This is a genomic window from Enterobacter cloacae (genome assembly GCF_011078175.1).
Classification (GTDB): Bacteria; Pseudomonadota; Gammaproteobacteria; order Enterobacterales; family Enterobacteriaceae; genus Enterobacter; species Enterobacter cloacae_Q.
This window is the reverse complement of the sequence record NZ_JAALCJ010000014.1, coordinates 1-52436: the sequence shown is the minus strand read 5'-3', so window position 1 is coordinate 52436 and position 52436 is coordinate 1. Positions and strand designations below refer to the sequence as shown.

The window sequence follows — 52436 nt, the reverse complement described above, 5'->3', positions numbered from 1 at the left end:
TGCCGTGACCTGACCGCCCTGGCTGGTATTGCCGGACGGATCGGTGGCGGTGGCGGTGATCTGTTCCCCGTTGGTGAGTGGCGTACCGAGATCGATCGTAAATTTCCCGTCACTGCCCGCCTTGCCCGTTCCGATAGTGTTGCCGTCGGCATCCTTCAGGGTAATCGTGCTGCCCGGCTCAGCCGTCCCGGTCACGGTTTTGCCGTCAGGCGAGACCGCCAGATTGGCGGGGGCATTCGGAGGCGTGGTATCAGGTTCGGAAGGATTTCCCGGGTTGCCGGGATTCGGGCTGTTGTTGTCGTCATCTCCGCCGCCTCCCCCCCCGGTTCCCGCCGCAATAGCAATCCCACCAGCGACGGCCAGGCCACCCAGCACCCAGGGCCACGCTGCGGCGCCGCCGGTATCGCTTCCTGAAGCCGCCAGTAACGCGTCCGTGGAGGCGATGGATTCATAGGTGGCGGCACCGGTGGGATCTTCAATCCACCACAGCGCACCATTGCTCTCTTCAAGCACCAGCTGGCTTACGCCCTGCGCATCAGTGACGTAGAAATTCTTGAGGGTAATCACTTCGCCCGAGTGGAGGGTAATTACCAGATCGTTTCCGCTGCGGGAGTAATCTGAGATGTCGGCGCGATCCACGTTAAGCTTAACAATAGACGAATGGCCGAGTGTTACCTGTGTGCCTTCCGTGGTCGTTTCCACGCCAGTTAGTTTCGATATGACAGATATTTGGCTCATACAGTTATTACTCCAGCAGAGTTATTGTTTACGGCGTGTCAGACGTGGCCATTTTTTCTGAAGGGATGAGGGCGCTCCCAGCGAAAATACTGTGAATAAAGCAGTATTTACCGTTGCTTTCTTTAGAGCGACCGAGACCCACCAGCTATCAACGTGGCAACATCAGGGCGAAGCTAATTATTTACATGAGTAACTGTTATTTATTTATATTTTCGTAATTTATAAACCTTGTTATTAATGCAGGTATTAATTTATTTTGCTCTAAAAATGATATAGCTATAAATATCTGAATGTGCAAATTAAGTGTTTGTAAACCCTGCGCTGTGATTGCAGAGGAAATTAATTGATAGCGTGAATATATTTCCTCGGTTATGAGGGGGGCGCCCCAGAAGCGTTGGCGTACAGGCGGTAGAGCCATGACAGCGATGGAGACGTGAGAGAAATAATATTGAAAAAAAAGGTTTTATTAATGGTTTTAGAAAAGCATTAATGGTTGCTTAATTATGATTTAAGTTAGGGTTAAGTATCTGCTGTATAATATATTCAATGGGATCGCATAAATAAAATATATTTTCATGTCGGGTTTGCATTCTGCTACTCATAAAAATTAACTGTCCGCTTCACACATTTAAAAAATTAAAAAGGCCGCAAATGTGGCCTTTTTTAGGGAAAGTTAGCCGAAGGTGATTATGCCCGTTTCAAGAAGTGCGGCGAGCGTCAGAAGAATAAAGACGATAACGACTATGGGTCTGTACATTTTAAGCGCCTGTCCTCGCATGAAATGTTGTCTGTTTGAAATTTTCCATGGAGCAAGACGCTTGTCGTTGATGCTTATCAAAGGGCTGAAGAAGATAAGGAAAATCTGCATGAAAGCCCTGCCGCTGCCTGTCGTTGAGGAAGGTCTCGCGACGGGAAAACGGATCGCGCTGAACAGGCAGGCTGATGCAGAGCATGGTTGAATTATTGCGCAGGAGCGCTTTCTACAATCTCCTGGCGCCGGTTGCTCCCCACGGTTTTACCCGTGCGATCCTCGATGCGATACTCAATGATAACCTTATGCCTGCTGGTCGGTGTGACGGTAAGGTCCTTTATCCTGCTGCCCGAATCGGGGGGAAGCGTAAGCGTTGTATCGCCTTTAGCCAACATCCGCCCATTTTGCTTCACCTGCCACTTCAGGCGACACGCCTCACAGGCGGACCAGGTGTCATTGATTGCCCAAAGGCGCACCATTGCTTCGCTTCCCTGACGCCATACCGCCGTCACGGGTTCAATCGACGGCAGAATGGGCTGATAGGCTTTTTGCAGCGCGTAGTAACCCGGTTTGGGCTTACGCAGATAGTCCACGACGCCCCAGTTGATGGAGGGCCAGGTTTCAACAAACATAAAGTGGAAGAGGGCGGTTACCGGCTGGTAGCGCTGCCGACGATAGCTCTCTGCCGCCATTGCCACTAGCTCCGCCTGGTAACGCTGGGTGTTGGCAATCGTCTCCTGAATGGTGTTGCCCCGCGGAATATTAGCAAATTTAAAGGTCTGGAAGGGCTGGAAATTATGGTATTTCCAGTGCGTCCAGCCGGGATCGTCGGCGGCGGTGCTTTTTGGCCACATCAGGTGCGCGGGAATGATGGTTTTCAGCGTTGAGAGTCGCGGTAGAGCCTGAGCGCCAAATTCCGTGACGATCGGGGTTTTGGCGGGGCCAAGGAGATCGCGCATGGTGCCAAAGTACCATCCGGCCCAGTAGTGTTCTTCTACCGCAGAAAAACGATGCACTATGCGCGAGGTATCTTGCGAAAGCGCGTCTCCCACGCGTTTCGTCAGCGTCTGGTTCAGGTTTTTATTCCAGTCGGGAAAGCGTTTTTCCATCCACGGTGAATTCCACGGCGGCTCGTTATGACCGCCCCAGACGATAATCGCGGGGGAATTACCAAACTGTTCGACCATCTCGCGGGTCTGTCGCGCGGCATTGTCTGCAAAGGTATCGCTGTTATTGTAACCCCATTGCAGGGGGACATCCTGCCAGATCATTAGCCCCATCTCATCAGCCACATCGTAAAGTGCCCGGCCTGCAACATGCGAGTGAACACGTATCGCGTTGGCGTTCATCGCCTGCACCAGCCTAAAATCGCGACGATATTTCTTGCGCGTCATGGTGCTAAGCCACGGGGAGCCGATGTAATTACTCCCTTTGATAAACAGGCGTCGGTCATTAAAGAGCCAGCCCTTGTTGTCAGGCTGCTTCTCGATCTTGCGTAACCCGGTACGGGTCACTGCGGTATCCATCACCCCTTGCTCATCCGCCAGGGTTGCGCGCACCCGGTACAGGTTTGGACTGCCATAGCCCACTGGCCACCAGAGCCTTGCGCCTTGCATTGGCAGCGTGACGCGAAGCGATTGCGGTTTCCCGTCCGTCCTCGCAAGGTTTACAGGGAATTCCTGCTGTATACGCGGGCCCGTAAAATTGTCCGGTGTGGCCGTCAGGCGCAGAGTTACGTCACCGGCAGACAGCGCCCGGTAGCGGATCTCGGCGTGCAGCGCGGGTTTGCTCAGCCCTTCGCGCCAGTTCGGACGCAGTATCACCTCGTCGATAGTCACTCCGCGGCTTAAGTGTAGCTTCACCGGCGACCAGATCCCCCCCGAGTTAGCATCCTGGCCGTCCTCTGACCAGGCTCCGCCAGGGCGAGTATCGTGCTGGTTAAGTACGCCTTTCACCATCGTTTTATGCAGCGGCCAGATTGTCTTCGGATCTTCCCAGGGGCTGTCCACCCGAACGGCAAGCTTATTATGTCGGGAAAGGGCATCGCTCACGTCTACGGAAAAGCGCTGGAAATACCCTTCGTGGCGAGCAAGGTGTTTGCCATTGAGTATGACGTCAGCGAAATAATCTACCCCCTCAAACACCAGTGTGGCCATGCTATCTGGAGCGGGCCTGGGCAGGGTAAATTCATGACGATACCAAAGGGCTCCCTGATGATCGTATCCGGCGCTGTACCAGTTGGCCGGAACCCGAATCGTTCGCCAGTCTCGGTCAGGCGCATTGACGCCGTCGAAGGTGGAGATATTTGCGTCATGTACGCGCCACATTCCAGCTAATGACCAGGTGTACGGCTGGCTTGCCTGTGCAAGCAGAGGGGTAAATGCCAGCAGCATAATATGCTTAGCGATCATCTTTAACCTCCTGCCCTCGGCGGTGCAGCCATGTCATACTGCGCCTGGCCTGCTCGACGAGCTCGCCTCGCCTAACATTCAGCTCGCTCTGATTCAACGATCCCGCCTGGCTCTCGACGTGCTGGAGAATTTTTGCAAAGCGTGTGAAACCAAGAGTGACAGCTTCACCGCGAAGCTTATGTGCCGCCCGACGCAGGGCCTCCCGGTCATCGTTTTCAATACTCCTTGCTATGGCTTCCATTGCCTCGTCAAGCCCGTTGCCGAACAGCGTCAGCAGCTCATTAACCAGTTCAGGATCGTCCGCGCACTGTTTTAGCAGGTGAGCCTCATCAGGCAGCCCCGCGTCTTCTCCGGCGACAACACGGTCTATCTCCCCCCTGAGTGCCTCCTGACTCACCGGCTTGGCAATATAGCCGTCGAAGCCCATTGCCAGACAGCGCGCCTGGTCGCCCTGCATGGCGTGGGCAGTCATCGCTATGGCGGGTTGGTGGCTACGCCCCCTGGCCCGTGTCTCTTCACGAAGCTGGCGAATGGCCGTTTCACCGTCCATTTCCGGCATTTGCAAGTCAACCAGCATCAAATCCCAGGGCTGTTCACGCCAGCGCTCGAGGGCCTCCCGGCCATTGGATACCACTTCGCAACGGTGGCCGAGCTGCTCCAGCAGGCGTCTGGCGACTTTCTGATTCACCAGGTTGTCCTCGGCCAGCAAAATGTGCAGCCCGGCCTGAACCTGTACCGGCGAGGTGACGGGAGCGGGGGAAGGTGAAGAGGACGATGCCAGATGTGGCGCGGGTGCCAGGACGCTGGCTATGGTTTGATAGAGTTCACGTTGGGCAACCGGCTTATGTAAATAGTGGGCAATCCCGATGCGCTTGAGCATTTTGGCGTCGAACTGGCGGTTCATGGAACTGAGCATAATAATGTGGCTTTTCTCGGCCTGTGGCATAACAGAGAGTTCAATGGCCAGTGATACCCCGTCCATATCCGGCATTTGTGCATCCAGCAGGATCAGCGGCCAGCATCCCCCTTTTGCTGTCAGGCTTAACGCTTCCCCGGCGTTGTTTACACAGGTCGGTGTCAGACCCATCTGGCGAAGCATGGTGTCCAGTAGCCGCAGGTTGGTACTGTTGTCGTCTACCACCAGTACCGGCTCACCGTTGAAACCGGCTACAGGCGTGACGGTCGATGAGGCAGCCGGCTGGCTCTCCAGCGGCAGCGTAAACGCAAATTCGCTGCCTGTACCCGGCTCGCTCTGAACCGTTAGCTCTCCGCCCATCAGGCTTACCAGGCGGGCAGAAATGGTCAGTCCGAGGCCAGTGCCGCCGTAGCGGCGAGTGGTAGAGCTATCGGCCTGGCTGAACGCTTCAAAAATGGCTTTTTGTTTTTCCCGCGGGATGCCAATGCCGCTGTCGCGAATGCGAAAACGCCACTGCCCTTTACTTTGCGCAGGCTCTATTGCCAGCATAACCTCACCGTGATGGGTGAACTTCAGCGCGTTGCCCAGGAGATTCGTCAGAATTTGACGCAGCCGGGGACCATCAGCAATGAGCACTTCCGGTACTCCCGGAGCAATATCCACCAGCAGCTCAATGCCTTTTTCGCTGGCGGCGGGCATATGTGGGCGGATCAGCGACTGCACAAAGGGTCGGATCTCCAGAGGCTCGGTATCGACAGTCATCTTTCCTGACTCAATGCGGGAGAAATCGAGGATGTCATTGATGATATGCAGCAGTGACTGCGCTGAACTCATCACCAGGGAAAGATAGTCCCGCTGTTCGGGGTTGAGCTGCGTATCGAGACAGAGCTGAGTCATGCCCAGAATGCCATTCATCGGGGTGCGAATTTCGTGGCTCATGTTGGCCAGAAAAGCACTCTTCGCCTCGTTGGCCTCCCGGGCCACTTTCGCCGCTTCAATGGCCAACAGCTCGGCCTCTTTACGACGGGTGATGTCCTGTAGGGTGCCTATGACTCGTTCGGCCTGCTGCTGCATACTGAGGGTGACCACCTGTCCCGAGATCAGCATCCAGCGCCAGCCCTGCGTCGCGTGCTGTACGCGAATTTCACATTCAAACACGGGCATGTGCTCCTGCTTGGAGGCGATCATCGCCTTGCGCAGGACTGCGCGATCCTCTTCATGGACCAGATTAAGTAAAAAGCGCAGCGGGTAGTGCTGTTGCGTACGCGACTGCCCCACCATCGCCAGCAGCGTATCGTTCACCTCCAGACTGTCGTGAGAGACCTGCCAGTTCCAGATGCCAATCTGAATGGACTCTGCGGTCAGTAAAAAATCATCGTGCAGTTGCTGGCGCGAGCGCTGGGCGTCGTCAAGCTCGGTAATATCGGTATGCAGGCTGAGGATGCCGCCATCGGCAAGACGCTGATGCTGTACGTAGATCCGCCGTTTTCCCGACTGCCTTACCTCTCTGTGGCTTGACTGACGGCAGTTGCGTACGATCGCTTCACGCAGTGTCCGGCGGCGGGTGGAGTCGATGTTATAACCCGCATCAATAAATTTCTCCGCCAGGCTCTCAAGGGTGGCGCCGGCGCTTAGCCAGGGGGCAATGACCGGGTAAAAGCGCGTTATCTGATCATTCCAGGCCGTCAGATGCTCGGCGGGATCGTAAATCATCACCCCCACAGGCAGCGCGTTAAGATCGAAACGGGATGTGGTTCGCATGGTTACTCACCTCTGGCCTTATAGTGCAGCTCCGCCTGGCGGCGCAGATACTCCAGTCCTGGCGCAATCGCCATCGCCCAGGCCGTGAGGATCTCTTCATCGCAAAGGGGATCGCAGGCGCGCACGGTTCTGAGCATCGCCTCCCGCCAGAGGCCGAAAAATCGCGGTGGCAGGCCTAGTCCTTCATCACTCTGCTCACGTGCCAGGCGTTCCAGAAAATCAGGTACAAAGAGCGCACCGTCAACGGCAAGCATGGCGAAAAAGCTCTTGAAGATCGTCTGCTGACCATCCCCGCCCTGGTCCCGGGTAAAGTGCTGTTCCGTCTCGGGTGACATATGGATAAACGTTTCCCAGAACGTCTCAAAAAAGTGCCGTTTATCATTCTCTGGCAGTACGCGGTTCAGGCTGGCATCAAAGAGATCGCGATAAAATTTCATGGTGCATCCTTCGCGGCACGTTCGCCGGGCAGGCAGAGGCCGGGCGGGTTGAAGGGATCTGACGCGCGGCGGACAAAATAGCTATCGTTCTTAACAAGGCCGTTTTCAAACAGCGGCCCGGCGTTGTGTTTGTACAGCAGCGCTTCCAGCACCATAGCGTTGGTCGAGAGTGTTAGCGTCGGGTTGATGTCGCCGGTGCCCTCAACGCGGCCCTCGAACCAGCCCTGTTGCGGATTATTCAGGTGTCGGGTTATAGCCATCAGGGCATCGGTGTAGTCGGTTTCCCACAGCGCCCAGAGCATAAAGACCGCTTTGGTGGTCACCTGTGCCAGCCGGGGATAGTTTTTCCCGTCATCGCCCAACGTATTCCATGCGTAGCCATTCCCCCAGACGGTGTCCTCAACGTGCCAGGGGGCCTGAGACAGGTAAAAATCGGCGCGTGCGGTGAATATGCCGTCGCGCTCCCAGCGTGTTTTCTGGCTGAGCCATACCCCTTCGGCCCGGGCACGCAGCCTTTTTTGAATATCGGCGGCCACTCCGGGGGCCTGCCAGCCAAACTCCAGACCCGGGAGCATGGCGGGGAGGGTGGAGAGCAGCGACGGCTGCCAGGTTGTTCTTGGATCGCGCGCGTCAACGGCGAGGCTACGCTGGTACATGATGACGTTCCGGGAAGGTGGGGAAAATGCCTTACCCGCCGGGAATCCCCACAGCCGAAACGCGCTGGCAGCATATTCGCTTTCACCCAGCCGCAGTTCGTCGCGTATCACCGGCTGTCCATTCTGCACGGAGGCAGACCACAGCTCCCCGTCCTGATCCATCACCGGACAAAAATTCCAGCGCAGGATGATTTTATCCAGATATTCGCGGTACTCAGGCGCTCGCTCGGCAGTGAGACGCAGGGCCAGCATCAGCCGCGCCATATCTTTCGCCGACCATCCGCGCTGCGCCGGTTTTCCCGTGAAGTCGATGGGCGTGGCCGTACGGCTGGAATAGAGCCTGCCAGGCGTGCGGGTTTCGGTCAGCGTAAGGCGATTGAGTGTTCCGAGCAGGCGCGTCAGACGGCCATCAAACTCGTCCGCCTGGATCAGACCCAGCTCGCGGGCAGCCAGCAGGGCGATAAGCGTATCGCCCATTTGCCACAGCGTAACGCGCGGCTGTTTATCGCTACCGTTGACCAGCCCTGTCTGAGGCTGGGTGTTATTCTCAAAATAGCGCCAGGCGATACTCGCCCACTCCCGCTCTTGTGGGGTCAGGCTACTGATGCGCGCGCTGGTGTGCCAGCCACCTTTAATCAGCCAGCGCCACCCTGCGCCTTCCCGGCTGAACAGGGCGAAGGCGATAATAAGCATGAGGACGGCGGCAGCCAGCCAGCGGGCTAAGGTCTTAAGCATTGCGCGGTCACCGGCGGCAGTTTCACAGGCTCGTCCGTATTGCAGGTCGCACATTGACAGGCCTGGCAAGCGGGTTTGGTGCGCAGGGTGATCCCGGTCTGTTCACACCATGTTTTCACTGCGGGCGTACCGTTCAGGAATGGACGGTTGCGCGGGGCATTATTGGGTTCAAAAAGATCCGCCAGCTTTTTCTCCCACAAGGAAGGGGCAAAGTGGCGATCTTTGGGATTATCGCTGTTGAACTGCAACAGCTTGCCCTCTTTTTTGAACAGCAATGCTTCAAGCATGATGCCGTTGTTATTGGCGGTGAACTCTTTGATGGGGCCGTCGCCGTTTTCGTACAGCCCTTCATAGTATCCTTTGTCCGCCTCGTTGGCGTTTTCAATAGCGTCCAGCAGGCGGTCGGTATAAGGCGAATTCCAGAGAACCCACATCCCGAGCGCCGCTTTCAGAGAGACGGCGGCCGTTGTGGGAACATACACGCCTTTATCGGTGATGGTGTTCCAGTTGAAGCCGTCGCTAAAGACGGTGTCGTAGACGAAGTAAGGGGACTTATCGAGCTGATGTTCAGAGCGAGCGGATAAAATACCGGTGATGGCGTAGCGGTTCTCCTGAGCCTGGTAAACCCTGTCGGCGAAGTTTTTCATCCACGGATGTGAGTAGTCACGCGGGCTGTTTTCCCTGTCCGCCGGCTTGTCGAAACCAAATTCCAGGCCGTAAAGCACATAGGATTCGGTAACGACGTAATTATGCTGGCTGGTAAGGCGCGGATCGCGCGAGTCATAGGGCACCATTACGCAGTAGATCTCAGCCAGCTCGTAGGGCTGAGGCTGACTGGACTGACAGGTGCCAAAGCCCCACAGCGCAAAGCCCGCTGCACCATACTCTTCGTAGCCCAGCCGCCCCTCCTGCACGTATTTTGGCTGGCCATTTTCCAGGTAGGCACCGTACAGCATGCCGCAGGGATTGATGACGTTGGTGAAATTCCATCCCAGCAGCACGTTATCAATGCTGTTGCTGTATTCCGGGTAACGCTCCTTAATGACCTTCAGCCAGATCAACATCCTGCCGATGTCCAGCGCCGAGAAGCCAATTTCGCCAGGTTTGTTCTGGTAGTTAACCTTCTGACCGGTAATGGTGTTATAGGCTTTATTGGGCAGTTCGTTGCGGAACAAATCCAGCTTGTTCAGAGTGGCGAGTAATTTCAGCATTCTGCGATCGAATTCAGCTTTATCAATAATCCCCAGCTCCCTTGCGGCCGTCATCGCAGCCATATAGGAGGCGCTGTCCCACATGGTAGTTGAGGGATATTTATTGACGGCATTTACCAGGCCGGTTGTGGGCTGATAGTTAGCAACGAAATATTGCCAGGCATTTTTAGCAATGGTCATCTCGCGAGGCGTGAGTTCGCCGTTACGCGGCGGGTAATCAGAGGCGGGAAGTCCAGTCGCTGCCATTGCCGCAGTGAGCGAGAGCCAGCCCGCCATAAGCCCGGCCAGAAGAGGAAAAGAGAGTAGTGATTTCAGCTTCATGGCTTCGCTCCTGCTGAAGAGGTGGGAGGCGTGGCGGGGCCAGGGCAGGCCAGACAAAGCATCTGACCGTGGGCAATGTACGCCAGGCTTTCGAGGATGACCGCATTGGTATCGGCGTCTACGATATCGTTCACGCTGCTGTTGAGGTTAAGCCCTCGCTGCCAGCCCTTGCCCGGCACCTGTAGCGTCTGCACCTGCTGGCGCAGCGCTTCGCTCCAGCTATTGCGGAACAGGGCATACCAGGCAAAGGCGGTGCGGGTTGAGGTTATCGCCGTTTGCTCCGGGGTTGTGTCAAGCAGAGCGCTGTGTTGCAGCGGCTGGCGATTGGGCAGATCGTTGACGTAATCTGGCGCGGGCTCGGCATAATCGGTGCTGATCGGAGGCTTGCGGACCCGCAGGCCGTGTCGGCGCTGCTGGATCTGCATTATGCGCCACGTGATTTCTGCGCTCTGCGCATCAAAACCCAGCTCAAGACCCGTTAATAAATAGGGAAGGCTGATAAGCGAAGGTTGCCGACCATACGGCGTACGCAGCCCTTCGTCGGGCACCATTATTCCGTCGATGTCGATCATCTGCTGCCCTTCTGGCGGATTCGTCACCGCCAGTCCCGCCGCGCTGTCGATCAGCCGAAGCGTATGGCTTGCATAAAGACGATAGCCGAAGCTGTTTCGTGGCTCGTCCGTCGCCAGCGCCCAGTGGTGGAGTGGGACCGCGGCCTGGCTGGTGGTGCTGCTGACAATCAGGGCACCCATCTTCCAGCGTTCGAGCAGATAACGCACAGCGCCAGCGTGCTGAGGATAGCGCCACAGCAGCGTTTGCAGGGCGTTAAGCAGGCGGCCCATGCCGATAGCCGAGGCGTCCGGTTTGCCCAGGGCTTCCAGCGTGTCGGCATGGTAATAAGCGGCGGGCAACCCCTGAGGATTGAGTGGAAGGCTGGCGAGCGCAGCCAGTGCGGCCGCGATGCGTTCATCAAACTCCTCGGAAGTAAGAATATTGAGCTGCCTGGCGGCTGCAACGGCGAAAAGATAGCTGCCGGTGCTCCACAGACTGAGCCAGGGTTCGCCGTCATGCGCGTTGGCCAGGCCATTCGGCTGCGTGTTGTTCACATAATATTGCCAGGCCACCCGCGCCCAGATGGCTTCTTCGAATGTCAGTTCACGCGGAGCGGGCAAGGGCGGGAAATCGTTACTCAGCGACATCCCCCCGCTGCTCTCCACGCGTGTCGGCATTTGTTTTTCAACCCAGACGACAATAGCGAATCCCAGCAGAAAGCCGAGCAGAATAGTGAGGTAGCTGCGGGCAGACAAAAGCGCGTCGCGTTTTCTCATTCGCTCACCTCTTCTTCAGCCGGGGTCCACAAGGCGGCGAAGATAAGCGGCAGCATGGCGGCAATGTTGACTGCACCCCAGAAAATATTGATGACGTAGCCGGACGGATCGTCAACCTGCCCACGTGCTACCTGAATACCGCCCCAAATCAGCCCCGCCAGCGTGAGCACGACGATGGCGATTTGCGGTTTTACCAGGTAAAGAAACCGTCCCGTCTGCCGCTCTTTGGGAGTGACGTGGAATTTGATCTGCTCTCCGCGCAGAACCGTGTCTAGCGCGCGCAGATTCATGGAGAAGAATGAGAGATACGATGCTCTGCCATCCCAGGCTGAGATACCCCAGGTGCCGAACATAAACGCCAGTTCAGACACAATAAAAAAGGGCAAAAAATGAAGATAAAAGGGTTCAGACCAGGCTGATACAGGCGGAATGCCGGTAAACAGGTAAATAATGGGCGATATCAGGAAAACCGTGTTCCACACGCAGGCCAGATAGGACCAGAAGGTGGTGGCGTACATCAGCGTTTGCGGCAAAGAGAGCTTAAAACGGTGGCGGCTGAAAATATTGTCGTGGAACAGAATATCCAGTGACCCTGCGGCATATTTGAAGCGCTGGATCATCCACGTCAGCATATCCTGCGGCGAGAGCATTTTCGATTCGATCCTCGGGTGCATTACCGAGCGCCAGCGGCGGGCGGCATCACCGTGGAGCAGAATGGAGGTATAAATGTCTTCTGAGACGTGAAATTTATAGGGCGTCAGTTCCGTATCGAAAGCCACGTGAGGACGCATGGCATTCTGAAGGGTTTCACGCATGACGGGATCGCGAATGTCCCGCGTGTGGCGATCGATCTCTTCTTCAATCGTCCATACGTAGCTGCGCAGGGCCGCCTGCATTACCGCTTCGCGCCGGTGTACAGAGGCTGCACCGCAGCAGAAGGCGGCGTTGGCCCAGTTGCGGCGACGTAAGATTACGTCATAAAACATGCGCGGATCGTTGAAAAAGGGGTCACGCCCGACGGTTACCGGCCCGATGAACGTCTGGGCCAGCCAGCCCAGCCCGTATCCCGCTTTGCCCACCTTGCGGCCGAGCCAGCGCGGCAAACTTTCCCCTTCCGGCAGGTCGAAAAACCACTGAGGGGTCTGGACCCAGGCTACGTCCGGGTCGCGGAAATAGCCCAGCGTGTGGCTGAGCAGAGTGGGAAAGACCCGGGTATCGGCATCACAAATGATCAGGAAATCACCGTCGGTTTGCTCAAGCCCGTTTCGCAAATTACCGGCCTTAAAACCAATATTGGTCTGGCGGGAGATGTAGTTGGCACCTTCCTGATCGCAGACGGCTTTCATCTCCGGACGTCGGCCATCATCGAGCACGTGCACTTTGTAGTCCAGCGGGACGGGGTAATCCATCTTCATGGCGTCACGAATAGAAAGCCTGACCAGCTCTACATCTTCTGAATAGGTTGCGATAAAGAGATCGACCTTTATGGGTCTGGCGGCTTCCGCGTCTTCGGGGCGCAGGCAATCATTGATCTCAACCGGGGGCGGATTTTGTGGCGGATCGTCTTCTTTCCACAGGTTAATGGTGAACAGCACGGTGCCGATCCAGGCCAGGGTTTCAGCCAGCACCAGCGGAATGGCATACCACAATGCGTCGGTATTTAAGGAAGCTGTCCAGCGCCAGTAAATATAATTAGCGCCTAAAATCAGCGCGGCAACGGCCAATACCTGCCATGTTAACATTACCCATCGCGGTGTCTTAAGCGGTTCAGGCGGCTGGCGATGTTCAAAACGGGTAAAATAAAAATCCATACAGAAAGATATCCTGTTTCCACGATAGTTATTAATAACAGACCCGTTACCGACAGGGAGCGCAAACGGAAAATAATGTCCTTAAACAAAAAGTAAAGTAAGTGTAGATGGTGGGGGAAATAATTCCAGAGGTGGTGGGGATGGTTTATTTACACGTGCTTAAATGATTGTTAACGACGCTTAATTATATACTAAGCGTTACCAAAAATTGCCAGATGCTTTTGTTTACGCTATCTAAATAAAATACAAGAAACTTTTTAGCATGGAGAACGCGACGCCTCATGAGCCAGATTGCGCCTGTGCTTATAAATAAAGACGTTGAAAAACCAACGACATGGCGTTACATCGCGTCGGATAAACGTGATTTACGTATTGATTTTATGCGCGGTATCGCCTTAGTGATGATGGTGGTGGCGCACACGGAAGTGATGTCGATATTTAATATATTTACCTGGGAAAGGTTTGGTCTGGTTACTGGCGCTGAGGGTTTTGTGATCCTTTCAGGATTTATGCTGGGAATGTTAAATCGTGTAAGATTGCAAAAAGCAGTATTGTTGACTATATCCTGGGGACTCTATCTGCGTGCATGGAAAATATATCGCGTAAATATCATCATTATTCTTTCATTTTTACTGTTAGGATATCTGCCGTTTATTAACGTCTTTGAGGTTACCCATTTTACCGATCGTTACTCTGGTACAACCTGGTCACTGTATCCGGTGACGCCGCAAATTAAAGAAACCTGGTTTAACATTGTTCTCTACCTGCAAGTTGGCCCTCATCAAACGCAAATCCTTGGACTCTATATTTTTCTTCTGCTTTTAAGCCCCCTGTTTTTGGGGATGCTCCAGAAAGGATATGTTTACTGGCTGCTGGGTTTATCATTGCTCGTCTACGGCGGCTGGCAGATGTGGCCGGTACGCGCTACGCCGTCTCAGTTTGAGTTCGCGTTTCCGCTGCTGGCCTGGCAGTTTATTTTTGTGCTGGGAATGTGCAGCGGCTGGTACAAGGAGGATTTGATCTCTTTTGCCCGCACGCCCGCCGGTAAGGTGGTGCTCGTGGCAATGGTGATGATTGCGCTGGTTCTTTGCTTTATCGCCCAAAACCATACCAACCCGTTTATGCCGCCCGCACTGTTAATGCATAGCCTTTCGCCGGAGGACTTTAACGCTTTTTATCATACCTGGGCGGCAAAAAATGGCCTTGGACCCGTCAGGGTACTTAACGATATCTGCCTGATGGTGACCGTCTATTTAGTGCTAACCTGGTGCTGGCAGCCTCTGTATCGCCTCGCAGGCTGGTTTCTTATCCCGCTGGGTCAACATTCGCTTTATACCTTTATTTTGCATGTTTACGTCGTATTTCTGGTAAGCCAGTTCGTTACGTTCGATCTGTGGCGCCAGGCCTGGATAGTGAACACCTTTATTCACGCTGCGGCGCTGGGCGTGCTGTGGCTGATGGCGAAATATAACGTCGCCGCGCGCTGGATACCTAACTAAGGAAGGGCTGATGCGGGATAAATTTTTGCTGACCTGCGCACTGCTGTGCGTTGCCACTGGCGCAGAGTCGGCGCCAAAGGACGATGCGGACTCACTACGTGACAAGAACGGCGAGCCGGTGCAGGCTGGCGTGTTCACCAGCCGCTGGGGTCGCCTGTTCTCCGGGAACGAAGACGTCTTCTCTGGCGCGCTGAGCTTTAGTTCCGGTCTGAAAGAGCAGTGGATGACTATCCCTAACAGCTCGGACACGGCAGAGCAGAAACGAAAATACAACCAGACGCTCAATCTCAGCCTGCAATACTCACCTTACAGTTACTGGTTTGCCAACGTGACATCGCGTTTGCCGGTGACGGACACCAGCCGCTATACGGCCGATTTTCGTTACAGTTTTGGCTATGACGACTGGCATGCCAACACTGTCAGCCTGGTGTACAGCAATTACGGAGATAACCGCTTCTGGACCTCAGGAAACCGTCGTCACACCTATTTTGAGCAGGGGGCCGTGACGCTGGCGTATAAATTTTCGCTGCCGAAACCCGTCGAGAATACACTCCTGATCAACAAAGGCGACTCCATCATTTGCCAGGTGGGCTACAGCTGGGTTCCGCGTTATTACGATCTGGACAGCAACGATATCCGCAAAAACAAGAACGTGGTATTGGGCGGGTGTGGTTATACCTTCAAGCAGCACTTCTTCGTGCGCGCCACGTCGTTCTGGTTTCCGGACAGCAGCCAGCAACAGCCCTGGAACGGCGACTACAGCTATAGTTTTGGCTATGCGGGATATACGCCAGGTTCATTCTCTGTTCAGTATGCTAACTATTCCGGCACCCGTTACCCCGGTCACCAGAGCGGCAGCGGTAAATTCCGGGAAGGCACCGTCAGCGTTATCTGGTTCTTACCGCTTTAGGAGGGCGTATGTTGTCACAGCACGTCCTGATAGTTGAAGACTCACTGGTTTATCGTCGCCTGCTTAGCCGAATGCTGACGCAGTGGGGGTATACCGTCTACGAGGCGGAGAACGGCGTTGCCGCGCTTGAGATCCTCGAAAACCAGCCAGTCAGCCTGGTGATCAGCGACTGGGATATGCCGGAAATGGATGGCCTGACGTTGTGCCGGGAAGTTCGCAGCCGTCAGTTTGGACATTATGTTTATTTAATTTTGCTTACCGCTCGCGAAGAGCCGGGCGATCTGACCGTGGGGTTTGACGCCGGTGCGGATGATTTTCTCAACAAGCCGGTCGAGCAGGGTGAGCTGCGGGCGCGATTACACGCGGGGGCACGGGTTTTGTCCCTTGAAGCCACGCTTGCAGCGCGTAATGCGCGTCTCAGCGAGGCGTTAAGGCAGATAGAACAAGATCTTGAAGTGGCGGCGCGGATCCAGCAGTCGGTTCTGCCTGCGCATCAGCTGCGTTATCGGGGTTACTTTGCTGACTGGATTTTTCTGCCGTCAGCCTGGGTATCCGGCGATATTTTCAATGTCTTCCCGCTGGACAATCACCTGGGGTTCTACTCTGTTGATGTGTCGGGGCACGGGGTTGGTGCAGCGATGATGTCACTTGCTGTTGCCCGTCAGTTTCTGCATGGCAGGGTGGTGGAGCATTTTCTGTTTACGGACGATGACGATGTTGCGTCCCCTGCGGAAGTTGTGCGGATCCTGAACGGTCGCTTTTGCAGCGAAGAGGTTGAGATAATGAGTTATTTCACCATGATTTACGGTGTTATCGACCTGGCTACAGGTGAAGGCAAGCTTTGCCAGGCCGGGCATCCGACACCGTTTATTTTGACCCCTGGCGGCGAGGTCAGGACGGTCGGTGAAGGCGGCGCGCCGGTAGGGTTGATGCCGGATCTTAGCTGGACAGACGTAAGCTTTTCGCTGGCACCGGGTGAGCGCCTTTGCCTGTTTAGCGATGGCATCACCGAGTGTGAAAATCCTGACAACGAACAGTTTGGCCAGGCTCGTTTGCAGCATCGGCTTCAGGATGACGCCACGCTCGCGCTGGAACGGCTCTTACCGCAGTTTGCGCAGCATCTCATACGCTGGCGCAGCGGAGAATGTGGTGATCAGCAGGCCATGGCCGACGATGTTTCCTTATTAGTGATTGAGCGTACAGGAGTAAATGATGAAGATTGATACAGAGCGGCTGGGCGACGTAAACATTATGACGCCATCGGTGCGCCGACTGGACGCCTCGGTGGCGGCGGTATTTAAGGAATCTATTGCCCGGGAGATTGGTGAGGATCGTAAAGCCCTGATAGTCGATTTCAGCAAAATCGATTTTATCGACAGTAGCGGCCTTGGCGCGCTGGTTTCCCTGCTGAAGATGATGAACGGTAAAGGTGAAATGCTGCTGTGCGCGCTGAATCCCGGTATACGCAACATGTTCACCCTGACCCGTATGGATCGCATATTTCGCATCTGCCCGGATCGCGCCACGGCACTTGCGCAGTTAAATCAGTGAATAGACTGTGGCTAACAACATCTCTTTTCCCGCCACGTTAACCTCCGTCTCGCCGCTTGCGGCGTGGCTTGAGCATCAGATGGCTTCGCTGCCCGTCAGCGATGACTGGCGCTTTGCGCTCGATCTTGCCGCCTGTGAAACGGCTAGCAACATTATTCGTCATGCGCTGCATGAGGACCCGAAACGTTGCTTCACCGTGGAGTTCATCGCCACCGTCTCGGATGCGACGCTGCGTTTTACGGACGATGGCGATAAATTTCCCGCTGAACGTCTCGCGGCGGTGCGTGACGACCCGACATTCGACGCCTGTCTTTTGGCTGAAAGCGGCAGAGGGCTGAAACTCATTTTCTTGTATGTTGATAGTTTCACGGTGGAAAACATTGCGGGGAAAAATATCACCGTTCTGGAGAAGAGGATGGCTGGGTAATGGTGACGTTTAGGAAGATCCGGTTCGGGAGGATGTGGATAACGACAATGTCGCCGTTAACAATCTGCGCCAGCATTATGATTATGAACATTAGCCCAGTCAGGCATTCTCCTGTCATTTTTCCCGTATCGCACCGGCTCGATGGGTCGCGACCGGCAGGATGTAGGTCATCCGCCACGTAGCCATCAGGATCGAGACAGCGATAGTGTTCTCTCATGGACCAGAACACTTCCACCCGTACAATGCAGATGCAGGTTATTGGTCACCCCTTATGGCATTGCCACCGCGCCGATGTTGTAGCCGTACGGCTCGGAAATGTTCACCACCTGCTCGGCAGACAGCGTGACGCCGGGGCCGATAAAGGAATAGTTTTGTCTGGAAGTGTCTGGATTATCCGTGGCGATTCAATGCCCAACGAAATGAAAATAATATTGCAATGAACGCAATGTGGGCATTGCGCATAAAAAAGGGCTACGTTTTCTCGTGCTGGCGGAGTCGGAATAAATTTATTAATTATCTGTTTTTATTTGCAATTTATTAAATTAACTTTCATCGGCATACCTAAGCGTATACCAATGGCGATTTGTTGCAGTGTTTCCTGTGTTTAAGCAAACCTGTTTCTCGAGTGGATCGCATCAAGAAGAAAATTTTGCATTTAACTGTTCACCTTTGATTTTTACAAGTAATTCCATGCGGTTAGGTGGTGAACATACGGTGAAGAGTGAACAGTGGACTGTTCACTCTTAAGTTATGTTTAGGGAGTAAAAGACCGGCTGTTGCCATCTGAGGTCGGTTAAGCCGCTGCGGGTTTGTCTACCTATAGCTACTTCGAAGAAAGGGCAAGTCTGCGCACAGTCATCAGGAAATTGAATGGGGTTGAATCCCACAACTCAGGTGAAAAATCAAATCCGTACCGGCTTTTGAACTCCTCATCCAGCCTGTCTCCGTAAAGCGCAAGGAAAGAATCGACCTCTTCGGCTAACTCTTTTAACATCCAGTCGGGAGCTGTTTTTTTATAGAGTTCAACAGTGCCTTCAATAGTATCCTCTCCCTCATTTATGAGGTCATGATCCTGATTGAAATAACCCTGAATCAGCTGATCAAGATGATAGAAACTTTGCATAATCCACCTGTCCTATGGGGTCGGGAATGCTGTAAGGATATAGTAAGGTTTTCCGTTATACTCTTGCAGTTCGATAACAATCCTCACTCCACGCATGCTGATGCGCTGTGTGCTGCCTCGCGTGAATCCATACCCAACCTCCTGACCGGCAGGATAATTGATGGTAAGGCGTCCACCGTTTTTACCACCTCCGAGTAAGGATTTGATATTTGCCCTGTTAAGATAGATTGCCCTCGAAATAACATTTTCAGCAACAGTTAAATCTTTAAATGTTGAAGACATAACAAGTCGCTTATTTTTCTCGAATCGGGCAAGTAACTCACTTTCAGTTTTTCCGACATGATTTGCGAGTGTATGCCCGCCGGGTTTGAGACCGGTAACTGATTCATGCTGGATCAATTTGATGCGACCAGCTTTAATTGCAGCTACACGGACGGCACCAATAGCAGCTGCAAATCCAAGCGGAACGGCTATATCAACTGTCATGCCGATATTGAGGGCGGTGTCTTCATCAGCACCAAGCTCTCTTGCTGCGCTCACAGCAATCTGCCAGGTGGCTGAGCGTGTATCACGACCGGTTATCACCTGTCTGGCTGCGCTTTGAACAGCGTCAAGACTATGTGCACCAACAACCACACATCCCGCTTTCGTTAGTCCTGTTGGTTCTGGCGCGATACATAGTGCTGTGGCACCGGCCATTTCTACCGCTCCGAGTAAAACACCAAGTCCACCCAACAATCGGTTACTCAGTGTTTCCGCCTCTGTGACGCTCTTATCTGAAAGCACCGCCGCCAGTTGTACCGGCGACATAACAACGACCATTCCACCTTCTTCCATAACAGTATCCCATTCCCATATCCTTACTCGATAATAGCCAAAACTTTCTACGGTTGATAAGAGTAAATTCTTAACCTTCCTTATTTATTTAAACTCATCATATTCAGCTGATATAAAAAGACGGCTATTGCCGGTCTGAGGTTGGTTATGTCGCTGCGGGTTCATCGCATTTCGGCAGCCAGTCGCCGTAGCTTTCCTCTTTCAGCGACAGGTTGGTCTGTATGTCCTGCTTTATGTTCCGCTTCTCATGATTCAGGCCGTACTCTTTCAGCATCATGGGCAGCCCCTGCCCGAACATTTTCAGGCGGAGCACCTTTCTGTATCCGTTAGCCTTCATATGCGTTTTCCGATGATTCCGGTGTTTTCGAACGCGCTTTTCGCGCTTTCCTGCTGCGTGTTCGTGCCCTCGAAATGAAGGGTAAAAGCGCCCCGCAGTCCGTGGTCACCGGCGAGTTGCGCAATGCACTGAGCCGTCAGGGCAGCCTGTATCACTTCGATATGACGCAGGAGCCGGTGTTGTCCGTGACGGGCATGCACCGGCCGCAGATTACTGACGTTGATACGGAGCTGTTACGCAGCCCTGCGAAGAGAATGATGCTCGCCAGAAAGCTGGCTGAGAATGGCGAGACAAAAGCAGAGGAGTAAGCATGTTTCACTGTCCGTTCTGCAAAACCAGCGCGCATTCCCGCACCAGCCGGTACCTGTCCGATAACGTCAAACAGCTCTATCACCAGTGCATGAACATCGAGTGCTCGGCCACGTTCCGCACGCTTGAATCCATCGACGGGGTTATTCGTTCACCGGCGACAGAGCCGGTTATCCCGGTACCCGCACCGGCGGCCACCGTTAACCGTGCCGGTGCGTAAGCACGGCCAGTCATCAGGAGAAACATACGTGACCACACTGATGCTACAGAAAGCCTTTGAGGCCTGTCAGGCAAACAAATCCGCCTGGCTGCAACGCAGGGAAGAACTGACGCAGGCCGAACAGGCATACCGCGAACAGCTTGCCGGCAGCGGCCACAGCGGCCGGAGCATGCAAACGCTGCGTGAAATTATTGACGTGAAAAAATGGGAAATTAATCAGGCTGCCGGTCGCTATATCCGCTCGCATGAGGAGGTGCAGCGCATCAGCATCCGCGACCGATTAAATGATTTTATGCAGGCGCACGGCGCGGAGCTGGCCGCCGCCCTCGCCCCGGAGCTGATGAATTATCCCGGGCAACACCCCGCCATTCAGCGCTGCGCCATGCAGCACTCACTCGACTGTCTGCGTGAGGCGCTACAGGTCTGGCTGGCCGCCGGTGAAAAAATTAATTATTCGGCGCAGGACAATGACATTTTAACGGCCATCGGATTCAGACCTGACGCGGCCTCGCGCGATGATAGTCGTGAAAAATTCACGCCCGCACAGAACCTGAATTACACCCGCCGCCGTGCAGAACTGGCCGTGCAGTAGCCCACTTAACAAACCCCGAAAATCCCGCAATTTTTACGTATAAAAGCCATGCATGCATAAGGTGCATGGTTTTGCATGCGTTTTACCGACACTGAATCCCCCGCCAACGCCAGCACTGGCGCGCCCTGAGGCCGGTCATGCACCTGCATTAAAAGCGCCCCCTTAAGCGGGCAGGCGTGGCGGGGAGAGCATTGCGCGCAATAGAATTAAAGATCCCATAAATTCTCTAAATCAAGCGTGTCACTTTGTGGGGCACTCTCTTCAGCAAGTCTATCGATCTGCACAAGCAGCGGAGTATGGAAAGCTGTTCCTGAAATTATGCATGCGCCAGGAGGAAGCGTTGGTATGAGCGTTCTGGAAGCTGCATCCAAAGTACTTAAGGTGTTTTTAAGAAGATAGAGATCATTTTCATTTACCAAGCGATGTATGAAATAATTATGTAACTGTGACACGATAGTTGGCGATATATCAAATGGTCGCTGGCTTGAAATAGTGACAAAATAGCCAAACTTTCTGCCTTCTTTTATTATTTCCTCAAACAACTCTAATCTGTAGTCTTTCCACGTTTCAGCTTCTCTTACAGAGCTTTCAGATAGGATGTTGTGAGCTTCATCTATTATCAAATGAAAGCTTTCCATCTTATTGTCAGAGGACTTATGTTCCAATAAAGAACATTTTGCAATCATCATTGGAATGGTTTTTTTTATGGCCTGATTGCATTCCTTAAGAGATATTATTGATATGGGTTTATTATTTTGCTGAGCATCGCTAATTTCTATGACTTTAGCCAAAGATGAACTCATAGCTATTATTTTATTTATTAGTGGATATATGTGATCATATTGGACATAGTTTCTGGAGACTGAGTTTATTAGTTGTAGTGTCGCACGTACAGCAATTTCATCAAATACACTGGTGACATTGAAATTGCTGTTGTATGTAGCTTGAGTGTGTTGCAGAACTTCAGTTGTGTTATCGAGCCAGCTATCAGGGTGTGTATACTTATCTTGACCTGAATGCCAAGTAAATAGAGACAGTTCGTCTATTATTTTTTGTTGGTCACCTTCCTCAAAATAAGGTATTAGGCTTTTAAGTAAATTAACTGTCTCTTTGTGAGGATTAGTGCCAAACATTATTTTAATAGTTCTTTTTAGATACTCACCAAGGTCATCATCATATTTTAACTTGCTCTTTATTAGATGGGTTAAAAATGGCTTTTGTGTTTTTTCAGTAGCTGATAATAGTTCATCATCCCAAAACTCTTTTTCTCCGAAATGAATTTTATCACCATCTTTTTTTGTACTAAGCTTTATTGATTGACACAGTTCTGGAAAGGAACTCTCAAGAGTCCCATATTCACCATTGAAATCAATTAAGACAAATTTTGATTTGCTACTAAATAGTGCTATGTTGTCAATTCGATTGATAAGTGATTGATATAATTTTGCTAAAGTATTTGATTTTCCACTCCCAGTATTTCCAAAAATCCCAATGTGAGAATTAAAAACTCCATTTATTGGGATGTTAATTGGTAATTCCTCTAACATGGATCTCCCAATGTTAATAAGTGGGGTTTTAGTGCTTTTGCTAAAGCTGTATATCTCAGATATTTTATCATCAGAAATCAAATATAGCCTATCATTTATCATTGGAAGGTATTTTATGCCAGAGAAAAACTTCCCTTCAAAAAAATAACCGAGAATATTAAGCTCAACAAATCTTTCATATTTTTTTGTTCAATATCATCGATTCTAATATTAAAATTCTCAACAATTTCCTCACCAATGATCTTGCCTACTATATCCTGATAACCTTTTCGGACTAACACAAATTCGTTTATAGATATACCGCGAAGTATTTTTCCATTGTGAAAATATGTAGATTGGTACAAGTCATGGTTTATTTTTGCCTTGACAGTGGTTCCTTTTACTTGTGTGACTTTACCAATATTTAATTCGTCCATGTGACCCAGTCTCCTGTTTCTGACTTGAATATTCTATCAATGAAAGTATCAAAAGAAATTTTATGCTCATCTTCTTTTGGGAAGATATAGGTTATTCTAGGGTTGTTTACGGTTGTATTTATATCGTGCTTACTTTTATTGCTGTAACAAAAAACAAAGACTTTCAAAGTAGGATTGCTTAAAGACCTTTTGATTATTTCAAGGATATGTTCATCTTGAAACGAAAACCCGAAGCAAATTAAAACTGTTTGTGGTTTCTCTAATTCATAACTTAATAATCTTAAGCTTTGATAATAATGCTGCTGAAAGACTGTTTCTGAAAACTTCTCTTTTGTTGGATTAACTATTGCGAGTGAGTCATAATACGATCTGAACTCATCAAGTAAATTCATATCATTAAGATTTAAGTCTAAGTAGTTAGCAAGATTATCATTGGTGTTGTTTAAAGTAGCTACCAGATCATCTATGGTTTTATCTGTCTCTAATTTTATTCTTTCTGGTGAAGTAATTGGGTAGTTAATGCTTATCGTTTCATGCTCATTTCTTTTCCATGAGACTGAACCATGCATTTTAATTAAATTAACAGTTGGTAGTTCATGTTTGTACATGTCATGCGTGCCTTGATGCCAGGTTGTAATATGAAAATTACTAATATTTAATCTTCTATTTTTAAAACCTATAGCACCATCATTAAAATGGAACGTTTTTTTGGATAATGCATTATCCGCTGCTGTCTCAAAAAAAAAGGTCATAGTTAGTAGTGAAAATATTAGCCCTTCTAATTTGGTTGGAACCTTTTTTCTCTAATAACGTAACAAGTTCATCTAGGAAATTCGTATAGCTAGCTATTGTTGAAGTGTATTTTTTGTTTTCTAAAGCTGGCTCTATGCAAAATGTTTTTCTAATAATTTCATTGAAATAGGAGCATAAAATGAAATCTTTAACGTCTTTGCAATCTTCATGAGTTAATAAAGTCTCATAAGTAGTATTTTCAGCAAGCCACAAAGTAGGTATATACGATGCTGATGCTCCTGAGCCAAATAGGAAATTTATATTCTTGTCATAGATGTTTGATGCTTTGCATGGAAATTCTCTCGTGCTCATTATTATATCCTTACTTGCTATTCACTATGAAATTACCCCACCAACTCATAAGTTCCTTTCTTTTTTCAAGGTAAGTTGAGCGATTGTATGCTCTCCGGACCTCATTTTTCTCAATGTGAGCAAGTGCTGCTTCAATAACATCTGAATTCAAACCTGCTTCATTCATTGCAGTACTCGCTATTGCGCGCAAACCATGTGCTACTAATTTACCTCCATATCCAATCCTTTTTAAAGCAGCATTTGCCGTCTGGCTATTCATTGGTTGCTTTGGGTCATTCCGACTCGGAAAAACATGTTCACGATGAGCGCTGATTGGCTTAATGACCTCCAGAATCTCTAATGCCTGTGGAGATAGAGGTACGATGTGTTCACGCTTCGCTTTCATCCGTTCGGCTGGAATCGTCCAGAGATTTTCATCGAAATCGACCTCTACCCATCGTGCACCTGAAGCCTCAGAAGGTCGAACGAGGGTCAATAGCTGCCATTCAATGAGACAGCGAGTCGGCACAGACAGATTTGACATGACTAAAGAACGCATCAGTTTCGGCAATTCTTCTGGCCGCAGTGTTGGCATGTTTTGCTTTTTGGGCTTCTCAAAGGCCATCCCTACACCGGATGCTGGATTGGCATCAATCAAACCAGTGTTTACGGCATAAATCATAATTTCGTTAATGCGCTGCACCAGTCGGCGTAAAGTCTCAAGCGCCCCACGTGCTTTTATTGGCTTAAGGGCTTCAACCAAAGTTCGGGCTTTGATTTGCTGAACGGGGATCTCACCGATGGCAGGGAATACATCTTTCTCCAGTGAACGCCAAATGTCTTTTGCGTAATCAGGGGTAACGCTTTTGCTTTTGAGCTGGAACCAGTAAGCGGCGACCGTTGCAAAAATACTGTCCAGCGCGATTTGCTGCTGTTCCTCTGCAACTTCAGCTTGAATTTGCGGGTCGATTCCGTTGGCTAATAAGGCAAGGTAATCAGTTCTTAATCCTCGGGCATCAGCAAGCGAAAGGGCGGGGAAGGCACCGAGTCACATCATTGTCCGTTGCTTTGTTGCCGGACGTTGATAACGGAAACGCCAGAGCTTTTTGCCGCTGGCTTTCACTATCAGGAAAAGCCCATCGCCATCATGCAGCGTTAGGTCTTTCTCTAACGCTTTTGCGCGAAGAACTTCGGTGTTGGTCAGCGGGCGTGTTGTCCGTGCCACTGTGGCCGCTCCTTCATGAATTGGTATACGCTTTAGGTATACATCCTACCGTGTACCTAAACGTATACCAATAATCACCGGATTTAGCCGGATGTTATCGGACAACGACAGATACAAAAAAGCCCGCAGGGCTTGCGCCGTGCGGGCTCTTAGGACTTCATCGGATGACTCTGGTAATCACCGATGGAGAATTTTGGTGGAGCTGGCGGGAGTTGAACCCGCGTCCGAAATTTCTACATCCTCGGCACTACATGCTTAGTTTGTCTTTACATTCGCACGCCAGCTGCGGACAAACACGCCACTGACGAACTAGCCTGATTAGTTTTAACGCTTCAACCCCAGGCAGGGCTTCCACGCGATCTCTTTTGGGTTTGACCTCTCTTTGATCCCCGTCTTAAGAGCGGAAGCTAGGGAGAGAGGGCTCTTAGCAGGTTATTAAGCTGCTAAAGCGTAGTTTTCGTCGTTTGCGACTATTTTTTTGCGGCTTTTAACGAGGCAAACCGCCCCTCGGCATGCACCTTGGGTTTCGCAAATCCCGTCGAATCCAGAATCAGCCCCAATAGTGTTGAACTCAGTATACCAGATTTCGCTTCCTCGATACTAGCCCGAAACGCTAACTTATTGAATAGTACAATAAGTGCGCAGAATCAACGTCCTGCGTTTTTCATGATACGAGCTTTGTCGAGCTGCCACTCGCGTGCTTTAAGGTCAGTTCGCTTGTCGTGCTGTTTCTTACCTTTCGCAACACCGATTTTCACTTTGCACCAGGCGTTTTTCCAGTACAAAGAGAGCGCAACCACGGTGAAGCCTTCACGATTGATGCGGCCGTAAAGGGATTCCAGTTCGCGCTTATTCAGCAGCAGCTTACGGGTGCGTGTAGGATCGCAGACGTAATGTGAAGAGGCGACGGTCAGCGGCGTAAAATTCGCGCCGAACAGGAAGGCCTCACCGTCTTTCAGGATCACGTAGCTGTCGCCAATGTTGGCTTTCCCGGCACGCAGCGATTTTACTTCCCAGCCCTGCAACGCAAGGCCAGCCTCGAATTCTTCTTCGATGAAATACTCGTGGCGAGCACGCTTGTTGAGCGCAATGGTCGCCGAACCAGGTTTATGTGCTTTTTTCTTCGTCATAAGTGTCGTAAAGCCGTCGGTAATCTGATTTTAAAAAGTCACCTCATTGCGTCCTGTGAGGTCTAACGCGCTATCTTAGCACGAGATAAGGCTTAGCGTTTTTTTAACAGGTGATAAATGTTATTATTTGTCTGTTGTGTGACCATGGAAAATGCTATGCCTCAGATTAGCCGTACCGCGCTTGTTCCCTACAGCGCGGAACAAATGTATCAGTTAGTGAATGACGTTCAATCCTATCCGGAATTTATTCCGGGATGCACCGGTAGCCGGGTGCTGGAATCCGGCCCGACGCAGATGACTGCGGCCGTGGATGTCTCCAAAGCGGGGATCAGCAAAACGTTCACCACGCGCAATACCCTGACGAGCAATCAGAGTATTTTGATGCATCTGGTGGATGGTCCGTTTAAAAAACTGATGGGAGGGTGGAAGTTTACGCCACTGAGCGCTGACGCCTGCCGCATTGAGTTTCATCTGGATTTTGAATTTACCAATAAGCTGATCGAACTGGCGTTTGGCCGTATCTTTAAAGAGCTGGCCTCGAATATGGTTCAGGCGTTCACCACGCGCGCCAAAGAGGTTTACAGTGTCGCATAAGATTGCTGTTGAGGTGGTGTATGCGCTGCCGGAGAAGCAGTATTTGCAGCGCGTGACGCTTGAGGAGGGCGCCACTGTTGAGGCGGCTATCCGGGCCTCCGGCATCCTTGAACTTCGCCGTGATATTGACCTGGCGAAGAATAAAGTCGGCATTTATAGCCGTCCGGTTAAGCTCGGTGATGTGCTGAAAGAGGGCGACAGGGTTGAGATCTATCGTCCGCTGATTGCCGACCCGAAAGAGTTGCGCCGTCAGCGAGCAGAGAAATCCGGTAAGTAGCCAAATAAACGTACACAAAAAAGGTGCTCAATGAGCACCTTTTTGCATTGCTGACGCCTGATTATTTGGTCAGGGCAGGCTTGTTATCGATGTTGGTTAGCACGCCGGCACTGCTGAAGGTCAGCGTCAGGGTTTGCTGGGTCACATCTTCATGACCAGGCTGCTGGCGGAATACATAGAACCAGGTGTTTGTGCCGAATGGATCGGACATCATCGGGGTACCCAGGGCATAAGCGACCTGCTGTTGTGTCATACCCACGCGGATTTTGGACACATCGTTAGGGGTAAGGTAGTTCCCCTGGTTGATGTCAGGACGGTAAACCACTTTCTCCAGAGTGGAACAGCCTGCGGTCAACATCAGAAGAACCGCTGCGGCAGCGGTCAGCGTTTTACAGCGCATAGTGATTTGATTCCTTTTCGGGCCCGAGCAGTACGCGGCTCATATGTAATATGCCGATGATAATAGACCTTGCCCCACTTTGAAACCGGTCTGGCGGCGTTTTTGTTGTTCTGTATGACCCTGAGATCCCGAAAAAGTTTATGCCGCCAGCAGTTCTTTCGCATTCGCGAGGGTATTGCGGGTGACTTCACTGCCGCCGAGCAGGCGTGCCAGCTCCTGCAAGCGTGAGCGTTTATCCAGCGGCTTCATGTGCGTTTCCGTCATTTCGCCATCGGTTTCCTTGCTGACGATAAAGTGGTGATGACCACAACCGGCTACCTGCGGCAGGTGAGTCACACACATGACCTGCGTCGATTCACCCAACTGACGCAGCAGTTTGCCGACAACGGCTGCGGTCGGGCCGCTGATACCCACATCCACTTCATCGAAAATTAACGCCGGGGTTTCCATTTTACGGGCGGTAATCACCTGAATGGCCAGGGCAATACGCGACAGTTCACCGCCGGAAGCCACTTTCGAAATCGCCTGTAAAGGCTGACCAGGGTTGGTAGTGACGCGGAATTCTACGCGGTCCGCCCCTTCCGCCGTCAGATGATGCTCTTCAAAGCGAACATCAATGGTGAATACTCCATGCGGCATTGCCAGCGTATGCATGCTGTCGGTAATGTGCTGGCTAAGCTCAAGCGCATAGTGCTGTCGCACGTCGTGAAGTCGTTTCGCCGTTTCCAGCGCCTGCTGATGATGCAGATTGACCGCCAGAGACAAGGTTTCAAGTGAATCAGCCTGATCGTCCAGCTGCTGCTGTTCCTCCAGCAGAGACTGATAATAATTCGGCAGCTCTTCCGGGGTGACGTGATGCTTACGCGCCAGGGAAATCTGACGGGAGATGCGTTGCTCAAGTTCGAACAGACGGTTCGGGTCGAGATCCAGACGCTCACAGTAGTGGCGCAGTTCATCTCCAGCTTCTGATATCTGAATCGCGGCCTCTTCAAGCATTTCAAGCACGCCAGAAAGTTTATTGTCCATGCCGGTCAGTTCGGTAACAAGCTGACGCACGTTGTACAGCTGGCTCTGCAAGTTTACGTCTTCGCCATCCGCCAGCATGTTCAGGGCATTCTGGCTGGTGGAAAGCAGCTGGCCGCTGTTGGCCAGACGCTTATATTCCTCGTCGATTTGCTCAAACTCACCTGCCTGCGGGTTAAATTCGTTCAGCTCTTTCAGTTGATATTCCAGCAGCTCGGCGCGCGCGGTACGCTCCTGGCTTTGCTGCTGATGCTGTGCAAGTTCGCGGCAGCTTTGATGCCACTGACGATAGTGCTCTGCCATGAGTTGAGTAAGCGCGTACTCACCTGCGTAACCATCAAGCAGGGCTTTCTGTTGTTCGGGTTTGATTAACTGCTGGTGCGCATGCTGACCATGGATCTGGATGAGCAACTGACCCAGCTCGCGAAGCTGAGAAAGGGGAACTGCTGTGCCGTTGATAAAGCCGCGGGAGCGGCCATCGCTGCTGATGACACGGCGAAGTAAACACTCACGTCCGTCTTCCAGCTGGTTCGCTTCCAGCCAGCGCAGGGCGGCAGGTGTGTCTTTTAACGAGAAGCGGGCGCAGAGATCGGCACGGGCTGCGCCTGTGCGCACCATATCACCCTCTGCACGACCGCCGAGGCACAAGCCGAGGGCATCAATGGCAATGGATTTACCTGCACCGGTTTCACCGGTAATCGCCGTCATTCCGCTATGGAAGTCGATCTCAAGCTCACGAACAATGGCAAAGTTGCTGATGGTCAGTTGTGCCAGCATAATTGTTTTCCTGTATGAAAAACCATGACTGTGTTTGCATACAGTATAAACTGGTTTTATATACAGTAAAGTGCTGGATGCAAAATCAGAACAATTTTTTTGACCAGCCGAGCTTGGAGCTTAATGTGTTGAAATAGCTGTAATCTTTCGGGTGAATCAGGTTCAGATGGTAATCGCAGCGGCGAATGAGAACATCTTCACCTTCCTGAATGGGGAGCGCAATTTGACTGTCGCAGCTGATCTCCAGGTCGTTACGGCGATGGGAAAAACGCAGGCGGATAGTGCTATCGCCGTTGATCACCAGCGGACGCGCCGAGAGCGTATGCGGGAACATCGGCACCAGGGTAATGGCATCCAGCGATGGCGTCAGGATTGGGCCTCCGGCTGAAAGTGAGTAGGCAGTTGACCCCGTAGGGGTTGAAATAATCAGCCCGTCAGAACGCTGCGAGAAAGCGAAGATTTCGTCGATATAGACTTCGAATTCGATCATATGCGCCACTTTACCGGGATGGAGAACCACCTCGTTAATGGCGGTGCTGATGCGCTTCTGGCAGTCCTGCTGACACACCTGGGCTTCCAGTAAAAACCGTTTTTCACTGATATAGTGGCCTTCCAGCACGTCCGCCAGCTGCTGCTGCGCATTGTCCGGGTCGAGGTCGGTCAGGAAACCGAGATTGCCACGGTTAATACCAATAACCTTAATATCATAGCGAGCCAGCGTTCGCGCCGCGCCCAGCATATTGCCGTCGCCACCGACCACCACGGCGAGATCCGCCTGCTGGCCAATTTCCGCCAGCGTACCGGTTCTGACGCTTTTAAGCTGTAACTCCTGGGCGATCTGCTGCTCGACCATCACTTCATACCCTTTGCCACACAGCCAGCGATACAACATTTCATGTGTCGTCAATGCGGTAGGGTGACGCGGATGGCCGACGATCCCAATACACCTGAAATGATTATTCATTTTCTGGAGGTCCTTGTGCCTGATGAATGATGACAATCTGCCTTGTTCCCTTGAATCCAGGAAACTGATCCCCATAATAAGCGAAGTTAGCGAGATGAATGCAGAAAAACGCGGAGAAATTCATGAGTAGTAAAGAACAGAAAACGCCTGAGGGGCAAGCCCCTGAAGAAATTATTACGGAACAGCACGATGACGTTGAGGCCGTAGAGCCAGACACGTCTGCTGAGCAGGTGGACCCGCGCGATGAAAAAATTGCCAACCTGGAAGCTCAGTTGGTAGAAGCGCAGAATCGCGAACGCGATAGTGTACTGCGTATCAAAGCGGAAATGGAAAACCTGCGCCGTCGTACCGAGCTGGATGTTGAAAAGGCGCACAAATTTGCGCTGGAGAAATTCGTCAACGAACTGCTGCCGGTGATCGACAGCCTGGATCGCGCATTGGAAGTGGCGGATAAAGCTAATCCGGATAACGCGGCGATGATTGAAGGCATTGAGCTGACGCTGAAATCCATGCTGGATGTGGTGCGTAAGTTCGGTGTTGAAGTGATTGCCGATACGGATGTACCGCTGGATCCAAACGTTCACCAGGCCATTGCGATGGTCGAGTCAGAAGACGTTGCCGCGGGTAACGTGCTGGGCGTGATGCAGAAAGGGTATACCCTGAACGGTCGTACTATTCGTGCTGCGATGGTGACCGTGGCGAAAGCGAAAGCGTAATGTGCTACCTGTAGTGCCGGGTGGTGGCGTTCGCCTCACCCGGCCTACGTTCTATTCAGCAATACTTTCCCGCAGTGGCGTAACGGGCAGGACCTTCACCTGCTTAATCATGTTGTCCTGAACATCCAGAATATCAATATCATACTGCTCAATACGCACACGCGTACCTGCCGCCGGGATCTCTTCCAGCGCTTCCAGAATCATACCGTTCATCGTCCGCGCTTCGTCTTCCGGCAAATGCCAGTTAAACGCTTTATTGATTTCACGAATGTTGGCGCTGCCGTCGATAAGCACCGAACCGTCGTTCTGTGGCGTGACTTCTTCCGCAAGGGAAGGTGACATTGACGTGGTAAAGTCCCCGACAATCTCTTCCAGAATATCTTCGACCGTCACCAGCCCCTGTATGTCGCCATATTCATCTACCACCAGGCCGACTTTCTTCTTGTTTCGCTGGAACTTGACCAGCTGCGTGCTGAGCGGGGTGCCTTCTGGCACGTAATAAATTTCGTCGGCAGCGCGCAGCATCACCTCTTTTGTGAACTCGTTTTTCTCGGTCATCAGACGATAGGCTTCGCGCACGCGCAGCATGCTGATGGCATCGTCGAGGGAATCGCGATAAAGCACGATGCGTCCGTGCGGGGAGTGCGTCAGCTGACGGACAATGGCCTTCCAGTCGTCGTTGATATCAATCCCGACGATTTCATTGCGTGGCACCATGATGTCGTCGACGTTGACCTTTTCCAGATCCAACACCGACAGGAGCATGTCTTGATTGCGACGGGAGATCTGCGAGCGGGACTCGTTCACGATGGTACGCAGTTCGTCTTTGCTGAGCGCGCTACTGATGGTGACATCGGCCTTTATGCCGACCATGCGCATCAGCACCCGGGTCACCATATTCAGCAGCCAGACCAGCGGCATCATCAGAATAAGCAGCGGTGCTAACAGGAAGCTGCTCGGGTAAGCGACTTTTTCCGGATAAAGCGCCGCGATGGTTTTGGGCAGCACCTCCGCAAACACTAGCACCACAAACGTGAGCACCCCTGTGGCAATCGCTACGCCTGCGTTGCCGTAAAGACGCATCCCGACGATAGTGCCCAACGCAGAAGCGAGAATATTGACCAGGTTGTTACCGATAAGCACCAGGCTAATCAGGCGGTCCGGCTTACGCAGAAGCTTTTCGACACGACGCGCGGCACGGTTACCCTGCTTGGCACGATGACGTAACCGGTAGCGGTTCAGCGTCATCATGCCGGTTTCAGAGCCAGAGAAATAAGCGGAGATGACCACCATGATGATCAGAATGACGATCAGCGTAGTGGTAGAGATGTGTTCCAGGGGGAACTCCTTTTGTTACTTAGCCAGCAAATTGCTGTATGAAGCGGCTACCAAAATAGGCAAGCGTGAGAATGCCCGCACCCGCAACGTTGAACCAGACCACGCGACGACCGCGCCAGCCTTCGTGATAATGGCCCCATAACAGGACAATATAGACAAACCACGCAATGATGGAGAGAACAGCTTTATCGATATTCTCCACGCTGAACAGATTCTTCATATAAAACAAACCCGTGCACAGCGTCAGCGTCAGCAGAACCACACCGACCTGGGTGATGTGGAACATCTTACGCTCAATCACCATCAGCGGCGGCATTTCGTGGTTAAAGGCCAGCTTTTTATTTTTCAGCTGGTAGTCAATCCAGGCGAGCTGCATGGCGTAAAGGGCGGCGATGATCAGCGTCGCGTAGGAGAACAGCGACAGGCCAATATGCACCAGCATCCCCGGCGTGGCTTCCAGATGGGTAATAAACTCATTGGGCATGAACGTGGCCAACGCCAGGTTGATCAGCGCGAAGGCGTAGACTATCGGCAGCAGCAGCCAGCCACGGTTTTTCGACGCGACAATGGTCATGACCGTACAGATCATCAGGCTGACCAGTGAGCCGACGTTAAGTACGCTCAGATTTTGCACGCTGCCGTCGCCGGGAATGATGCGTGATTCCAGCGCAAACGCGTGGCTAACCAGTGCGATCGCTGCCGAAAGAATAGCCATGCGCCGCCAGCCGCTGTTTTTTTGCAGCAGGCCAGGAATGATCAGCGCGAGGCTGACAGAGTAGGCAACAAGGGCGATCAGTGCGAAAACAGGCATATAGGCGTCGACAGTTGTCTTAATAAGAAAGAGAAGCAGTATAACGTTACGTGACGTCTGCTCCAACCGTTGCATAACAACAAAGGCGCCTTCATGTTATACTCCGGCAAAATTCTGTGTATGTGTCGCCCAGGCGACCTAACGTTTCTACCCCAGGCGAGAGACAATGTTTGATAATTTAACCGATCGTTTGTCGCGCACGCTGCGCAACATCAGCGGCCGTGGACGCCTCACCGAAGAGAACATCAAGGAAACGCTGCGCGAAGTGCGCATGGCGCTGCTGGAAGCAGACGTTGCGTTGCCGGTCGTGCGTGATTTTATCAACCGCGTGAAAGAGAAAGCGGTTGGCCATGAAGTGAACAAGAGCCTGACTCCGGGTCAGGAGTTCGTCAAAATCGTCCGTAACGAGCTGGTTTCGGCGATGGGCGAAGAGAACCAGGTGCTTAACCTGGCGGCTCAGCCTCCGGCTGTCGTGCTGATGGCGGGTCTGCAAGGTGCGGGTAAAACCACCAGCGTCGGTAAGCTGGGGAAATTCCTGCGCGAAAAGCACAAGAAAAAGGTGCTGGTGGTGTCGGCGGACGTGTATCGCCCGGCGGCGATCAAACAGCTGGAAACGCTGGCCGAGCAGGTTGGCGTGGACTTCTTCCCGTCCGACGTGGCGCAGAAGCCTGTCGACATCGTTAACGCGGCGCTGAAAGAGGCGAAGCTGAAATTCTACGACGTGCTGCTGGTGGATACCGCCGGTCGACTGCACGTTGACGAAGCGATGATGGACGAAATCAAGCAGGTGCATGCCTCTATCAACCCGGTAGAGACCCTGTTTGTTGTTGACGCCATGACCGGTCAGGACGCCGCGAACACGGCGAAAGCGTTTAACGAAGCGCTGCCGTTAACCGGCGTGGTGCTGACTAAAGTCGACGGCGACGCCCGCGGCGGTGCGGCGCTCTCTATTCGTCATATCACCGGCAAGCCGATCAAATTCCTCGGTGTGGGTGAGAAAACCGAGGCGCTCGAGCCGTTCCACCCGGACCGTATTGCCTCCCGTATCCTCGGCATGGGCGACGTGCTGTCACTGATCGAAGATATCGAGAGCAAAGTTGACCGCGCGCAGGCGGAAAAACTCGCCAGCAAGCTGAAAAAGGGCGACGGTTTCGACCTGACTGACTTCCTTGAGCAGCTGCGCCAGATGAAAAACATGGGCGGCATGGCCAGCCTGATGGGCAAGCTGCCGGGCATGGGGCAGATCCCGGATAACGTCAAATCGCAGATGGATGACAAAGTGCTGGTGCGTATGGAGGCAATCATCAACTCGATGACGCTGAAAGAGCGTGCGAAGCCAGAAATCATTAAAGGTTCCCGCAAGCGCCGTATCGCAGCCGGTTGCGGCATGCAGGTACAGGACGTTAACCGCCTTCTGAAACAGTTCGACGACATGCAGCGCATGATGAAGAAAATGAAGAAAGGCGGCATGGCGAAGATGATGCGCGGCATGAAAGGCATGATGCCGCCCGGTTTTCCTGGGCGATAATCGCTTTTGAGATTGCTTTTTGCCCGGAAATGAGTAAAATTTTCGGGCTTTTAATATGACACCCGGGCTCCGTTCCTCGATGGGGCCCGGTTGTTTTATTCACACAAGAGGATGTTATGGTAACTATTCGTTTAGCACGTCACGGCGCTAAAAAGCGTCCGTTCTACCAGGTTGTTGTGACTGACAGCCGTAATGCACGCAACGGTCGCTTCATCGAGCGCGTTGGTTTCTTCAACCCACTGGCCGCTGGCGCAGAAGAAGAAACCCGTCTGGATCTGGATCGTATCGCTCACTGGGTTGGCCAGGGCGCTACTGTTTCCGATCGCGTTGCTACGCTGATCAAAGCAGCAAACAAAGCAGCTTAATCTGTCACGGTGGTCATGATGAGCAATAAAGCACCTGTTGAACCGATCGTATTGGGAAAAATGGGTTCTTGCTACGGTATCCGTGGTTGGCTCAGAGTGTTTTCCTCCACTGAAGACGCTGATAGCATTTTTAATTACCAGCCCTGGTTTATCCAGAAAGCCGGTAAGTGGGAAGAGGTCGAGCTGGAAAGCTGGCGTCACCACAATCAGGACATCATCATCAAGCTGAAAGGCGTTGACGATCGTGATGCCGCGAATGCGCTGACTAATTGTGAAATTGTCGTGGATTCGTCGCAGTTGCCGCAGCTGGAAGAGGGTGACTACTACTGGAAAGACCTTATGGGTTGCCAGGTAGTGACCACTGAAGGCTACAGCCTGGGGAAAGTCATCGACATGATGGAAACCGGGTCAAATGACGTTCTCGTCATTAAGGCAAACCTGAAGGATGCATTTGGCATCAAGGAGCGGTTGGTTCCGTTCCTCGATGGACAGGTTATCAAGAAAGTCGATCTCACTACTCAAACGATTGAAGTAGATTGGGATCCTGGTTTTTAAATTCTCCGGATAAACGGTAAAAGACGGCGCTATGTGGATTGGCATAATTAGCCTGTTTCCTGAAATGTTCCGCGCGATTACCGATTACGGGGTAACTGGCCGGGCAGTAAAGAATGGCCTGCTGAGCATCCAGAGCTGGAGTCCTCGTGATTTCACGCACGACCGGCACCGTACCGTGGACGATCGTCCTTACGGCGGCGGACCGGGGATGTTAATGATGGTGCAACCCTTACGGGACGCCATTCACACAGCAAAAGCCGCGGCAGGTGAAGGCGCGAAGGTGATTTATCTGTCACCTCAGGGACGCAAGCTTGATCAAGCGGGCGTGAGCGAACTGGCGACGAATCAAAAGCTGATTCTGGTCTGTGGACGCTACGAAGGGATAGATGAGCGCGTAATTCAAACCGAGATTGACGAAGAATGGTCTATCGGCGATTACGTTCTCAGCGGTGGTGAGTTACCCGCAATGACGCTGATTGACTCCGTCGCCCGGTTCATTCCGGGGGTTCTGGGCCATGAAGCATCGGCAACGGAAGATTCCTTTGCTGATGGGTTGCTGGACTGTCCACACTATACTCGTCCTGAAGTGTTAGAAGGGATGGAGGTACCGGCGGTGTTACTGTCTGGAAACCATGCCGAGATACGTCGCTGGCGTTTGAAACAGTCGCTGGGCCGAACCTGGCTTAGAAGACCTGAACTTCTGGAAAACCTGGCTCTGACTGAAGAGCAAGCAAAGTTGCTGGCCGAGTTCAAAACTGAACACGCGAACCAGCAGCATGAACATGATGGGAAGGCGTAATACGCTCCCGAATATCAGTTTACCCAGGATAAGAGATTAAATTATGAGCAACATTATTAAGCAACTTGAACAAGAGCAGATGAAGCAGGACGTACCTTCCTTCCGTCCAGGTGACACCGTGGAAGTGAAAGTATGGGTTGTTGAAGGTTCCAAAAAACGTCTGCAGGCATTCGAGGGCGTGGTTATCGCTATTCGTAACCGCGGTCTGCACTCTGCATTCACTGTTCGTAAAATTTCCAACGGCGAAGGCGTTGAGCGTGTCTTCCAGACTCACTCTCCGGTAGTTGACAGCATTGCTGTTAAACGTCGTGGTGCTGTACGTAAAGCTAAACTGTACTACCTGCGTGAGCGTACTGGTAAGTCTGCTCGTATTAAAGAGCGTCTGAACTAAGATTCGCTTAAGCGACATCCTGTTAGAAAGGGCTGGCCGAAAGGCTGGCCCTTTTTTTATTCCATCGCACTCGCATGTTAACGCTTTTGACATAAATCATTTACAATGCTCGCCATCTTGAATGGAGGGGACGTGAATAACGCACTGCATCAGCACAACTGGAAACGCGCAGCGGCCTTGATCGCGCTGTTTGCGATCCTGCTGATCGTGGTTGCGCCGCTGATCTCCGTCTCGCTGCAAAAAGATCCCATGAGGGCCATGCCGGGCATGCATCATGACATGAGCATGATGTCGATGGACGAGCATCATGGCGACATGCCGCACACGATGCCTGTCGACCATGCGGAAGCGTGCGGCTACTGCGTGCTTTTAGCCCATGTGCCGGGAGTGATGCTGGCGCTGATTGTCTTGCTCAGCGTGGTGCTGCAACGGCTGCGCGTGAAGCCGCCGCGTCAGGCGAGCAACCACTGGCACTTCTTCCCCTGGCTTTACCCTGATACCCGCGCGCCGCCGCGGCAGTCTGCTTTTTCCCTTTAAAAAATATCTATAACTTTCTGCCTTAAAAAGGAAAAGTATGACTACCTGTACGCCGCGCGCGGCATGGGGAAACCTGCTGCGTCGCCTCCATTTCTACATCGGGCTGTTTGTCGGCCCTTTTATCTTCTTCGCTGCGTTAACCGGTACGCTGTATGTGGCGACCCCTCAGCTGGAAAATGTCCTCTATCGGCACGCGCTCCACACCGACTCCGTGGGCGAGCCGCAGCCGCTGGCGAACCAAATTGCCGTGGCGGAAAAAATCGTGGGATCAGATTTGCGTTTGCACGCCGTTCGTCCGGGGCTGATTGAAGGCGAAACCACCCGCGTGATGTTTGCTGACCCGACGCTGGGGCCATCGGAAAACCGGGCTATCTTTGTCGATCCGGTAAGTCTGGCGGTACTGGGAGATATGACGGTGTACGGCACCAGCGGAATTTTACCGCTGCGCCAGATCATTGATTATTTGCATACCTCTTTGATGCTGGGTGATATCGGGCGTCTTTATAGCGAACTGGCCGCGTCGTGGATGTGGGTTGCCGCGCTGGGCGGTATTGCCCTGTGGTTTTATACCCGGCCCAAACGGCGGATTAACAATCGTTTCCAGAACCGCCGTCGTGTGCATGTGACATTAGGCTGGATACTGCTGGGCGGAATGCTGTTGTTCTCAGCAACCGGCCTGACGTGGTCGCAGTGGGCGGGGGGAAATGTCGATAAACTCCGGGCACAAATGAACTGGCTTACGCCTCAGGTGAACACCACGCTTTCAGGGGCGCCAGTCATGATGGACGAACACGCTGAACACCGTGGTCACCATGGCGGCATGATGATGCCTGAAATGGCGATGGATATGACGAAGTTCGATGGCGTATTAAGTGCGGCGCGTAAAGCGGGAATTGATGCCAGCAAGCTTGAGATCCGCCCGGCCAAAACGGCGGACCGCGCCTGGACAGTGACGGAAATCGATCGCAGCTGGCCGACTCAGGTGGATGCCGTTGCGGTTGATCCCGGTACGATGCAGGTTCTGGACCGAACCCGATTCGAGGATTTCCCGCTTATGGCAAAACTGACCCGCTGGGGCGTAGATTTCCATATGGGGATCCTGTTTGGTCTGGTAAATCAGCTGCTGCTCATCGCGTTTGGTGTTGCGCTGTGTGTGTTGATTGTCTGGGGATACCGGATGTGGTGGATGCGTCGCCCTGCGACGTCACCGGCAAACCCGGTACAGACGCTCTGTCAAAGCTGGCTGGCATTGCCGCTGTGGGGAAGGGGAGTGACGTTCCTGATAAGCGCCCTGCTGGGGCTGGCGCTGCCGGTAATGGGCATCAGTCTGGCGGTATTTATCGTGATTGACTGGCTGCGCTGGCGAGCGGCTTCAGGTATGTCGCTCGCCGGGACATCCACTAAATAGCCTTAAGGCGTGCTGATAACCACCGCAACCCGGCGGTTTTCAGCGCGCCCTTGCGCAGTACGGTTACTACTCACAGGGTATTTTTTACCTAAACCCCGCGTGGTGAGGTTGCTGCGCGGAATGTTCGCACCCTTAGCCCAGGCATCCGCCACGACATTGGCTCGTTTTAACGAAAGCGCTTCGTTGTAACTCTCTTCGCCATAGTTATCCGTATGGCCGTCCATGCGGGCATGATTCAGACCGGTTGCCGCCAGACGTGAGGCCATCGTCTGGATCTGCGTTTCACTTTCCGGGCGCAGCCTGGCGTCATTTTTATCAAACAGGATCTTATCCGACAGGCCCAGGGACCAGTCGCCATTCAGTTCGTTAAAGCCGTAGGATTTCATGGCCGCAATTTGCTCTGGCGTGAATTTCCCTTCAGCGGATGTCTGGCATCCGGATATCACCAGTGATGCCAGTAACAACGGCGCAAAATATTGCTTTAACATATCGTCTTCCTTTCAGGATATTGTTTTGGAACGCTGGTTCTTGACCAGATACATATTGCGATCGGCTTGCTCCAGTAAGGCCTCAACGGAGGCATTTTCCGACGCCAGAGCAAAGCCAATGCTAAGTGACATTGATGCTGTGTGCCCGTTATGCAGATCAAACGGACGGATAAATTGCTGCGACAGCGCAGCACAAATATATTCCACCTCACGCGCGGCGTGGACGCCGTACAGGATCATGGCAAATTCGTCGCCGCCAAGACGGTAAGACTGATGACGTTTTTCGCCAAACTCGACCATCCTTTTGGCAACTTCGATCAGTACGCAGTCACCCGCAGCATGACCCCAGGTGTCATTGATAAACTTAAAGTTATCGCCATCGAGAAACAGCAGTGCAGAATTGGTTTTTGCCGAAGCGTCATTCATTAATGCCGCAATGTTGTTGCGAAACGCGGCGCGGTTTGCGAGCCCCGTTAGCGGATCGTGCATGGCGGTACGCAACAGCTGAGCGTTTTTGGCCTGTAGCTTGAGCTGCCACTCCTCCATTTCGTCCAGCAGGCTGTTGAAGTCTTCACCAAACTGGTGGAACTCCTCAATGCGGCCTTCCGTTACCCGGCGAGAGAAGTTGCGGTTGGTGCGAACGTCATGCACAACGTCGGTGATATTTTGCATTTCAGCGACCATGCCATGATGGAGCGAGCGGGTAATAGTCAATGCGACGGCAGAAGCAAGAAGAATGCAGCCGGTGAGAACCGCAAATGAAAGCCAGATAAAGTGGCTAATCAGGCTGTCTCGCGCGGTCAGCCGAATTTCGCCAATCATATTGCCGTTATGCATGATGGGCTGTGCGACAGGAACAGGGAACAACCAGCGGTTGACCAGCGCGCCCAGCGTGTCAGTATTATCCGCCGGGTTCCATGACCACCAGGCAAAGCGTTTATGATGCGCGTTGAGCACTTCCGCCACGGCAAATTGCCCCTGCTTGCCGAGGGTCGCGAGCGTTTCGTTTGCCGCCACGGCATCGTTGAACACCAGCGAAGCTTCAAGGCTGTGGCTCATGGTGGCGCCGGTGAGTTCGAGGTTTTTTTGCGCGTATTGCTTTAATGTCACCACGGAAGCGAAACACAGCAGCAGCCATATAAACGTCATCGTTATAATGACGCTTATCATGCTGATTCGTCGCAACGTTCTTTTAAACGTTGGACGCGGTGTTGATATGACATCCTTATTCATGCTTCTTATTCCGCGCGAGCATTAATACATCCGGATTGACTCTGACGCCACTGCGCGCCAGCGCATCCAGATTGACGGAAAACCTGACCTGGTCGTGCTCTATTATCAGACAAAAACCGCTGCCAATAACGCATTCAGGATTTTGCTCTGACATTGATAACAACGCATGGCCCTGATATTGATTTATTATTTCTTGTTGTTTTGCCGGTGATTCACTCCCGAAATAGAGGGCATCACACATGGCGGTGAGCGCTTCCCGATCGCTTTGCACAATGACAGGGGTATAGGGCAACGGGTTGTGTTCATCTTCACTGCTGAGCGCCTGACGGTAATGGGAAGAGGCATAAATACAGAGCTTAGGCTGACCGGACAGTGCTGGCCATCGGGTGTAGCTCACAATACCTGAAACAATCGAACGTACCGATTTATCCGTTTCAGTGAACGAACCTGCCGTGACAGGGGCCACTATAATGAACAGCACTAGCGCCAGGGGGAGTCGGAGCAAAGCGATCAAAATTGCATTTCTCATCAGAATCCGCCAAACCACCCCGGAAATAGATGTCCTTAAGAATTGTCGGCAGAATACCATTGTTTATCAAAGCCGTCATTATGTCAGAAATATCCCTGTTTTGACCTAAGCTAAATCTTACAGCGAACGATATTCAGGAAAATTTAGGCAGGCTCAATTAAGTCTGCTGGAAGTCATACTTTCATCCATTCCTTGTTGCCAGGATTCACGCAGCTTTACTGCATTTATATTTGTAACGCAGCTGGCAGGAAATGATTTTCCCGCTAATCCCCAGGCATAAATAAAGCCTTCTTCGCATATTTTTTTCTGTCCGTCAGCGTAGCCGCGGAGATATTTCCCGCGATCGACCTGAGGGTCATTAAAACTATCGGCCAGAGCCTGGTTATCTTTAACCGGAACACCATTCATAGCGTCTTCTTTACCGGCCGTGAACCAGTCCGGGCTAGTCCAGTCAGGCTGAAAAGTATAAGGATTGATCTGGCAACCCGACAAAATCAGCGACAACAACATAAAAGCAATTGAACGCATGGCTATTCTCCTTTTGGTGAGCATAGCCTGGCTTACAAATATGCATGTGTAATATTAACTTTACGTTTTTAGACCATCATTTTTGCAATTTGAGAGTCATTGTAAAGTAATGTGTACGTATTTTGGATTGAAATCTTTACTTGATGTGATATCGTTGTGTCACCTCTTCGAGGAAAACCACTATCGCAAACGAGTTTTACAGGATCGCAATCATGCAAAAAGACGCGCTGAACAACGTACATATCACTGACGAACAGGTGTTAATCACCCCGGATCAACTGAAGGCGGAATTCCCGCTGAGCGTTGCGCAGGAAGCTCAGATTGAGCACTCTCGCCAGACCATTTCTGACATTATCGCTGGCCGCGATCCGCGCCTGCTGGTGGTATGTGGTCCTTGCTCTATTCACGATCCTGAAACCGCCATTGAGTACGCTCGTCGATTTAAAGCATTAGCGGAGGAGGTCAGCGATAGCCTCTATCTGGTGATGCGCGTCTATTTTGAGAAGCCACGTACGACCGTTGGCTGGAAAGGGTTGATCAACGATCCACACATGGATGGCTCGTTTGATGTGGAAGCAGGGCTGAAAATTGCGCGTCGCCTGCTGGTGGAACTGGTCAGCATGGGGCTGCCTCTGGCAACTGAAGCGCTGGATCCTAACAGCCCGCAATACCTCGGCGATCTGTTCAGCTGGTCTGCAATTGGTGCACGTACCACCGAATCACAAACCCACCGCGAGATGGCGTCTGGCCTGTCTATGCCGGTTGGTTTTAAAAACGGTACCGACGGCAGCCTGGCCACAGCGATTAATGCCATGCGCGCCGCCGCCATGCCCCACCGTTTTGTCGGGATCAACCAGGCGGGCCAGGTATGCCTGCTGCAAACTCAGGGCAACCCGGACGGGCATGTGATCCTGCGCGGCGGTAAAGCGCCAAACTACAGCCCGGCGGATGTTGCGCAGTGTGAAAAAGAGATGGAACAGGCGGGACTGCGCCCGGCGCTGATGGTAGATTGCAGTCATGGTAATTCGAATAAAGATTACCGTCGCCAGCCTGCGGTTGCAGAATCTGTGATTGCCCAGATAAAAGATGGTAACCGTTCAATTATCGGCCTGATGATTGAAAGCAATATTCATGAAGGCAATCAGTCATCGGAACAACCGCGTAGCGCGATGAAGCCCGGCGTCTCCGTTACGGATGCCTGCATTAGCTGGGAAACCACCGATGCGCTGCTGCGTGAGATCCATAAAGATTTGAACGGCCAGCTGGCGACGCGTCTGGCATAAGAGGGTAGTTATGGTTGCTGAATTGACCGCTTTACGCGATCAAATTGATGAAGTGGATAAGGCGTTGCTGGATCTTCTGGCGCGCCGCATGGCTCTGGTTGCTGAGGTCGGCGAAGTTAAAAGCAAATACGGCCTGCCGATTTACGTTCCGGAGCGTGAGGCCTCTATGCTCGCCTCCCGCCGTAAAGAGGCGCAGGCCCTGGGCGTATCACCTGATTTGATTGAGGATGTCCTGCGTCGCGTCATGCGCGAGTCCTATTCCAGCGAAAACGACAAGGGCTTCAAAACCCTCTGTCCGTCGCTGCGCCCGGTGGTAATCGTGGGTGGTGGCGGGCAGATGGGGCGTATGTTTGAGAAAATGCTGACGCTTTCTGGCTATCAGGTACGCATTCTTGAGAAAGAGGACTGGTCGCACGCGCCGGAGCTGATGAAAGACGCTGGAATGGTTATCGTCAGCGTGCCGATCCATGTGACGGAGCAGATAATCGCGAAACTTCCTCCGCTGCCGGAAGATTGCATACTGGTGGACCTGGCCTCCGTTAAAAATGGTCCGCTACAGGCAATGCTGGCGGCGCACACTGGCCCCGTGCTTGGGTTACACCCGATGTTTGGCCCGGACAGCGGAAGCCTGGCGAAGCAGGTCGTGGTTTACTGTGACGGACGCCAGCCGGAAGCCTACCAGTGGTTCCTGGAACAGATCCAGGTCTGGGGAGCACGTTTGCACCGCATTAGCGCGGTAGAGCATGACCAGAACATGGCGTTTATTCAGGCGCTACGCCACTTTGCAACCTTTGCCTATGGGCTGCACCTGGCGGAAGAGAACGTTCAGCTTGAACAATTGCTTGCGCTTTCCTCGCCAATCTATCGGCTGGAGCTGGCGATGGTCGGGCGACTGTTTGCCCAGGATCCGCAGCTTTACGCCGACATCATCATGTCGTCTGAAAATAATCTGGCGCTGATTAAACGCTATTATCAGCGTTTTGGCGAAGCGATCACCTTGCTGGAACACGGCGATAAACAAGCCTTTATCGACAGTTTCCGTAAAGTGGAGCACTGGTTCGGTGATTACGCCACGCGATTCCAGAGTGAAAGCCGCACGCTGTTGCGCCAGGCAAATGACAGTCGCCAGTAATCTGATGATGTATATACTGAAAGCCAGCATTGCTGGCTTTTTTCATTTTGGGGAACTGTCATGGCTGAACCGCAGCTGCTGTTGAACTATACCGGGCATCTGCCCGAATGCCCGACGTGGAGTGCAGAAGAGAAGGCGCTCTACTGGGCGGATATCCTGGAAGGGGAGATCCATCGGTACCATCTGCCCACGGCGGAACACTCGGTGCTCTCATTTCATGAAGAAGTTGGGTGTTTTGCCCTGCGTGAACGCGGCGGATTTATCGTCGCGATGCGAAACGCCATCTGGCTGACCGATAAACATGGCCTGCTCCAGCGTAAGGTTTGCGATAACCCGTCCAACCCGCAGCTTGCACGCTTTAACGATGGCGGTACCGATCGTCAGGGACGGTTTTATGCGGGCACGTTCTGGGGGCCGGGAGATTATAACGGCGCCATGCTGATGCGTATCGACAACGACCTGACGCCGAAAGTGATCCAGTGCGATATTCACGGGCATAACGGTTTAGCGTTTAGTCCTGACGAACGGTGGATGTTTACTTCTGATACGCCGAACGGTGTGATCTACCGAACGCCGCTTGATGTGCAGGGGGAACCCGGCAAACGCGAAGAATTTCACCGTTTTAGCGAGGGAGACGGTATACCCGACGGGGCGGCAATGGATGAGGAAGGCTGCTACTGGAGCGCACTGTTTGACGGCTGGCGTATCGCACGGTTTTCACCGCAAGGCGAACAGCTGGAAGAGTATCGGCTGCCGGTACGCTGCCCGACAATGGTCTGCTTTGGCGGCGACGATATGAAAACGCTGTTTATCACCACCACGCGGGAAAATATGGAGGCGGCGGAGCTGGAGAAATACCCGCTTTCCGGTGCCATCTTCACCCTGCCTGTAAATGTGGCAGGAATGAAGAAAAGCCGCTTTATCGAACGTTAAGCCGGATCGACCGGGACCACGTTTTCGCTCGGATAGCAGCCCAGCACTTTCATGGAGCGTGTGATTTCGCCCAGTTCGCGCAGGGCTTTCTGCATGGATGCAGACTCCAGGTTGGCCTGAACGTCGAGATAGAACATCTCTTCCCACGGGTTGCCATGTATTGGGCGGGATTCCAGCTTCGTCATGATCAGGTTGTGATTACGCAGCACCAGCAGCGCTTCAACCAGCGCACCCGCCTGCTGGCCGGTCGCCATCAGCAGGGTGGTTTTCGCCGGGACCTGGTCCGACACGTTGATGGCCTTGCGGGCCAGAACCACGAAACGGGTGATATTCTGCGTCTGGTTGGCCAGATTGCGTTCCAGCACCTGTAAGCCATACAGCGCGCCGCCCGCTTCGCTACCGAGTGCCGCGACGGCAGGAGAGTTTGCCTGCGCCACTTTTTCCATCGCCGCCGAGGTGCTCTCGGTGTACTCAATTTTCCAGTGCGGATAACGGTTCAGGAACTGGCTGCACTGCTGGAACGGCTGCGGGTGGCTGTACACCGTTTCGATCTGACTCAGATCGGTTGAGCCAGAGACCAGCACGCAATGATCGATAGGGATAGTCAACTCGCCGACTAACGACAGGCTGGTGTGCTGGAGCAGATCGTAAACATCGTTGATGGCGCCGGAACTGGTGTTCTCAATAGGCACCACGGCGTAATCTGCCTGGCCGGTTTCGACCTGGTTGAAGATGTCTGCAAATTTCGCGCAGCCGCTCTCAATGAACTCTTCGAAATGGCGGGCGGCGTACTGGCGAGCCGCCAGGTGAGAATAGGAACCTTTTGGGCCGAGGAAGGCGATACGAGCAGAGTGCGGGTTGGTTTTGTTCAGATGCTGCTGGAGAAGCGCTTGTTGCGTCAGAACGGAATCTTCGATGATGAGCTGAAACAGGCGGGTGATGTAGTGAGCATCGAGATGATGCGCTTTGCCGAGCTGAATCAACCGTTCCAGTAAATCACGTTCGCGGTCGATATCACGTACCGGGCGATGGGAATCCAGCTTGGCTTTACCCACTTCAACGGCAAGCGCGCGGCGTTCTGCCAGCAGAGCCAGTAGTTTTTCGTCGAGCGCGCTGATTTTTACGCGCAAATCCAGGAGCGGGTTTTCCGGTGTCATAGTGTTGTCTGTCTCATTTTATCGTTATCAATAAAAAAGGCCTCCCGGTCTGGGAGGCCTTGTTGTTCGTCTTCGCATTCTTTATCACACGACGAAACGCCTCCCGGTCAGGGGAAGGTAAAAAAGAATGCGAAGAAAAACGGCGTTTGTTTCATAAGGTCATCCTGAAATTGATAGGGTTAAAGTACCTGTACTGTTTTGATCCTGTCAATAAAAAACGCGCCCGGAGGCGCGTTGTCGGTACACTCAATTTTAGAGGACTACTCTTCTTCAACTTCTTCCGCGAAGCTGGCGTCTTTCACCGAGGTTGCGGCGCGACGTGCTTCACCTTTGTGTTGCACTTTATTGAGCTGCCGTTCCAGCTTGTTGATCAAATCGTTAATTGCGGTGTACATATCCTCGTGTTTTGCGCTGGCGACCAGATGGCCGTTTGGAGTATTGATAGTTGCGTCAGCGATGAAACCCTGCGGCTCCTTGGACAGGATGATATGTGGATTAATCAAATGTGTTTGCCATTTATCCAGTTTGGCGAGACGGTCTGCGACGTGCTGGCGGATTGCCGGAGTAATTTCCATTTGTTTACTGGTAATGTTCATTGTCATAAATTTTACCTCTTGTCTTTCCGTCTTGGTGATTCCAGCATACCCGACCTAATGTCAAAATGTGTGATTTGGATCACGTTATTTTGTCGGTTTTTGTCAGGGAATCTTTTTTGTGAGGCAGGGCAGGAAGAGGTGAGATTTACCTTGTCGAAGCCAACAATTGCGGTCATAGTTGAATGGATGTGTCGAAGCTAAACCGCTTCAGCGTAACTCTGAAAGAATAAAAAAACGGCAGCCTGCGGGCTGCCGTTATGCGTTGTAGCGGTATCAGGTGTTGCTGCTGTTCGCGGCAATGATTTTCGCCACTTTGTCAGCCTGAGCCGTCATCTGCATCTGGCGATACGCATTCTCCATCAGCTTCAGGCCATCACGCGTGGCCTGCGTATCCGGATAATCACGCAGCATGCCTTCTACACGGTTAACCACGGCAACCCATGCGCCACGGCGGGTGTAGTATTCCGCTACGGAGTACTCGTATTTCGCCAGACGATCTTTCAGGAACACCAGACGTTTAGTGGCATCGGTAATGTACTGGCTGTTCGGGTAGCTACGCACCAGTTTGGAAAAGTCATTGAAAGCATCACGCGCATGTTGCGGGTCACGGTCGGAACGATCCACCCCGAAGAAGCCCTGCAATGCACTGTCATCCAGCGCCATGTTAGTCAGGCCGCGCATGTACATTACGTAATCGATGTTAGGATGGGTAGGGTTCAAACGCATGAAACGATCGATCGTTGCCTGAGCCAGCGGCAGATCGGCATTTTTGTAGTAGGCGTAGATAAGATCTAACTGTACCTGCTGCGAATACGGACCAAACGGATAGCGATTATCCAACGCTTCCAGTTGCGTTATCGCCTGTTTCCAGTTACCGTCCTGCAACTTTTGTTGTGCAGTCGCATAGATTTCATTCGGCGGATTGTCAGGGACCTGTTCATTCGAACCGGAGCAGCCCACCAAAGCCAGGCTCAACGTGGCCGCTGCCACCAGATATTTCATGCGCGTCATGACGTTTTGACTTTCCTCAAATGTTTGTCCGGGAGAAACTCAGTTCCTGCTCCCGATTAAGACCAGCTACAATAGCACACTATATTAAACGGCAAAGCCGTAAAACCCAACGTTAAACGAAGAAGCAGTTTATGGCACAACGAGTAGAACTCACCGCAACAGTCTCCGAAAATCAGCTCGGTCAACGCTTAGATCAGGCTTTGGCCGAATTGTTCCCTGATTATTCGCGTTCACGCATAAAAGAATGGATCCTTGACCAGCGCGTGCTGGTAAACGGCAAGATCTGGGACAAACCAAAAGAGAAAGTGTTTGGTGGGGAAGCTGTCGCCATCAATGCTGAAATCGAAGAGGAAATCCGCTTCGAGCCGCAGGATATCCCGCTCGATATCGTCTACGAAGATGACGATATTCTCGTCATCAACAAGCCGCGCGATTTTGTTGTTCATCCGGGCGCGGGCAATCCTGACGGTACGGTACTTAACGCACTCCTTCATTATTATCCGCCGATTGCCGACGTACCGCGTGCCGGTATTGTTCACCGTCTGGATAAAGACACCACGGGTCTGATGGTCGTGGCGAAGACGATTCCCGCTCAGACCCGTCTTGTGGAATCTTTGCAACTGCGCGAAATCACCCGTGAGTATGAGGCGGTGGCGATTGGTCATATGACCTCTGGCGGCACGGTGGAAGAGCCTATCAGCCGTCACCCAACCAAGCGTACGCATATGTCCGTACACCCGATGGGTAAACCGGCGGTGACCCACTACCGCATCATGGAACATTTCCGTATTCATACGCGCCTGCGTCTGCGTCTGGAAACCGGGCGTACTCACCAGATCCGCGTGCACATGGCGCATATTACCCATCCGCTGGTGGGTGACCCGGTTTACGGTGGTCGTCCGCGTCCGCCAAAGGGCGCATCGGATGAATTCATCTCCGTGCTGCGTAAATTCGATCGCCAGGCGTTGCATGCGACGATGCTGCGTCTTTACCACCCCATCACCGGGATTCAGATGGAATGGCATGCGCCGATCCCACAGGATATGGTGGAACTTATCGACGCGATGCGCGCAGATTTCGAAGAACATAAGGATCACGTGGACTGGTTATGACCAAACTGATTGTCCCGGAGTGGCCACTGCCTGAAGGCGTGGCCGCCTGTAGTTCGACCCGTATCGGTGGCGTGAGCCAGGGCGCGTGGGAGTCTCTGAACCTCGGTGCGCACTGTGGTGATAACCTGGAGCACGTTGAAGAGAACCGTAAACGCCTCTTTGCTGCGGGAAACCTTCCTTCAAAACCGGTCTGGCTTGAGCAGGTGCACGGTAAAGCGGTGCTGAAGCTGACAGGTGAGCCCTATGCGTCTAAACGCGCCGATGCGTCGTACAGCAATACGCCGGGAACGGTTTGCGCGGTGATGACCGCTGATTGCCTGCCGGTGTTGTTCTGCAATCAGGCAGGAACTGAAGTGGCTGCTGCACATGCTGGCTGGCGTGGGCTGTGTGAGGGGGTGCTGGAAGAGACTGTCGCCTGCTTTAAGGATGATCCCGCCAATATCATGGCCTGGCTGGGGCCTGCGATTGGCCCTCGTGCCTTTGAAGTGGGGCCGGAAGTTCGCGAAGCATTCATGGAAAAAGATCCGCAGGCCGATGAGGCCTTCTTGCCTTCCGGTGAAAAATATCTGGCGAATATTTACCAGCTTGCCCATCAGCGCTTGAAAAGCGTCGGTGTCACGCAGATCTTCGGCGGAGATCGCTGTACTTTCACCGAAAAGGGTGATTTTTTCTCTTATCGCCGCGACAAGGCTACGGGTCGTATGGCAAGTTTTATTTGGCTGATATAACCTAAAGAATCAAGACGATCCGGCACGCGCCGTTTTCTTTTCACATAATTCAGGTCATTAACCTTGAATAATTGAGGGATGACCTCATTTAATCTCCAGTAGCAAATTTGACCTGTTATGGGAGGAGTTATGCGTCTGGATCGTCTTACTAATAAATTCCAGCTTGCTCTCGCCGATGCCCAGTCCCTCGCACTGGGGCACGACAACCAATTTATCGAACCTCTTCATTTAATGAGCGCCTTGCTGAATCAGGAAGGGGGATCGGTACGTCCTTTATTAACGTCCGCTGGCATTAATGCCGGTCAGTTACGCACCGCCATCGATCAGGCGTTGAGCCGTTTACCGCAGGTGGAAGGTACCGGCGGCGACGTGCAGCCGTCACAGGATCTGGTGCGCGTGCTGAACCTTTGCGACAAGCTGGCGCAAAAACGTGGGGACAACTTTATTTCGTCAGAGCTGTTTGTTCTGGCGGCGCTTGAATCACGCGGTACCTTAACCGACCTGCTGAAATCCGCCGGTGCAACCACCGCTAATGTGACCCAGGCGATTGAGAAAATGCGCGGAGGTGAAAGCGTGAACGACCAGGGAGCCGAAGACCAACGTCAGGCTTTGAAGAAATTTACGGTCGACCTGACCGAACGTGCCGAGCAGGGCAAACTTGACCCGGTGATTGGCCGTGACGAAGAAATTCGCCGGACTATCCAGGTACTGCAACGCCGTACCAAAAACAACCCGGTGCTGATTGGTGAGCCAGGCGTCGGTAAAACCGCCATCGTTGAAGGTCTTGCGCAGCGTATTGTCAACGGTGAAGTCCCTGAAGGGCTGAAGGGCCGTCGCGTACTGGCGCTGGATATGGGCGCGCTGGTGGCTGGGGCGAAATATCGCGGTGAGTTTGAAGAGCGTCTGAAAGGCGTGCTGAACGATCTGGCGAAACAGGAAGGTAACGTCATCCTGTTTATCGACGAACTGCACACCATGGTGGGGGCGGGTAAAGCTGACGGCGCAATGGATGCCGGGAACATGCTGAAACCTGCGCTTGCACGTGGTGAACTTCACTGCGTCGGCGCCACTACGCTGGACGAGTATCGTCAGTACATTGAAAAAGACGCCGCGCTGGAGCGTCGCTTCCAGAAGGTGTTTGTCGCTGAACCAAGCGTTGAAGATACCATCGCCATTTTGCGTGGTCTGAAAGAGCGTTATGAGTTGCACCATCATGTGCAGATTACAGACCCGGCCATCGTTGCGGCGGCGACGCTTTCGCATCGTTACATTGCCGACCGTCAGTTGCCGGATAAAGCCATCGACCTTATCGATGAAGCGGCGTCCAGCATCCGTATGCAGATTGACTCGAAACCGGAAGAACTGGACCGGCTCGATCGCCGCATCATCCAGCTCAAGCTGGAACAGCAGGCGCTGAACAAAGAGTCTGATGAAGCAAGTAAGAAACGCCTCGATATGCTCAATGAAGAACTGGATGAGAAAGAGCGCCAGTATTCTGAGCTGGAAGAAGAGTGGAAAGCTGAGAAAGCATCGCTCTCTGGTACCCAGACAATCAAGGCGGAACTGGAGCAGGCGAAAATTGCCATTGAGCAGGCGCGTCGCGTTGGGGATCTGGCGCGGATGTCCGAGTTACAGTACGGCAAGATCCCTGAACTGGAAAAACAGCTTGAGATCGCCACGCAGTCGGAAGGCAAAACCATGCGTCTTTTGCGTAATAAAGTGACGGATGCCGAGATTGCCGAAGTGTTGGCGCGCTGGACGGGTATTCCTGTGGCTCGCATGATGGAAAGCGAACGCGAGAAACTGCTGCGTATGGAGCAGGATCTGCATCAGCGCGTCATTGGACAGAATGAAGCGGTCGAAGCGGTATCTAACGCCATTCGTCGGAGCCGCGCGGGGCTGTCCGATCCTAATCGTCCAATCGGTTCGTTCCTTTTCCTGGGGCCAACCGGTGTCGGTAAAACCGAGCTGTGTAAAGCGCTGGCTAACTTTATGTTCGACAGCGATGACGCGATGGTGCGTATTGATATGTCCGAATTTATGGAGAAACACTCCGTCTCGCGTCTGGTCGGTGCGCCTCCGGGATATGTCGGTTATGAAGAAGGCGGTTACCTGACGGAAGCGGTTCGTCGTCGTCCTTATTCCGTCATCCTGCTGGATGAAGTGGAAAAGGCTCATCCTGACGTGTTTAACATTCTGTTGCAGGTGCTGGATGATGGGCGTCTGACGGACGGGCAGGGAAGAACGGTCGACTTCCGTAACACGGTGGTTATCATGACCTCGAACCTGGGTTCCGATTTGATTCAGGAACGCTTCGGTGAGCTGGATTACAGCCATATGAAAGATCTGGTGCTGGGTGTGGTCAGCCAAAACTTCCGTCCGGAGTTCATCAACCGTATTGATGAAGTGGTCGTGTTCCATCCGCTGGGTGAGAAACACATTGCGTCGATTGCGCAGATCCAGTTGCAGCGTCTGTACAAACGTCTGGAAGAGCGTGGGTATGAAATCCACATTTCCGACGATGCGCTGAAGCTGCTGAGCGAGAATGGTTACGATCCTGTTTATGGTGCGCGTCCGTTAAAACGTGCTATCCAGCAGCAGATCGAAAACCCGCTGGCACAGCAAATCCTCTCCGGAGAACTGGTTCCGGGCAAAGTTATCCGTCTGGAAGCCAACGACGATCGCATTGTGGCAGTGCAGTAAATCACAAAACGCAAAAACGGGCCGCGTGCGGCTCGTTTTTGTTTAAAAACCAGGCGAGAATTGATGTCTGGAGCGTGATTTGCCTGGAAAGTGAGCAGTCAGTAAATAATTTTCACTTTAGCCTTGCAGGTTCGGAATTACTCCCTATAATGCGCCTCCACTGACACGGAACAACGGCACGCAAGCCGCCGGGTCAGCAGAGAAAAGCAAAATAAACGCTTGACTCTGAAGCGGGAAA

50 protein-coding genes, 1 other RNA gene, 4 pseudogenes and 1 other annotated feature are annotated in these 52436 nt (G+C 52.5%); of the genes and pseudogenes, 25 read left to right on the top strand and 30 right to left on the bottom strand.

The window, feature by feature from the left end:
* A partial coding sequence (locus G6Q29_RS20710; RefSeq protein WP_165470170.1) for a BapA/Bap/LapF family prefix-like domain-containing protein occupies positions 1–738 on the bottom strand: 738 nt, incomplete at its 3' end.
* 743 nt (positions 739–1481) lie between these two features.
* On the opposite strand from G6Q29_RS20710, the gene G6Q29_RS20705 reads away from it, so the two are divergent.
* Positions 1482–1697 (top strand): hypothetical protein, encoded by a 216-nt coding sequence (locus tag G6Q29_RS20705; RefSeq protein ID WP_165466075.1) that lies wholly within the window; start codon positions 1482–1484, stop codon positions 1695–1697.
* Between the two features lies 1 nt (position 1698).
* Here the strand turns inward: G6Q29_RS20705 and G6Q29_RS20700 are convergent, their stop codons facing one another.
* From G6Q29_RS20700 to G6Q29_RS20670, 7 genes are read right to left on the bottom strand one after another with little or no spacing between them, the layout of a single operon-like run.
* Positions 1699–3900 carry a glycoside hydrolase family 2 protein gene (locus tag G6Q29_RS20700; protein WP_165466074.1) on the bottom strand — a complete coding sequence of 734 codons (2202 nt, stop codon included), beginning with the start codon at positions 3898–3900 and terminating at the stop codon, positions 1699–1701.
* Complete coding sequence (locus G6Q29_RS20695) at positions 3890–6577, bottom strand: response regulator (protein WP_165466073.1); 2688 nt, start codon at positions 6575–6577, stop codon at positions 3890–3892. The genes G6Q29_RS20700 and G6Q29_RS20695 overlap by 11 nt, the downstream gene beginning before the upstream one ends.
* Before the next feature lie 2 nt (positions 6578–6579).
* Entirely contained in the window at positions 6580–7014 is a 435-nt protein-coding gene (locus G6Q29_RS20690) for a globin (RefSeq protein ID WP_165466072.1), read from the bottom strand.
* Positions 7011–8405, bottom strand: coding sequence for a DUF3131 domain-containing protein (locus tag G6Q29_RS20685; protein ID WP_165466071.1), 1395 nt, complete (start codon positions 8403–8405; stop codon positions 7011–7013). The genes G6Q29_RS20690 and G6Q29_RS20685 overlap by 4 nt, the downstream gene beginning before the upstream one ends.
* Positions 8390–9937, bottom strand: coding sequence for a DUF3131 domain-containing protein (locus G6Q29_RS20680; protein ID WP_165466070.1), 1548 nt, complete (start codon positions 9935–9937; stop codon positions 8390–8392). Before G6Q29_RS20680 ends, G6Q29_RS20685 begins: the two co-directional genes overlap by 16 nt.
* The gene (locus tag G6Q29_RS20675; RefSeq protein WP_165466069.1) at positions 9934–11265 is read right to left on the bottom strand and encodes a DUF3131 domain-containing protein; all 1332 of its coding nucleotides are present in this window, start codon (positions 11263–11265) and stop codon (positions 9934–9936) included. The genes G6Q29_RS20680 and G6Q29_RS20675 overlap by 4 nt, the downstream gene beginning before the upstream one ends.
* Complete coding sequence (locus tag G6Q29_RS20670) at positions 11262–13076, bottom strand: glycosyltransferase family 2 protein (protein WP_165466068.1); 1815 nt, start codon at positions 13074–13076, stop codon at positions 11262–11264. Before G6Q29_RS20670 ends, G6Q29_RS20675 begins: the two co-directional genes overlap by 4 nt.
* Before the next feature lie 281 nt (positions 13077–13357).
* On the opposite strand from G6Q29_RS20670, the gene opgC reads away from it, so the two are divergent.
* Genes opgC through G6Q29_RS20645 form a run of 5 tightly spaced genes read left to right on the top strand, consistent with a single transcriptional unit; the run spans position 13358 to position 17463 of the window.
* Positions 13358–14575, top strand: coding sequence for an OpgC domain-containing protein (gene opgC, locus G6Q29_RS20665; RefSeq protein WP_165466067.1), 1218 nt, complete (start codon positions 13358–13360; stop codon positions 14573–14575).
* Positions 14576–14585: 10 nt separating this feature from the next.
* Positions 14586–15485, top strand: a complete 900-nt coding sequence (locus tag G6Q29_RS20660; RefSeq protein ID WP_165466066.1) for a hypothetical protein — start codon at positions 14586–14588, stop codon at positions 15483–15485.
* Between the two features lie 8 nt (positions 15486–15493).
* A complete protein-coding gene (locus tag G6Q29_RS20655; protein WP_165466065.1) occupies positions 15494–16708 on the top strand; it encodes a PP2C family protein-serine/threonine phosphatase in 1215 nt (404 codons plus the stop codon).
* Positions 16698–17036 carry an STAS domain-containing protein gene (locus tag G6Q29_RS20650; protein ID WP_165466314.1) on the top strand — a complete coding sequence of 113 codons (339 nt, stop codon included), beginning with the start codon at positions 16698–16700 and terminating at the stop codon, positions 17034–17036. The genes G6Q29_RS20655 and G6Q29_RS20650 overlap by 11 nt, the downstream gene beginning before the upstream one ends.
* A gap of 7 nt (positions 17037–17043) precedes the next feature.
* The gene (locus tag G6Q29_RS20645) at positions 17044–17463 is read left to right on the top strand and encodes an ATP-binding protein (protein WP_242637220.1); all 420 of its coding nucleotides are present in this window, start codon (positions 17044–17046) and stop codon (positions 17461–17463) included.
* A gap of 823 nt (positions 17464–18286) precedes the next feature.
* Here G6Q29_RS20645 and G6Q29_RS20640 read toward each other — a convergent pair.
* The 3 genes and pseudogenes from G6Q29_RS20640 to G6Q29_RS20630 all read right to left on the bottom strand — a co-directional run.
* Positions 18287–18586: a contact-dependent growth inhibition system immunity protein gene (locus G6Q29_RS20640; protein ID WP_059443636.1), complete on the bottom strand. Its 300-nt coding sequence runs from the start codon at positions 18584–18586 to the stop codon at positions 18287–18289.
* Between the two features lie 12 nt (positions 18587–18598).
* Positions 18599–19423, bottom strand: coding sequence for an RNase A-like domain-containing protein (locus tag G6Q29_RS20635; protein ID WP_242637219.1), 825 nt, complete (start codon positions 19421–19423; stop codon positions 18599–18601).
* A 145-nt stretch (positions 19424–19568) separates the two neighbouring features.
* Positions 19569–19760 (bottom strand): annotated as a pseudogene (locus G6Q29_RS20630) (primase-like DNA-binding domain-containing protein); the annotation flags it as partial.
* A gap of 41 nt (positions 19761–19801) precedes the next feature.
* Here G6Q29_RS20630 and G6Q29_RS20625 point away from each other — a divergent pair.
* The 3 genes and pseudogenes from G6Q29_RS20625 to G6Q29_RS20615 all read left to right on the top strand — a co-directional run.
* Positions 19802–20068: pseudogene (locus G6Q29_RS20625) on the top strand (capsid protein); the annotation flags it as partial.
* Between the two features lie 2 nt (positions 20069–20070).
* A complete protein-coding gene (locus tag G6Q29_RS20620) occupies positions 20071–20289 on the top strand; it encodes an ogr/Delta-like zinc finger family protein (RefSeq protein WP_165466063.1) in 219 nt (72 codons plus the stop codon).
* Between the two features lie 28 nt (positions 20290–20317).
* The gene (locus tag G6Q29_RS20615) at positions 20318–20881 is read left to right on the top strand and encodes a phage polarity suppression protein (RefSeq protein ID WP_165466062.1); all 564 of its coding nucleotides are present in this window, start codon (positions 20318–20320) and stop codon (positions 20879–20881) included.
* 206 nt (positions 20882–21087) lie between these two features.
* Here G6Q29_RS20615 and G6Q29_RS20610 read toward each other — a convergent pair whose 3' ends face one another.
* From G6Q29_RS20610 to smpB, 6 genes and pseudogenes are all read right to left on the bottom strand, one after another.
* Positions 21088–22428 (bottom strand): ATP-binding protein, encoded by a 1341-nt coding sequence (locus G6Q29_RS20610; protein ID WP_242637218.1) that lies wholly within the window; start codon positions 22426–22428, stop codon positions 21088–21090.
* Positions 22429–22541: 113 nt separating this feature from the next.
* The gene (locus G6Q29_RS21785; RefSeq protein WP_242637217.1) at positions 22542–22844 is read right to left on the bottom strand and encodes a hypothetical protein; all 303 of its coding nucleotides are present in this window, start codon (positions 22842–22844) and stop codon (positions 22542–22544) included.
* Positions 22832–23948: pseudogene (locus G6Q29_RS20605) on the bottom strand (SIR2 family protein). The gene G6Q29_RS21785 and the pseudogene G6Q29_RS20605 overlap by 13 nt, the downstream one beginning before the upstream one ends.
* A 10-nt stretch (positions 23949–23958) precedes the next feature.
* Positions 23959–25152, bottom strand: a pseudogene (locus G6Q29_RS20600) (integrase domain-containing protein).
* Positions 25153–25346: 194 nt separating this feature from the next.
* Positions 25347–25710: a transfer-messenger RNA gene (gene ssrA / locus G6Q29_RS20595) on the bottom strand.
* Between the two features lie 89 nt (positions 25711–25799).
* Complete coding sequence (smpB, locus tag G6Q29_RS20590; protein WP_003863115.1) at positions 25800–26282, bottom strand: SsrA-binding protein SmpB; 483 nt, start codon at positions 26280–26282, stop codon at positions 25800–25802.
* A 156-nt stretch (positions 26283–26438) separates the two neighbouring features.
* Between smpB and G6Q29_RS20585 the strand changes: the two genes are divergently transcribed.
* Both G6Q29_RS20585 and G6Q29_RS20580 read left to right on the top strand, forming a co-directional pair.
* A complete protein-coding gene (locus G6Q29_RS20585; protein ID WP_003863117.1) occupies positions 26439–26876 on the top strand; it encodes a type II toxin-antitoxin system RatA family toxin in 438 nt (145 codons plus the stop codon).
* The gene (locus tag G6Q29_RS20580) at positions 26866–27153 is read left to right on the top strand and encodes an RnfH family protein (RefSeq protein WP_003863119.1); all 288 of its coding nucleotides are present in this window, start codon (positions 26866–26868) and stop codon (positions 27151–27153) included. Before G6Q29_RS20585 ends, G6Q29_RS20580 begins: the two co-directional genes overlap by 11 nt.
* 61 nt (positions 27154–27214) lie before the next feature.
* Here the strand turns inward: G6Q29_RS20580 and bamE are convergent, their stop codons facing one another.
* The 3 genes from bamE to nadK all read right to left on the bottom strand — a co-directional run bounded on the left by bamE (position 27215) and on the right by nadK (position 30317).
* The gene (gene bamE / locus G6Q29_RS20575) at positions 27215–27553 is read right to left on the bottom strand and encodes an outer membrane protein assembly factor BamE (RefSeq protein WP_003863121.1); all 339 of its coding nucleotides are present in this window, start codon (positions 27551–27553) and stop codon (positions 27215–27217) included.
* A gap of 138 nt (positions 27554–27691) precedes the next feature.
* The gene (gene recN, locus G6Q29_RS20565) at positions 27692–29353 is read right to left on the bottom strand and encodes a DNA repair protein RecN (protein WP_165466061.1); all 1662 of its coding nucleotides are present in this window, start codon (positions 29351–29353) and stop codon (positions 27692–27694) included.
* Between the two features lie 85 nt (positions 29354–29438).
* Positions 29439–30317: an NAD(+) kinase gene (gene nadK / locus G6Q29_RS20560; RefSeq protein ID WP_017383004.1), complete on the bottom strand. Its 879-nt coding sequence runs from the start codon at positions 30315–30317 to the stop codon at positions 29439–29441.
* Positions 30318–30439: 122 nt separating this feature from the next.
* On the opposite strand from nadK, the gene grpE reads away from it, so the two are divergent.
* Complete coding sequence (grpE, locus tag G6Q29_RS20555) at positions 30440–31033, top strand: nucleotide exchange factor GrpE (RefSeq protein ID WP_165466060.1); 594 nt, start codon at positions 30440–30442, stop codon at positions 31031–31033.
* A 51-nt stretch (positions 31034–31084) separates the two neighbouring features.
* Here the strand turns inward: grpE and G6Q29_RS20550 are convergent, their stop codons facing one another.
* Together G6Q29_RS20550 and G6Q29_RS20545 are read right to left on the bottom strand one after the other, a co-directional pair.
* Positions 31085–32371 (bottom strand): HlyC/CorC family transporter, encoded by a 1287-nt coding sequence (locus tag G6Q29_RS20550; RefSeq protein WP_165466312.1) that lies wholly within the window; start codon positions 32369–32371, stop codon positions 31085–31087.
* A gap of 19 nt (positions 32372–32390) precedes the next feature.
* Complete coding sequence (locus G6Q29_RS20545) at positions 32391–33182, bottom strand: cytochrome C assembly family protein (RefSeq protein WP_207309796.1); 792 nt, start codon at positions 33180–33182, stop codon at positions 32391–32393.
* A gap of 166 nt (positions 33183–33348) precedes the next feature.
* On the opposite strand from G6Q29_RS20545, the gene ffh reads away from it, so the two are divergent.
* The 7 genes from ffh (at position 33349) to G6Q29_RS20510 (ending at position 38765) form a co-directional block, all read left to right on the top strand.
* On the top strand, positions 33349–34710 hold the full coding sequence (gene ffh / locus G6Q29_RS20540; protein ID WP_003863132.1) for a signal recognition particle protein: 1362 nt from the start codon (positions 33349–33351) through the stop codon (positions 34708–34710).
* 116 nt (positions 34711–34826) lie between these two features.
* Complete coding sequence (gene rpsP / locus G6Q29_RS20535) at positions 34827–35075, top strand: 30S ribosomal protein S16 (RefSeq protein ID WP_003863133.1); 249 nt, start codon at positions 34827–34829, stop codon at positions 35073–35075.
* Positions 35076–35090: 15 nt separating this feature from the next.
* Positions 35091–35630 carry a ribosome maturation factor RimM gene (gene rimM / locus G6Q29_RS20530; RefSeq protein ID WP_006178053.1) on the top strand — a complete coding sequence of 180 codons (540 nt, stop codon included), beginning with the start codon at positions 35091–35093 and terminating at the stop codon, positions 35628–35630.
* Between the two features lie 31 nt (positions 35631–35661).
* Positions 35662–36429, top strand: coding sequence for a tRNA (guanosine(37)-N1)-methyltransferase TrmD (gene trmD, locus G6Q29_RS20525; RefSeq protein WP_014884877.1), 768 nt, complete (start codon positions 35662–35664; stop codon positions 36427–36429).
* Between the two features lie 43 nt (positions 36430–36472).
* The gene (gene rplS / locus G6Q29_RS20520; protein WP_002914145.1) at positions 36473–36820 is read left to right on the top strand and encodes a 50S ribosomal protein L19; all 348 of its coding nucleotides are present in this window, start codon (positions 36473–36475) and stop codon (positions 36818–36820) included.
* A 132-nt stretch (positions 36821–36952) separates the two neighbouring features.
* Positions 36953–37357, top strand: a complete 405-nt coding sequence (locus G6Q29_RS20515; RefSeq protein WP_165466058.1) for a DUF2946 domain-containing protein — start codon at positions 36953–36955, stop codon at positions 37355–37357.
* A gap of 37 nt (positions 37358–37394) precedes the next feature.
* Positions 37395–38765: a PepSY-associated TM helix domain-containing protein gene (locus G6Q29_RS20510; RefSeq protein ID WP_165466057.1), complete on the top strand. Its 1371-nt coding sequence runs from the start codon at positions 37395–37397 to the stop codon at positions 38763–38765.
* A gap of 2 nt (positions 38766–38767) precedes the next feature.
* On the opposite strand, the gene G6Q29_RS20505 is transcribed toward G6Q29_RS20510, so the two are convergent.
* The 4 genes from G6Q29_RS20505 to G6Q29_RS20490 form a co-directional block, all read right to left on the bottom strand.
* Positions 38768–39253, bottom strand: coding sequence for an OmpA family protein (locus G6Q29_RS20505; RefSeq protein WP_165466056.1), 486 nt, complete (start codon positions 39251–39253; stop codon positions 38768–38770).
* Between the two features lie 12 nt (positions 39254–39265).
* On the bottom strand, positions 39266–40486 hold the full coding sequence (gene dgcN, locus G6Q29_RS20500; protein ID WP_165466055.1) for a diguanylate cyclase DgcN: 1221 nt from the start codon (positions 40484–40486) through the stop codon (positions 39266–39268).
* Positions 40479–41015: a YfiR family protein gene (locus G6Q29_RS20495; protein ID WP_165466054.1), complete on the bottom strand. Its 537-nt coding sequence runs from the start codon at positions 41013–41015 to the stop codon at positions 40479–40481. Before G6Q29_RS20495 ends, dgcN begins: the two co-directional genes overlap by 8 nt.
* Positions 41016–41168: 153 nt before the next feature.
* Positions 41169–41543 (bottom strand): DUF2799 domain-containing protein, encoded by a 375-nt coding sequence (locus G6Q29_RS20490; RefSeq protein ID WP_165466053.1) that lies wholly within the window; start codon positions 41541–41543, stop codon positions 41169–41171.
* A gap of 212 nt (positions 41544–41755) precedes the next feature.
* Here G6Q29_RS20490 and aroF point away from each other — a divergent pair, with 212 nt between their 5' ends.
* The 3 genes from aroF to G6Q29_RS20475 are packed head-to-tail and all read left to right on the top strand — an operon-like array spanning position 41756 to position 44891.
* Positions 41756–42826: a 3-deoxy-7-phosphoheptulonate synthase AroF gene (gene aroF / locus G6Q29_RS20485; RefSeq protein ID WP_006811632.1), complete on the top strand. Its 1071-nt coding sequence runs from the start codon at positions 41756–41758 to the stop codon at positions 42824–42826.
* A gap of 10 nt (positions 42827–42836) precedes the next feature.
* Positions 42837–43958 carry a bifunctional chorismate mutase/prephenate dehydrogenase gene (tyrA, locus tag G6Q29_RS20480; protein ID WP_165466052.1) on the top strand — a complete coding sequence of 374 codons (1122 nt, stop codon included), beginning with the start codon at positions 42837–42839 and terminating at the stop codon, positions 43956–43958.
* A gap of 60 nt (positions 43959–44018) precedes the next feature.
* Positions 44019–44891 (top strand): SMP-30/gluconolactonase/LRE family protein, encoded by an 873-nt coding sequence (locus G6Q29_RS20475; RefSeq protein WP_165466051.1) that lies wholly within the window; start codon positions 44019–44021, stop codon positions 44889–44891.
* Here G6Q29_RS20475 and pheA read toward each other — a convergent pair.
* The 4 genes from pheA to bamD form a co-directional block, all read right to left on the bottom strand.
* Positions 44888–46048, bottom strand: a complete 1161-nt coding sequence (pheA, locus tag G6Q29_RS20470; protein WP_165466050.1) for a bifunctional chorismate mutase/prephenate dehydratase — start codon at positions 46046–46048, stop codon at positions 44888–44890. The genes G6Q29_RS20475 and pheA overlap by 4 nt on opposite strands.
* Positions 46049–46078: 30 nt before the next feature.
* Positions 46079–46204: a sequence feature (Phe leader region), on the bottom strand.
* Positions 46156–46203, bottom strand: coding sequence for a pheA operon leader peptide PheL (pheL, locus tag G6Q29_RS20465; RefSeq protein ID WP_100229775.1), 48 nt, complete (start codon positions 46201–46203; stop codon positions 46156–46158). (Overlaps the previous feature by 48 nt.)
* 104 nt (positions 46205–46308) lie before the next feature.
* Positions 46309–46650, bottom strand: a complete 342-nt coding sequence (gene raiA / locus G6Q29_RS20460) for a ribosome-associated translation inhibitor RaiA (RefSeq protein WP_003863162.1) — start codon at positions 46648–46650, stop codon at positions 46309–46311.
* Positions 46651–46917: 267 nt separating this feature from the next.
* Positions 46918–47655 carry an outer membrane protein assembly factor BamD gene (gene bamD, locus G6Q29_RS20455; RefSeq protein ID WP_003863164.1) on the bottom strand — a complete coding sequence of 246 codons (738 nt, stop codon included), beginning with the start codon at positions 47653–47655 and terminating at the stop codon, positions 46918–46920.
* A 131-nt stretch (positions 47656–47786) separates the two neighbouring features.
* Between bamD and rluD the strand changes: the two genes are divergently transcribed.
* The 3 genes from rluD to clpB all read left to right on the top strand — a co-directional run bounded on the left by rluD (position 47787) and on the right by clpB (position 52198).
* Positions 47787–48767 (top strand): 23S rRNA pseudouridine(1911/1915/1917) synthase RluD, encoded by a 981-nt coding sequence (rluD, locus tag G6Q29_RS20450; RefSeq protein ID WP_023314684.1) that lies wholly within the window; start codon positions 47787–47789, stop codon positions 48765–48767.
* Entirely contained in the window at positions 48764–49495 is a 732-nt protein-coding gene (yfiH, locus tag G6Q29_RS20445; protein ID WP_165466049.1) for a purine nucleoside phosphorylase YfiH, read from the top strand. The genes rluD and yfiH overlap by 4 nt, the downstream gene beginning before the upstream one ends.
* Before the next feature lie 129 nt (positions 49496–49624).
* A complete protein-coding gene (gene clpB, locus G6Q29_RS20440; RefSeq protein WP_017692862.1) occupies positions 49625–52198 on the top strand; it encodes an ATP-dependent chaperone ClpB in 2574 nt (857 codons plus the stop codon).
* Positions 52199–52436 lie beyond the last annotated feature (238 nt).

Coding starts and splice junctions, on each gene's coding strand:
- G6Q29_RS20610 (WP_242637218.1), bottom strand. CDS start 22,428: ATGTTAGAGGAATTACCAATTAACATCCCAATAAATGGAGTTTTTAAT.
- G6Q29_RS20680 (WP_165466070.1), bottom strand. CDS start 9,937: ATGAAGCTGAAATCACTACTCTCTTTTCCTCTTCTGGCCGGGCTTATG.
- bamE (WP_003863121.1), bottom strand. CDS start 27,553: ATGCGCTGTAAAACGCTGACCGCTGCCGCAGCGGTTCTTCTGATGTTG.
- ffh (WP_003863132.1), top strand. CDS start 33,349: ATGTTTGATAATTTAACCGATCGTTTGTCGCGCACGCTGCGCAACATC.
- raiA (WP_003863162.1), bottom strand. CDS start 46,650: ATGACAATGAACATTACCAGTAAACAAATGGAAATTACTCCGGCAATC.
- G6Q29_RS20640 (WP_059443636.1), bottom strand. CDS start 18,586: ATGCAAAGTTTCTATCATCTTGATCAGCTGATTCAGGGTTATTTCAAT.
- opgC (WP_165466067.1), top strand. CDS start 13,358: ATGAGCCAGATTGCGCCTGTGCTTATAAATAAAGACGTTGAAAAACCA.
- clpB (WP_017692862.1), top strand. CDS start 49,625: ATGCGTCTGGATCGTCTTACTAATAAATTCCAGCTTGCTCTCGCCGAT.
- G6Q29_RS20695 (WP_165466073.1), bottom strand. CDS start 6,577: ATGCGAACCACATCCCGTTTCGATCTTAACGCGCTGCCTGTGGGGGTG.
- G6Q29_RS20585 (WP_003863117.1), top strand. CDS start 26,439: ATGCCTCAGATTAGCCGTACCGCGCTTGTTCCCTACAGCGCGGAACAA.
- rpsP (WP_003863133.1), top strand. CDS start 34,827: ATGGTAACTATTCGTTTAGCACGTCACGGCGCTAAAAAGCGTCCGTTC.
- yfiH (WP_165466049.1), top strand. CDS start 48,764: ATGACCAAACTGATTGTCCCGGAGTGGCCACTGCCTGAAGGCGTGGCC.
- G6Q29_RS20675 (WP_165466069.1), bottom strand. CDS start 11,265: ATGAGAAAACGCGACGCGCTTTTGTCTGCCCGCAGCTACCTCACTATT.
- trmD (WP_014884877.1), top strand. CDS start 35,662: ATGTGGATTGGCATAATTAGCCTGTTTCCTGAAATGTTCCGCGCGATT.
- aroF (WP_006811632.1), top strand. CDS start 41,756: ATGCAAAAAGACGCGCTGAACAACGTACATATCACTGACGAACAGGTG.
- G6Q29_RS20660 (WP_165466066.1), top strand. CDS start 14,586: ATGCGGGATAAATTTTTGCTGACCTGCGCACTGCTGTGCGTTGCCACT.
- smpB (WP_003863115.1), bottom strand. CDS start 26,282: ATGACGAAGAAAAAAGCACATAAACCTGGTTCGGCGACCATTGCGCTC.
- G6Q29_RS20545 (WP_207309796.1), bottom strand. CDS start 33,182: ATGCCTGTTTTCGCACTGATCGCCCTTGTTGCCTACTCTGTCAGCCTC.
- G6Q29_RS20620 (WP_165466063.1), top strand. CDS start 20,071: ATGTTTCACTGTCCGTTCTGCAAAACCAGCGCGCATTCCCGCACCAGC.
- tyrA (WP_165466052.1), top strand. CDS start 42,837: ATGGTTGCTGAATTGACCGCTTTACGCGATCAAATTGATGAAGTGGAT.
- G6Q29_RS21785 (WP_242637217.1), bottom strand. CDS start 22,844: ATGGACGAATTAAATATTGGTAAAGTCACACAAGTAAAAGGAACCACT.
- G6Q29_RS20510 (WP_165466057.1), top strand. CDS start 37,395: ATGACTACCTGTACGCCGCGCGCGGCATGGGGAAACCTGCTGCGTCGC.
- G6Q29_RS20475 (WP_165466051.1), top strand. CDS start 44,019: ATGGCTGAACCGCAGCTGCTGTTGAACTATACCGGGCATCTGCCCGAA.
- G6Q29_RS20635 (WP_242637219.1), bottom strand. CDS start 19,423: ATGGAAGAAGGTGGAATGGTCGTTGTTATGTCGCCGGTACAACTGGCG.
- nadK (WP_017383004.1), bottom strand. CDS start 30,317: ATGAATAATCATTTCAGGTGTATTGGGATCGTCGGCCATCCGCGTCAC.
- rluD (WP_023314684.1), top strand. CDS start 47,787: ATGGCACAACGAGTAGAACTCACCGCAACAGTCTCCGAAAATCAGCTC.
- G6Q29_RS20705 (WP_165466075.1), top strand. CDS start 1,482: ATGGGTCTGTACATTTTAAGCGCCTGTCCTCGCATGAAATGTTGTCTG.
- grpE (WP_165466060.1), top strand. CDS start 30,440: ATGAGTAGTAAAGAACAGAAAACGCCTGAGGGGCAAGCCCCTGAAGAA.
- G6Q29_RS20495 (WP_165466054.1), bottom strand. CDS start 41,015: ATGAGAAATGCAATTTTGATCGCTTTGCTCCGACTCCCCCTGGCGCTA.
- G6Q29_RS20685 (WP_165466071.1), bottom strand. CDS start 8,405: ATGCTTAAGACCTTAGCCCGCTGGCTGGCTGCCGCCGTCCTCATGCTT.
- G6Q29_RS20650 (WP_165466314.1), top strand. CDS start 16,698: ATGAAGATTGATACAGAGCGGCTGGGCGACGTAAACATTATGACGCCA.
- G6Q29_RS20490 (WP_165466053.1), bottom strand. CDS start 41,543: ATGCGTTCAATTGCTTTTATGTTGTTGTCGCTGATTTTGTCGGGTTGC.
- G6Q29_RS20700 (WP_165466074.1), bottom strand. CDS start 3,900: ATGATCGCTAAGCATATTATGCTGCTGGCATTTACCCCTCTGCTTGCA.
- rimM (WP_006178053.1), top strand. CDS start 35,091: ATGATGAGCAATAAAGCACCTGTTGAACCGATCGTATTGGGAAAAATG.
- G6Q29_RS20670 (WP_165466068.1), bottom strand. CDS start 13,076: ATGGATTTTTATTTTACCCGTTTTGAACATCGCCAGCCGCCTGAACCG.
- bamD (WP_003863164.1), bottom strand. CDS start 47,655: ATGACGCGCATGAAATATCTGGTGGCAGCGGCCACGTTGAGCCTGGCT.
- rplS (WP_002914145.1), top strand. CDS start 36,473: ATGAGCAACATTATTAAGCAACTTGAACAAGAGCAGATGAAGCAGGAC.
- recN (WP_165466061.1), bottom strand. CDS start 29,353: ATGCTGGCACAACTGACCATCAGCAACTTTGCCATTGTTCGTGAGCTT.
- G6Q29_RS20690 (WP_165466072.1), bottom strand. CDS start 7,014: ATGAAATTTTATCGCGATCTCTTTGATGCCAGCCTGAACCGCGTACTG.
- G6Q29_RS20655 (WP_165466065.1), top strand. CDS start 15,494: ATGTTGTCACAGCACGTCCTGATAGTTGAAGACTCACTGGTTTATCGT.
- dgcN (WP_165466055.1), bottom strand. CDS start 40,486: ATGAATAAGGATGTCATATCAACACCGCGTCCAACGTTTAAAAGAACG.
- G6Q29_RS20505 (WP_165466056.1), bottom strand. CDS start 39,253: ATGTTAAAGCAATATTTTGCGCCGTTGTTACTGGCATCACTGGTGATA.
- pheA (WP_165466050.1), bottom strand. CDS start 46,048: ATGACACCGGAAAACCCGCTCCTGGATTTGCGCGTAAAAATCAGCGCG.